Annotated in this window: 57 protein-coding genes and 2 pseudogenes (2 of these 59 running past the window's edge); 43 read left to right on the top strand and 16 right to left on the bottom strand. The window is 52.9% G+C overall.

Features of this window, described 5'->3' with window-relative positions:
• Positions 1–353, top strand: partial view of a Dyp-type peroxidase gene (locus tag H3L92_RS07940; protein WP_085366232.1) — the 3' end only. 556 nt of this gene lie to the left of the window's left edge; only the last 353 of its 909 coding nucleotides appear in the window; its start codon lies off the left edge, out of view; the stop codon is at positions 351–353.
• Between the two features lie 479 nt (positions 354–832).
• On the opposite strand, the gene H3L92_RS07935 is transcribed toward H3L92_RS07940, so the two are convergent.
• The 3 genes from H3L92_RS07935 to H3L92_RS07925 are packed head-to-tail and all read right to left on the bottom strand — an operon-like array spanning position 833 to position 5,404.
• Positions 833–2,227, bottom strand: a complete 1,395-nt coding sequence (locus H3L92_RS07935) for a TolC family protein (RefSeq protein WP_085366233.1) — start codon at positions 2,225–2,227, stop codon at positions 833–835.
• Positions 2,228–2,281: 54 nt separating this feature from the next.
• On the bottom strand, positions 2,282–4,219 hold the full coding sequence (locus H3L92_RS07930; protein ID WP_085366234.1) for a MacB family efflux pump subunit: 1,938 nt from the start codon (positions 4,217–4,219) through the stop codon (positions 2,282–2,284).
• 12 nt (positions 4,220–4,231) lie between these two features.
• Complete coding sequence (locus tag H3L92_RS07925) at positions 4,232–5,404, bottom strand: efflux RND transporter periplasmic adaptor subunit (RefSeq protein WP_085366235.1); 1,173 nt, start codon at positions 5,402–5,404, stop codon at positions 4,232–4,234.
• A gap of 748 nt (positions 5,405–6,152) precedes the next feature.
• Here H3L92_RS07925 and H3L92_RS07920 point away from each other — a divergent pair.
• Both H3L92_RS07920 and H3L92_RS07915 read left to right on the top strand, forming a co-directional pair.
• Positions 6,153–6,617 (top strand): type IV pilin protein, encoded by a 465-nt coding sequence (locus tag H3L92_RS07920; protein ID WP_085366236.1) that lies wholly within the window; start codon positions 6,153–6,155, stop codon positions 6,615–6,617.
• A 96-nt stretch (positions 6,618–6,713) separates the two neighbouring features.
• Positions 6,714–7,178, top strand: coding sequence for a type IV pilin protein (locus H3L92_RS07915; protein WP_085366237.1), 465 nt, complete (start codon positions 6,714–6,716; stop codon positions 7,176–7,178).
• A 422-nt stretch (positions 7,179–7,600) separates the two neighbouring features.
• Here H3L92_RS07915 and H3L92_RS07910 read toward each other — a convergent pair whose 3' ends face one another.
• The 5 genes and pseudogenes from H3L92_RS07910 to fur form a co-directional block, all read right to left on the bottom strand.
• A complete protein-coding gene (locus H3L92_RS07910; RefSeq protein WP_085366238.1) occupies positions 7,601–7,918 on the bottom strand; it encodes a DUF2322 family protein in 318 nt (105 codons plus the stop codon).
• 44 nt (positions 7,919–7,962) lie between these two features.
• Complete coding sequence (gene upp, locus H3L92_RS07905) at positions 7,963–8,589, bottom strand: uracil phosphoribosyltransferase (protein WP_085366239.1); 627 nt, start codon at positions 8,587–8,589, stop codon at positions 7,963–7,965.
• Between the two features lie 156 nt (positions 8,590–8,745).
• A complete protein-coding gene (gene dapD, locus H3L92_RS07900) occupies positions 8,746–9,567 on the bottom strand; it encodes a 2,3,4,5-tetrahydropyridine-2,6-dicarboxylate N-succinyltransferase (RefSeq protein WP_085366240.1) in 822 nt (273 codons plus the stop codon).
• A gap of 99 nt (positions 9,568–9,666) precedes the next feature.
• A complete protein-coding gene (gene aat / locus H3L92_RS07895) occupies positions 9,667–10,395 on the bottom strand; it encodes a leucyl/phenylalanyl-tRNA--protein transferase (RefSeq protein WP_085366241.1) in 729 nt (242 codons plus the stop codon).
• Between the two features lie 307 nt (positions 10,396–10,702).
• A pseudogene (fur, locus tag H3L92_RS07890) lies at positions 10,703–11,204 on the bottom strand (ferric iron uptake transcriptional regulator).
• Between the two features lie 206 nt (positions 11,205–11,410).
• Here fur and H3L92_RS07885 point away from each other — a divergent pair.
• Together H3L92_RS07885 and dapB are read left to right on the top strand one after the other, a co-directional pair.
• Positions 11,411–11,848: an outer membrane protein assembly factor BamE gene (locus H3L92_RS07885; RefSeq protein ID WP_085366243.1), complete on the top strand. Its 438-nt coding sequence runs from the start codon at positions 11,411–11,413 to the stop codon at positions 11,846–11,848.
• 15 nt (positions 11,849–11,863) lie between these two features.
• Positions 11,864–12,676 carry a 4-hydroxy-tetrahydrodipicolinate reductase gene (gene dapB / locus H3L92_RS07880; RefSeq protein WP_085366244.1) on the top strand — a complete coding sequence of 271 codons (813 nt, stop codon included), beginning with the start codon at positions 11,864–11,866 and terminating at the stop codon, positions 12,674–12,676.
• Positions 12,677–12,925: 249 nt separating this feature from the next.
• Here the strand turns inward: dapB and H3L92_RS07875 are convergent, their stop codons facing one another.
• Complete coding sequence (locus H3L92_RS07875; RefSeq protein WP_115336338.1) at positions 12,926–13,750, bottom strand: 3'-5' exonuclease; 825 nt, start codon at positions 13,748–13,750, stop codon at positions 12,926–12,928.
• Between the two features lie 196 nt (positions 13,751–13,946).
• Here H3L92_RS07875 and H3L92_RS07870 point away from each other — a divergent pair, with 196 nt between their 5' ends.
• The 12 genes from H3L92_RS07870 to H3L92_RS07815 all read left to right on the top strand — a co-directional run bounded on the left by H3L92_RS07870 (position 13,947) and on the right by H3L92_RS07815 (position 24,040).
• A complete protein-coding gene (locus H3L92_RS07870) occupies positions 13,947–14,735 on the top strand; it encodes a DsbC family protein (RefSeq protein WP_085366245.1) in 789 nt (262 codons plus the stop codon).
• A gap of 188 nt (positions 14,736–14,923) precedes the next feature.
• Positions 14,924–15,805, top strand: coding sequence for a prephenate dehydrogenase (locus H3L92_RS07865; protein ID WP_085366246.1), 882 nt, complete (start codon positions 14,924–14,926; stop codon positions 15,803–15,805).
• Between the two features lie 133 nt (positions 15,806–15,938).
• Complete coding sequence (locus tag H3L92_RS07860; protein ID WP_085366247.1) at positions 15,939–16,430, top strand: disulfide bond formation protein B; 492 nt, start codon at positions 15,939–15,941, stop codon at positions 16,428–16,430.
• A 217-nt stretch (positions 16,431–16,647) separates the two neighbouring features.
• A complete protein-coding gene (mscL, locus tag H3L92_RS07855) occupies positions 16,648–17,088 on the top strand; it encodes a large conductance mechanosensitive channel protein MscL (RefSeq protein ID WP_085366248.1) in 441 nt (146 codons plus the stop codon).
• A gap of 148 nt (positions 17,089–17,236) precedes the next feature.
• Complete coding sequence (gene trhA / locus H3L92_RS07850; protein WP_085366249.1) at positions 17,237–17,863, top strand: PAQR family membrane homeostasis protein TrhA; 627 nt, start codon at positions 17,237–17,239, stop codon at positions 17,861–17,863.
• Positions 17,864–18,096: 233 nt separating this feature from the next.
• Positions 18,097–18,546, top strand: coding sequence for a PTS IIA-like nitrogen regulatory protein PtsN (gene ptsN / locus H3L92_RS07845; RefSeq protein WP_085366250.1), 450 nt, complete (start codon positions 18,097–18,099; stop codon positions 18,544–18,546).
• A gap of 3 nt (positions 18,547–18,549) precedes the next feature.
• Complete coding sequence (hprK, locus tag H3L92_RS07840; protein ID WP_085366251.1) at positions 18,550–19,584, top strand: HPr(Ser) kinase/phosphatase; 1,035 nt, start codon at positions 18,550–18,552, stop codon at positions 19,582–19,584.
• On the top strand, positions 19,565–20,419 hold the full coding sequence (gene rapZ, locus H3L92_RS07835) for an RNase adapter RapZ (RefSeq protein ID WP_085366252.1): 855 nt from the start codon (positions 19,565–19,567) through the stop codon (positions 20,417–20,419). Before hprK ends, rapZ begins: the two co-directional genes overlap by 20 nt.
• A gap of 243 nt (positions 20,420–20,662) precedes the next feature.
• Positions 20,663–21,595 carry a ribosome biogenesis GTPase YlqF gene (gene ylqF / locus H3L92_RS07830; RefSeq protein ID WP_085366253.1) on the top strand — a complete coding sequence of 311 codons (933 nt, stop codon included), beginning with the start codon at positions 20,663–20,665 and terminating at the stop codon, positions 21,593–21,595.
• A complete protein-coding gene (locus tag H3L92_RS07825; RefSeq protein WP_169710491.1) occupies positions 21,592–21,942 on the top strand; it encodes a hypothetical protein in 351 nt (116 codons plus the stop codon). The genes ylqF and H3L92_RS07825 overlap by 4 nt, the downstream gene beginning before the upstream one ends.
• A 57-nt stretch (positions 21,943–21,999) precedes the next feature.
• On the top strand, positions 22,000–22,629 hold the full coding sequence (scpB, locus tag H3L92_RS07820) for an SMC-Scp complex subunit ScpB (RefSeq protein WP_085366254.1): 630 nt from the start codon (positions 22,000–22,002) through the stop codon (positions 22,627–22,629).
• Between the two features lie 406 nt (positions 22,630–23,035).
• Positions 23,036–24,040: a pseudouridine synthase gene (locus H3L92_RS07815; RefSeq protein WP_085366255.1), complete on the top strand. Its 1,005-nt coding sequence runs from the start codon at positions 23,036–23,038 to the stop codon at positions 24,038–24,040.
• 197 nt (positions 24,041–24,237) lie between these two features.
• Here H3L92_RS07815 and mutY read toward each other — a convergent pair whose 3' ends face one another.
• Positions 24,238–25,302, bottom strand: a complete 1,065-nt coding sequence (gene mutY, locus H3L92_RS07810; RefSeq protein WP_085366256.1) for an A/G-specific adenine glycosylase — start codon at positions 25,300–25,302, stop codon at positions 24,238–24,240.
• 297 nt (positions 25,303–25,599) lie between these two features.
• On the opposite strand from mutY, the gene H3L92_RS07805 reads away from it, so the two are divergent.
• On the top strand, positions 25,600–26,643 hold the full coding sequence (locus tag H3L92_RS07805; RefSeq protein WP_085366257.1) for an LLM class flavin-dependent oxidoreductase: 1,044 nt from the start codon (positions 25,600–25,602) through the stop codon (positions 26,641–26,643).
• A 133-nt stretch (positions 26,644–26,776) separates the two neighbouring features.
• Here H3L92_RS07805 and H3L92_RS07800 read toward each other — a convergent pair whose 3' ends face one another.
• Positions 26,777–28,012 (bottom strand): uracil-xanthine permease family protein, encoded by a 1,236-nt coding sequence (locus tag H3L92_RS07800; RefSeq protein ID WP_085366258.1) that lies wholly within the window; start codon positions 28,010–28,012, stop codon positions 26,777–26,779.
• A gap of 260 nt (positions 28,013–28,272) precedes the next feature.
• Between H3L92_RS07800 and cmk the strand changes: the two genes are divergently transcribed.
• From cmk to H3L92_RS07755, 9 genes are all read left to right on the top strand, one after another.
• A complete protein-coding gene (cmk, locus tag H3L92_RS07795; protein ID WP_085366259.1) occupies positions 28,273–28,932 on the top strand; it encodes a (d)CMP kinase in 660 nt (219 codons plus the stop codon).
• Between the two features lie 157 nt (positions 28,933–29,089).
• Entirely contained in the window at positions 29,090–30,775 is a 1,686-nt protein-coding gene (gene rpsA / locus H3L92_RS07790; RefSeq protein WP_085366260.1) for a 30S ribosomal protein S1, read from the top strand.
• Positions 30,776–30,786: 11 nt separating this feature from the next.
• Positions 30,787–31,098, top strand: a complete 312-nt coding sequence (locus tag H3L92_RS07785; protein WP_085366261.1) for an integration host factor subunit beta — start codon at positions 30,787–30,789, stop codon at positions 31,096–31,098.
• Positions 31,099–31,392: 294 nt separating this feature from the next.
• Positions 31,393–32,550, top strand: a complete 1,158-nt coding sequence (locus H3L92_RS07780) for an ATP phosphoribosyltransferase regulatory subunit (RefSeq protein WP_085366262.1) — start codon at positions 31,393–31,395, stop codon at positions 32,548–32,550.
• 26 nt (positions 32,551–32,576) lie between these two features.
• Positions 32,577–33,875 (top strand): adenylosuccinate synthase, encoded by a 1,299-nt coding sequence (locus tag H3L92_RS07775; RefSeq protein WP_085366263.1) that lies wholly within the window; start codon positions 32,577–32,579, stop codon positions 33,873–33,875.
• 117 nt (positions 33,876–33,992) lie between these two features.
• Positions 33,993–34,445, top strand: a complete 453-nt coding sequence (gene dut, locus H3L92_RS07770; protein WP_085366264.1) for a dUTP diphosphatase — start codon at positions 33,993–33,995, stop codon at positions 34,443–34,445.
• Between the two features lie 267 nt (positions 34,446–34,712).
• Positions 34,713–35,566, top strand: a protein-coding gene (locus H3L92_RS07765) for an IS630 family transposase (RefSeq protein ID WP_115336200.1) whose coding sequence is annotated in 2 segments (ribosomal slippage) — positions 34,713–35,028 and positions 35,028–35,566 — 855 coding nt in all. Because the reading frame shifts where the segments join, the coding sequence is not laid out codon by codon here.
• A 102-nt stretch (positions 35,567–35,668) separates the two neighbouring features.
• Complete coding sequence (locus tag H3L92_RS07760) at positions 35,669–36,022, top strand: helix-turn-helix domain-containing protein (RefSeq protein ID WP_115336199.1); 354 nt, start codon at positions 35,669–35,671, stop codon at positions 36,020–36,022.
• On the top strand, positions 35,920–36,819 hold the full coding sequence (locus tag H3L92_RS07755) for an IS3 family transposase (protein ID WP_115336198.1): 900 nt from the start codon (positions 35,920–35,922) through the stop codon (positions 36,817–36,819). The genes H3L92_RS07760 and H3L92_RS07755 overlap by 103 nt, the downstream gene beginning before the upstream one ends.
• Before the next feature lie 88 nt (positions 36,820–36,907).
• Here the strand turns inward: H3L92_RS07755 and H3L92_RS07750 are convergent, their stop codons facing one another.
• A complete protein-coding gene (locus H3L92_RS07750; protein WP_115336197.1) occupies positions 36,908–37,000 on the bottom strand; it encodes a methionine/alanine import family NSS transporter small subunit in 93 nt (30 codons plus the stop codon).
• Positions 36,997–38,541, bottom strand: a complete 1,545-nt coding sequence (locus tag H3L92_RS07745; RefSeq protein WP_085367103.1) for a sodium-dependent transporter — start codon at positions 38,539–38,541, stop codon at positions 36,997–36,999. Before H3L92_RS07745 ends, H3L92_RS07750 begins: the two co-directional genes overlap by 4 nt.
• A gap of 272 nt (positions 38,542–38,813) precedes the next feature.
• Here H3L92_RS07745 and mpl point away from each other — a divergent pair, with 272 nt between their 5' ends.
• Positions 38,814–40,196, top strand: coding sequence for a UDP-N-acetylmuramate:L-alanyl-gamma-D-glutamyl-meso-diaminopimelate ligase (gene mpl, locus H3L92_RS07740; RefSeq protein ID WP_085367102.1), 1,383 nt, complete (start codon positions 38,814–38,816; stop codon positions 40,194–40,196).
• A 655-nt stretch (positions 40,197–40,851) separates the two neighbouring features.
• Here mpl and H3L92_RS07735 read toward each other — a convergent pair.
• Positions 40,852–41,508 (bottom strand): annotated as a pseudogene (locus tag H3L92_RS07735) (IS1595 family transposase).
• Between the two features lie 49 nt (positions 41,509–41,557).
• Positions 41,558–42,309 (bottom strand): IS5 family transposase gene (locus tag H3L92_RS07730; protein WP_115336337.1). Its coding sequence is split into 2 segments (ribosomal slippage): positions 41,558–41,973 and positions 41,973–42,309, totalling 753 coding nucleotides; the frame shifts between segments, so codons are not numbered across the junction.
• Positions 42,310–42,335: 26 nt separating this feature from the next.
• Between H3L92_RS07730 and H3L92_RS07725 the strand changes: the two genes are divergently transcribed.
• The gene (locus H3L92_RS07725; RefSeq protein WP_085367027.1) at positions 42,336–42,554 is read left to right on the top strand and encodes a hypothetical protein; all 219 of its coding nucleotides are present in this window, start codon (positions 42,336–42,338) and stop codon (positions 42,552–42,554) included.
• A gap of 4 nt (positions 42,555–42,558) precedes the next feature.
• On the opposite strand, the gene H3L92_RS07720 is transcribed toward H3L92_RS07725, so the two are convergent.
• On the bottom strand, positions 42,559–42,696 hold the full coding sequence (locus H3L92_RS07720) for a DUF3149 domain-containing protein (RefSeq protein ID WP_085367026.1): 138 nt from the start codon (positions 42,694–42,696) through the stop codon (positions 42,559–42,561).
• 313 nt (positions 42,697–43,009) lie between these two features.
• Between H3L92_RS07720 and H3L92_RS07715 the strand changes: the two genes are divergently transcribed.
• From H3L92_RS07715 to H3L92_RS07650, 14 genes are all read left to right on the top strand, one after another.
• The gene (locus H3L92_RS07715) at positions 43,010–43,915 is read left to right on the top strand and encodes a LysO family transporter (protein ID WP_085367025.1); all 906 of its coding nucleotides are present in this window, start codon (positions 43,010–43,012) and stop codon (positions 43,913–43,915) included.
• Positions 43,916–44,157: 242 nt separating this feature from the next.
• On the top strand, positions 44,158–44,934 hold the full coding sequence (locus H3L92_RS07710; protein WP_085367024.1) for a DeoR/GlpR family DNA-binding transcription regulator: 777 nt from the start codon (positions 44,158–44,160) through the stop codon (positions 44,932–44,934).
• Positions 44,935–45,034: 100 nt separating this feature from the next.
• The gene (locus tag H3L92_RS07705) at positions 45,035–45,655 is read left to right on the top strand and encodes a glutathione S-transferase (protein ID WP_085367023.1); all 621 of its coding nucleotides are present in this window, start codon (positions 45,035–45,037) and stop codon (positions 45,653–45,655) included.
• A gap of 135 nt (positions 45,656–45,790) precedes the next feature.
• Positions 45,791–47,479, top strand: a complete 1,689-nt coding sequence (locus H3L92_RS07700; protein ID WP_085367022.1) for a glutamine--tRNA ligase/YqeY domain fusion protein — start codon at positions 45,791–45,793, stop codon at positions 47,477–47,479.
• Positions 47,480–47,710: 231 nt separating this feature from the next.
• Positions 47,711–48,448, top strand: a complete 738-nt coding sequence (locus tag H3L92_RS07695; RefSeq protein WP_085367021.1) for a hypothetical protein — start codon at positions 47,711–47,713, stop codon at positions 48,446–48,448.
• Positions 48,445–49,083: a lytic transglycosylase domain-containing protein gene (locus tag H3L92_RS07690; RefSeq protein WP_085367020.1), complete on the top strand. Its 639-nt coding sequence runs from the start codon at positions 48,445–48,447 to the stop codon at positions 49,081–49,083. The genes H3L92_RS07695 and H3L92_RS07690 overlap by 4 nt, the downstream gene beginning before the upstream one ends.
• A 153-nt stretch (positions 49,084–49,236) precedes the next feature.
• Positions 49,237–49,593, top strand: a complete 357-nt coding sequence (locus tag H3L92_RS07685; protein WP_085367019.1) for a TrbC/VirB2 family protein — start codon at positions 49,237–49,239, stop codon at positions 49,591–49,593.
• Between the two features lie 247 nt (positions 49,594–49,840).
• On the top strand, positions 49,841–50,134 hold the full coding sequence (locus H3L92_RS07680; protein ID WP_085367018.1) for a VirB3 family type IV secretion system protein: 294 nt from the start codon (positions 49,841–49,843) through the stop codon (positions 50,132–50,134).
• 114 nt (positions 50,135–50,248) lie between these two features.
• Complete coding sequence (locus H3L92_RS07675) at positions 50,249–52,693, top strand: VirB4 family type IV secretion/conjugal transfer ATPase (RefSeq protein ID WP_085367017.1); 2,445 nt, start codon at positions 50,249–50,251, stop codon at positions 52,691–52,693.
• 54 nt (positions 52,694–52,747) lie between these two features.
• Positions 52,748–53,749, top strand: coding sequence for a TrbJ/VirB5 family protein (locus tag H3L92_RS07670; protein ID WP_182115346.1), 1,002 nt, complete (start codon positions 52,748–52,750; stop codon positions 53,747–53,749).
• 19 nt (positions 53,750–53,768) lie between these two features.
• The gene (locus H3L92_RS07665; RefSeq protein WP_115336196.1) at positions 53,769–54,857 is read left to right on the top strand and encodes a TrbL/VirB6 family protein; all 1,089 of its coding nucleotides are present in this window, start codon (positions 53,769–53,771) and stop codon (positions 54,855–54,857) included.
• A 52-nt stretch (positions 54,858–54,909) separates the two neighbouring features.
• Positions 54,910–55,425 carry a DUF4189 domain-containing protein gene (locus H3L92_RS07660; protein WP_085367015.1) on the top strand — a complete coding sequence of 172 codons (516 nt, stop codon included), beginning with the start codon at positions 54,910–54,912 and terminating at the stop codon, positions 55,423–55,425.
• Between the two features lie 67 nt (positions 55,426–55,492).
• Entirely contained in the window at positions 55,493–56,305 is an 813-nt protein-coding gene (locus tag H3L92_RS07655) for a type IV secretion system protein (protein WP_245945409.1), read from the top strand.
• Positions 56,306–56,335: 30 nt separating this feature from the next.
• Positions 56,336–56,708: the 5' portion of a DUF4189 domain-containing protein gene (locus H3L92_RS07650; protein ID WP_085367013.1), read on the top strand. Its footprint extends 143 nt past the window's final position; the window shows 373 of its 516 coding nt (coding positions 1–373); the start codon lies at positions 56,336–56,338; the stop codon falls past the right edge of the window.

Below are 56,708 nucleotides of genomic sequence, written 5' to 3'. Positions count from 1 at the left end.
ACCAAGTGCCGCTGGCCGACCAAGAAGCCGCCGTCGGCCGCACCAAACAGAGCGACGAAGAATTCAGCAAAGACGTGCGCTTGCCCGATTCGCACCTCGGGCGCGTCAACCTGAAAGAAAACGGCACCGGCCTGAAAATCGTGCGCCGCAGCTTGCCTTACGGCACCGCGTCGGGTGAACACGGCCTGATGTTTATCGCCTACTGCGGCACGCTGCACAACATCGAAGCCCAGCTTTTGAGTATGTTCGGCGAAACCGACGGCAAAACCGACCTGCTGCTCAAACACGTTACCGCCGCCGTGTCGGGCGCGTATTATTACGCCCCTCCGGTGGAAAGGTTGGCGCAGTTGTAACGGGGGCGGTTTGATGTTTCAGACGGCCTGAAACCTTTGCAAAATTCTTTTAGGCATCTTAAAACCTCTGCGTCATGCTCGGGCTTGACCCGGGCATCTTTTTGTTTCAAAAGAAATAACAGATACCCGGGTCAAGCCCGGGTATGACGGGATACAAGCATTTTTAGGATTGAACCGGCTTTTTGCAAAGATCACGGCCTGAGACTTTTGCAAAATTCAAATTGCTATCTAAAAAATCTGAACTCCGTCATTCCCGCGTAGGCGGGAATCCAGACGCTTGGCATCTAAGTATTTGTTTAATCAATGCTTCAATATTTCCATCTGGATTCCCGCCTACGCGGGAATGACGGTATTTAAGCATTTCAGACGGCCTTAAGGTATTTTTGCAAAGATCACGGCCTGAAATCGGTTTGGCAAATGTTGAGGCCGTCTGAAAACCGTTTCAGACGGCCTCAACAAACTTTGCAAAGGTTTCCGGTTTATCTCACCCCTTTGGGCGTGTAGCGTCCGGCCATGGTTTTATACACCATGTTTTCATATTTCAGCACTTCATAGCGCTGGTTGATCAGGTCTTGGGCAGACGAGTATTCGGCGTTGAGTGCACCGAGCCAGTCTTTCAGCTCGTTTTTACCGTATTGGTAGCGCATTTGGTAATAACGGCTGTTTTTTTGATCGAGTGCGTATTTTTTGCGGGTATTGTTCAGGTTTTCTTCGGCACGGGCGTATTTCTGGTAATTGCCGAACACTTCATTTAAAGCGGAAACCAAAGTTTGCTCGAAATTCAAACCGGCATTTTCAAAATCGGCTTGGGCGTTTTTATTCTGCCATTTTAAAGTTTTCCAATTTAGGAAGGGCAGGTTGATTTGTACGGAACCGCCCAAAAAAGGCACATCAAATGCAGTTTTTGCCTTATCCGACGAACTGCTGAGCGTTGCACCCAGAGTAATACTCGGATACCAGCTGCGCTTTTGGACATCCAAGCTTTTCAGTGAGGATTGCAGGCGGTATTCGGCGGCGCGCAGGTCGGGGCGGTTGGCTAAAGTGGCTACGGGCACGTTCAGGTCAACGCCTTTTGCATCGGGCAGGCGGAAGCCGGACGGCTCGGAGGCCATGTTTTGGCCGGGTTTGAGGTTCAGCAGGTTGCGCAGGGTTTCTTCCAGCGTTTCGCGGTTGCTTTTGAGCTGAACCAGGCTGTTTTGGGCCGACAGCAGCGATTGCTGCGCCTGGCGCGGCTCGGAAGAATCGGCTTTGCCGTATTTGTATTTGGCAGAGGCGATGCGGTTGATGCTTTGGTATTGCTTCACCGATTTCTCGGTGAGGGCGATGGCTTCGTTCAGATAGGCGATGTTGAAATAGGCGTCGGCCACGTTGTTGGCGAGCGTGAGGCGCGCGGCGGCCAAGTCTTGCTGGGTGGCTTTGTATTCCCACACTTGTGCATCGGCTTGGGCGTTGAGTTTCTGCCATAAATCGATTTCGTAGCTCAGGCCGAGCTGGCTGCTGAATGATTGGCTTCCCGTGCCGCTTTTCAGGTTGGTAGAGTCGGAAGCACCCAGCGAGCCGTTAAACCCGGGCACCAGTTCGGCACCGAGAATATTGGCCTGATAAAGCGCTTTATTGACGCTGACGGCGGCTTTTTTCAAATCAACATTATTTGCAAATGCTTGGTTAATCAGGCTGTTAAGCTGGCTGCTGTTATAAATGCTCCACCATTCGCCGTTTACGTCGTAGCGTCGGGCGGTTTCTTCGGCTGAAATCACGCTGCCGGTGGCTTTGAGAGTGAGGCCGGGATCGGCGGTGTGGTTGACGGCGCAGCCGCCGAGTGCAAGTGCTATGCTGATGCTTAAGGCCGTCTGAAAAAATGTTTTGCGTGTCATTTTCGGGTTCCTTTTTCAGACGGCCTGATGCGGGATAAGGCCGTCTGAAACAGATTAATCATGTGCCAGTGCGTCGATGGGGTTCAGCTGCGAAGCGCGTTTGGCGGGCATAAAGCCGAACACCACGCCGATAACGGTGGAGCAGGTTACGGCGGCTGCGATGGAGAATGTGGAAAAAGACATGGCGAAGTCTTTAACGAAATGGTTGAACAAAGTGCTGATGCCGAACGAAACCAGCACGCCGGCCAAGCCGCCGATCAGGCAAATTAACACGGCTTCGATTAAAAACTGCTGCAAAATATTGCTCTGCCGCGCGCCGATGGCCATGCGCACGCCGATTTCTTTGGTGCGCTCGGTTACGGAAACCAACATGATGTTCATCACGCCGATGCCGCCCACAAGCAGCGAAATAAAGGCGATAGATGAAATCAGCAGCGTCATGGTGCCGGTGGCGCTTTCGATGGTTTGCTTGATGCTGTCGCTGTTTTGCATGAAAAAGTCTTTTACGCCGTGGCGTGAGAGCAGGAGTTCGTTCAAGCCTTTTTCGGCTGCCTGCGAATTCACATCGTCTTTGATTTTCACGGTAATAGAGTTGATGTGGCGCTGGCCGCTGATCTGGTTGATCACGGTGGTGTAGGGCGCCCAGGCTTGCAGATTCTCGCTGCCGCCAAAACTATTGGTTTCTTTTTCGGTTACGCCGATAACTCTCAGCGGGCGTTTTTTAAACTGAATGGTTTTGCCGATGGGGTCGGTACCGTCTGAAAACAGTTTGTCTTTGGTGTTTTGATCGATAACCACCACTTGGGCGTTGTTTTTCACATCGTCGGCGTCATACAGGCGGCCTTCTTTGATTTTGATGCCGTGCACATCGAAATATTGCTCGCCGGCACCGTAAAGCTGGACGCTGGCGTCGATATTACGGTAGGTAACGGTGGCGTTGGAAGAAACCATGGGGGTAACGCTGTCCACATAACTCTGCTTGGCAATCGCTTCGGCATCGCCGATGGTCAGCGTGCGCACCCTGCCCGAGCGGCGGTCGCCGAAGCCGCGGCCGGGGTAAACGCTGATGGTGTTGGTGCCGATGGAGCTGATGTCCGCCAGGATTTTTTCCTGCGAGCCGCGCCCCAAAGCCACCACCGACACCACCGAGGCGATGCCGATGATAATGCCGAGCATGGTGAGCAGCGAGCGCATTTTGTGCGCCATAATGGACTGCACCGACATGCGGAACGACTCCATAAACTGATTTTTGAAAAACAGCCACGAGGTGTTTTCTTTGATGCTCTCCACGCTGGCGGGCGGGATTTCGGTGGTTTTCCTGGTGTCGGCGATGATTTCACCGTCGCGGATTTCTATCACACGGTTGGCGTTGGCGGCGATGCCCGGGTCGTGCGTTACCAAAATAATGGTGTGCCCCTGTTTGTGTAGGCCGCGGATGATTTCCATCACGTTTTCGCCCGATTGGGTGTCTAATGCGCCGGTGGGTTCGTCGGCCAAAATAATCTCGCCGCCGTTCATCAGCGCACGGGCGATACTCACGCGCTGCTGCTGGCCGCCTGAAAGTTCGTTCGGCCTGTTGGTTTCTTTGCCTTCCAAGCCTAAATCGTTAAGTAACTGGCCGGCACGCCGGTTACGGTCGGACTGGTTAAGGCCGGCGTAAACCGAAGGCAGGGCCACATTGTCGCGGGCGCTGAACGCATTAATCAGATTATAACGCTGGAAAATAAAGCCGAAGCGTTTGCGGCGCAGGCCGGCCAGCTCATCGGCACTCATCTGAGAGGTTTCCACGCCGTCGATGGCATAAGAGCCGGAAGTGGCGGTGTCCAGGCAGCCGATGATGTTCATCAGGGTAGATTTTCCCGAGCCGGATTGGCCGATAATCGCCACGAAATCGCCTTTTTCTATGCTCAGACTGATGTTTTTCAGCACATGCACGCGGTTATTGCCGCTGCCGAAGTAACGGTTGATGTTTTTGCATTCAATCAAACTCATGATGCGGCTCCGTTACATTGGGCCCATCGGGCCGCCGCGAAGCTCTTTCTCTGCATCGGCGGCAGAAGCCTCGGAAATAATGACTCTTTCACCTTCTTTCAAACTTGAAAGTACTTGGGTGTTGGTGCCGTCGCTCAACCCGGTTTTTACTTCGCGCTCTGTCACATTGTTTTCAGCGTCCAGCAAACGGACTACTTTTTTGCCGTTTTTATTTTTTATTGCCAGATTCGGCACGCTTAGCACATTATCTGCCTTGTTGATAACGATAGTATTTTCAGTGGTCATACCGATATGCAGTGCCCCGTCTTCGTTTGGCACCAGTGCCCGGGCGTAATAGTAAACCGCAGTATCTGTTGTGTCGGTAGTGGTTGTGTAGGAACCTTTCGACATCGTGGTCAGGCCGGGGTCGACCGTATCAATAACGGCACGGCGCGCATCATCTGGTTGTGAAAGAATCGTAAACGTCAGCTCTTGGCCTGCTTTGACCTTGCCCGCATCGCCTTCCGCAATCTGCATTTTGTTGAGCATTTTACTCAAATCAGCCAACTGGATTACAGTAGGAATGCTCTGCACGGTTGTTACAGTCTGCCCTTCTTCAACGGGAATAGACACCACAGTGCCGTCCATCGTCGCTACAATGCGCGTATAGGCCAAATCGGCTTCGGCCGTATTGATGGAAATCTGTGTCTGCTTGATTGATGATTTGAGTTCGGCCACTGCCGCTTTGGCCGAGGCTAAAGCATCTTGTGCGTCTTCCAACTCTTGCCTGGAGGTTGCGTCTTCCGCCCACAAAGCTTTTTCCCGCTTATATTTCTTTTCTGCTGTACGCTGTTTGATTTCGGCGGAAACCAGCTGGGCTTTATAAGTTTCCAGCCTGGCCTTGTTGGTATTTAAGGTGTTTATTTGAGAGGTCGAGTCGATTTCGGCAATCAAATCGCCTTTTTTGACCTGTTGTCCGATTTTCACATAAAGCTTCTTGATCTGTCCTGTTGCTTGCGAACCTACCGTTACCAGTTGTGCAGCTGAAATTTCACCTGTGGCGCTGACTGTTTGTACAATATTCATCCGTTTTACGGGCTGGGTAAGGTAGTTTACCTTGTCTTTCGGTTTGAAATACGTCCAAGCTGCAAAACCCAATGCAACCGCAACGGCTGCCATACCGATCCATTTAATCGCTTTTGCCATAATGCCTCAATGTTTAAAATTATCAGTTACAGATATTTTTCGGAAAATAATCTGACAAACCGGCGTGAGTTTACTGCAAAAACCACACGCCTCCAAGCATAAAGCATAAAAAATAAATTATAACTTATTGTTATTTAAATTATTTTTAAAGTCATTTTTACATAGCTCGGGCGGAAATTTTACAAAATTCCCCGCTTGCTACGCTTATCCATACACATAATACACAACAGTTTCACATGTAAATTATTCCGTTTAGTATATTTACGATACCAAATATCGCTTTTACATACTAAGAAAGCAAAATCAATTTATACTTTGCAAGCTGAAGCGGCTAATTTAGAATATTTACACTATAATATCTCCGGTATAACCTTTCGGCTTGAAGCGTGGTGTTAACTTCGGCTTTCGGGCAGCTGTCTGGAACCCAATCACAATTTGAGGAAGTGTTTGCCGATTTAGATGGCTGGTGTTTGAAGCAGGTGCCAAGCCGTCTGTTAGGGCAAATGATGCTACGCCGTCAGTTTTCCCTAATGCAGTTGACGCAGCAGAGTGAAAAAAATTACAACAGTTTTAGAAAAAATCTGCTGCCTATTGCTGCCTGAATCAGCAATTGTGAAAAAATCATTGCAACAGAAGCAGTTAGTTTTAAATTTCTGAATCGTCATTCGGTTTGAAGCGGCATACGGTTTAAGCCGTATGGCTTGGAGCCGGCTAACAAACAGACTCACTTAACCAATACAGAACAAACATGAAAACGCAACAACAAGGCTTTACCCTCATCGAGCTGATGATTGTGGTGCTGACGCTGGCCATTTTGGCCACCATCGCCTATCCGTCTTACGAAACCTATGTCCGCCAAACGCGCTTGGAAAACGTGCGCGCCGATTTAATGATCAATGCGCAGATGATGGAGCGTTATTATGCGCAGAACAAGCGTTTCCCAAACCGTCCTGCCGATACAGCTGACGATGCAGAACGGAAAAAACTTACAGCTGCGTTCAAAAAAAATTCATATTTTGGCATTGCCTATCAACAGCCGGACGGTAATAGTGCGGCAAATCCCATAGAAGATAATTATGTTATCGTTGCGAGCGCAAACAAAACAACCAATCCCGGAGAGGATCGCTATATGAAGATAGACGGGAACGGGGTGGTTACGTTATGCAAGCCTAAAGGTGCAAGTGCAACCGATGAATGCTATATGTATAAATAATCACACACTTAACTAAAAACATTCGCTTTTTTCTTTACAGCCGAATCGGGCGTGCGCATACTTTTCCTATAAATCAAAAATATAAAGGGGAAAATCATGCAAAATGCCTGCCGACAAGGCTTCACATTACTTGAACTGCTTGCTGCCATAGCCATATCGGCTGTTTTGGCCGTGATTGCGGTTCCCGCTTATCAAAAATATGTCCTCGACACCCGTTTGAACCATGCCCGAACGGTGCTGCTGCAAAACGCCCATTTTATGGAACGTTTTTACCAGCAGCACCGCTCGTTCAAACAGACTTCCACCACTTGGCCTGCGCTGCCGCATACGGCAACCGGTCATTTCTGTATCCGCCCTCAAGGGAACGCCCGCGGTGCGCATGACGGCAAATTTACCCTGAAAGCCGTTGCATTCGATAAAAACAGCGAAGCGCGCATTATTAAGATCAACGAATCGTTAACTGCCGTGGTGTGCGAGAGCAGTGCCAGCACTTGTGCGGACAGTGGAAGCTTTTTTGCCGGTGGGAGCACGGTGGATAAAAAGTGTAGGGTATTCCAATAAATGAAACAGGCCGTCTGAAACTTTCAGACGGCCTTAAAGGTATTTTTACAAAGGTCGGGGACCTTTGTATAGTGAATTCAAATAAAAACTCCGAAATGAAATAACTGCATTCAAACTTGCAATTGGGCGATATGCTAAAGAATCGTTTTACCCTACTTCGGCATTCTTATTTTAATCCACTATAAAACTCAAAAAAGTTTATTTGCCGTTATTCCCGCCTGCGCGGGGATGGCGCAGCGGACTTGCAAAGCTAACGACGAAATCAAACATTTCAGACGGCCTGAAGGCAGTTTGCAAAGGTCTCGGTCTCTCTGTTTCTTAAAAAATTTCTGAAACCCAAAAAAGATACTCGGGCTTGGCCCGAGTATGGCGTGTGTTCTTTTTATTTAAACCGGTTGGCTATATTGGCATTAAGGCGGGTATTACGCCTCGACAGGTTGCAGGCGCAGGGACAAGTTTTCGGTTTTAACGCGCAGCAGCAGGTCGATATTGGGATGTTTGCCGGGATTGGCTTCGGCATCGGCAACGTGCTCGGCAAACAGGGCGAGGCCGCGTTCGGCGGTTTCGGGGTTGAGTATGCCGCCGGATTCCTGCGACAACGCGTGATAGAGTTTGAGCGAGCCGAGTTTGCCGGGAGCTGCCGGGATATGGTGCAGGATTTCGCCGTTTTCGCTGCATACGTTCAAGCCGCTCAAGTGGTCGATGGCGGGCAGGGTGGCGAGGTTTTCTTGGAAATTCATAGTTGTGTCCGTGTGTCGGGTAAAGTAAAGGCCGTCTGAAAGGTTTAGCGCGTGCCGAAAATCTTATCGCCCGCATCACCCAAGCCGGGGATGATGTAGCCGTGTTCGTTGAGGTGGCTGTCGAGGGCGGCGGTGTAGATGGTAACGTCGGGATGGGCGTCGTTCACGGCTTTCACGCCTTCGGGGGCGGCAACTAAAACCAGTGCTTTGATGTTGCGGCAGCCTTTCTGTTTCAAGAGGTCGATGGTGGCGACCATCGAGCCGCCGGTGGCGAGCATGGGGTCGATAATCAGGGCGGGGCGCGAATCCATACTGTCGACGAATTTTTCGAAATACGATACGGGCTTGAGGGTTTCTTCGTCGCGTTGCAGGCCGACCACGCTGATTTTGGCGGTGGGGATTAAGTCTAAAACACCGTCGAGCATACCCAAACCGGCGCGCAGAATCGGCACCACGGTTAGGGTTTTGCCTTTGATGCGCTCGCCTTCGATTTCGCCGCACCAGCCGTCGATAATGTAGTTTTCGGTGTCGAAATCGCGGGTGGCTTCATAGGCCATCAGCCGCGCCAGCTCGGTGGTGAGCGTGCGGAATTTGAACGTGCTGCATTCTGCCTCGCGCATCAGGGTGAGCTTATGTTTGACCAGCGGGTGATTGATAATGGTGATGTTCATAAAGGGGCTTTCTTAGTGGTGTTTTTGCAGTCGGCGGTTATTATAAGGCTATTCGGGAAAGGCTTGAAAGGGCGTCGGTGAGAAAAAAGGCCGTCTGAAAAACCGGTTGTGTGTGGTTTTTCAGACGGCCTTTTTGCAAGATTGGCAAGGTGTGGGTTATACGCCGCGCAAGAGTTCGTTCACGCTGGTTTTGGCGCGGGTTTGCGCGTCCACTTTTTTCACGATAACGGCGCAGTAGAGGCTGTATTTGCCGTCGGCGGAGGGCAGGTTGCCGGACACCACCACCGAGCCGGCGGGCACGCGGCCGTAGTGGATTTCGCCGGTTTCGCGGTCGTAGATTTTGGTGGATTGGCCGATATACACGCCCATCGAAATCACGCTGCCTTCTTCCACAATCACGCCTTCCACGATTTCGCTGCGTGCGCCGATAAAGCAGTTGTCTTCGATGATGGTGGGCGAAGCCTGCAAGGGTTCGAGCACGCCGCCGATGCCCACGCCGCCGGATAAATGCACGTTTTTGCCGATTTGGGCGCATGAGCCGACGGTGGCCCAGGTGTCAACCATCGCGCCTTCGTCAACATATGCGCCGATGTTTACATAAGAAGGCATCAACACCACGTTTTTGGCGACAAAACTGCCGCGGCGGGCCACGGCGCCGGGCACGGCGCGGAAACCGGCGGCTTTGAATTCTTCTTCGCTCCAGTCGGCGAATTTGGTCGGCACTTTATCGAAATATTTGTTTACGCCGTCGTTTTGCACTTCGTTGTCGGCGATGCGGAAAGAAAGCAGCACGGCTTTTTTCGCCCATTCGTTCACTTTCCATTGGCCAACGCCCAAGCGTTCGGCCACGCGCAGCGCGCCGCTGTCGAGCTGGTGCAGGGTTTCTTCAACGGCCTGCTTCACTTCGGGGGTAACGCTGGCGGGGGTGATGTCGGCACGGTTTTCAAACGCGGTTTCGATGATGTTTTGTAATGACATTTTGTTTTCCTGGTTGGGGGTGGAAGGCTTTTCAGACGGCCTCGATAAATTGAAGGAACGTATTTTAACCTAAAAACGGTTGCGTGTTTTCAGACGGCCTCAGCTTATGCGGTTGGCAGCCAATACGCCGCTGCCTATGGGGTGCGCAAGCGGCTGCGCGGTCAGCCGCCGCAGGGCGGCTTGGAAGTCTGCAAAATCCATCTGCTCGGAGCCGAAACGCGCCAAGTGGGGGGTGTTTTGCTGGCAGTCGATTAATTCGATGCCGCATTCGGCCAGATAGGGCACGGCGAGGGCGAAGGCGGTTTTGGAAGCGTCGGCCTGTGCGGCAAACATCGATTCACCGAAAAACACCCGCCCGATTTGCACGCCGTAAAACCCGCCGGCAAGTTTCAGACGGCCTGCTTGGTCGGGATACCAGCATTCAAAAGAGTGTGCATGCCCCATTTCGTGCAGTTTGGTGTAGGCGCGCTGCATATCGCCGGTAATCCAAGTGCCGTCCTGCCCTGCACGCGGCACGGCGGCACAGGCGGCGATAACGGCGGAAAAACTGTGGTTGGCGGTAACGGCGTAGGGTTTGTTGCGCAGGTTTTTGTGCAGTGAGCGGCCGATATGGATTTTTTCGGGGAATAGCACGGTGCGCGGTGCGAGGGCAAACCAGCAGATAGGCTGGTTTTCGCTATACCACGGAAAAATCCCCTGCGGATATGCGGCCAGCAGGCGCTCGGGGCTTAAATCGCCGCCAACGGCCACCAGGCCGTCGCGCTCGGCAACGGCTTGTGCAGGGTCGGGAAAACGGCAGCCGTACGGCGGTAAAATAGGAATATCCATTTCAGACAACTGTTCCGGCGGTTCGGGCGAGATATATAGTCAATCAACTTAAAGAAAAAATATACGTTATGCTCGGGCTTGCCCCGGGTATCTTGAGTTTCGGCAATATGAGATACCCGGAGCAAGCCTGAGCATGACGGAGCTGTTATTGTTATGAAGTAAGCGGTTTAATCATAATCGGGCAAAAAACAAGGCGGCATATTCAACGGCATCAAAAAAGCGGATTTGCCGCATATTGGGCCTAAAATGTTTCAGACGGCCTGAATATCGTCATCAGGCCGTCTGAAAACCATAGCAGGCAAACAAATCAGCGTTTGCCTTTCTGCTGGCATTCGCTGCACACGCCATACATATATAATGCGTGGTCCACCACTTTATAGCCGTTCTCTTCGGCGATTTTGTCTTGCAGGCGTTCGATTTCTTCGTTGTGGAATTCGGTTACTTTGCCGCATTTTACGCACACGATATGGTCATGGTGGTCGCCCTGGTTCAGCTCGTAAACCGCTTTGCCGGTTTCAAAATGGTGGCGCAGCAGAATGCCCGCCTGCTCAAACTGGGTTAATACGCGGTAAATGGTGGCGACACCGATTTCGATGCCCTCGTCGAGCAGAATGCGGTAAACGTCTTCGGCGCTCAGGTGTTCTTCGGCGTGTGTTTCGAATAAGTCCAGAATTTTCAGGCGCGGGCCGGTTACTTTCAGGCCGTTGTCTTTTAACTGGGCGATATTGCTGAAATTATTTTCCATAATGCTCTCATACCCTTGTGGTGTAATTGCCGTTATAATACGCATTTTTAGCGGCTTTGCCCACTATAGCGGAAAAACTTTATTTCTGCCGTGGCGCTGCTGCGCCTTGCCGTACTGCCTGTGCTGTCTGCGGCTTGCTGCCTTGCGGCAAAAAATAAGTTTTCCGCTATATTTTGATAATAAAGGTTTTTAATGGCCTGAACCTTTCAGGCATATTGATAACTAACCATATCCGGGCCGGAAACGGCTGTTTGATGAAAGGTAAACCCAGTGAATAAAACCTTGTGTCTGGCCATTGCCGCCCTGTTGGGGCTGGCCGCCTGCTCTTCCGAGCGTGTATCGCATTTTCCCTCTTACAAATTGAAAGTGGTGCAGGGCAACGAATTGGATGCCCGCGCCGTGGTGTCGCTGCAACCGGGCATGAGCCGCGAGCAGGTTCAACTGCTGTTGGGCACACCGCTGCTGCGCGATCCCTTTCATGCCGACCGCTGGGACTACACCTTCAACATCGCCCGTAACGGCGTGATTTCCGATCAGCGCACGCTGACCCTCTATTTCAATAACGACCAACTGGTGCGCGCCGAAGGCAATGCCATCGAACACGCCGTGCAGCAGCTTCGGGCCGAGCAGGCCGCCGCCCCGCGCCCCGTTCAGCAGCCGCAGCAACCCCAGCAGCCGCAGCCCGTGTTCCGGCCCGATTCGCAATAACCCCAGGATAAAAACATGACCGCATTAAGAATCGCCATCGCCGGCGCCGACGGGCGCATGGGGCGCGTATTGGTGGAAGCCGTCAGCCGCCACCCCGATGCCGTATTGAGCGGCGCACTCGAACACACCGGTTCAAACGCATTGGGTTTGGATGCCGGTTATGCCATCGGCCTCAAAACTGGCGTGGCCATCAGCAGCGATACCGATGCTGTGCTGGCCGCCAGCGACGTATTGATCGACTTCACCCGCCCCGAGCCTACGCTGGCCTATTTGGCACAATGCGCCGAGGCCGGTGTGAAAATGGTGATCGGCACCACGGGCTTCGACGAAGCAGGCAAGGCCGCCATTCAAGCGGCCGCCGAAAAAACCGCCGTCGTGTTCGCCGCCAATTACAGCGTGGGCGTCAACCTCACTTTCCATATTCTCGACACCGTCGCCCGCGTGCTCAACGAAGGCTACGACATCGAAATCATCGAAGCGCACCACCGTCATAAAGTCGACGCCCCCAGCGGCACGGCCCTGCGTATGGGTGAAGTGATTGCCGGCGCGCTCGGCCGTGATTTGAAACAATGCGCCGTTTACGGCCGCGAAGGGCACACCGGCGAGCGCGACCCGCAGACCATCGGTTTTGCCACCGTGCGCGGCGGCGACATCGTCGGCGACCACACAGCTTTGTTCGCCGCCGACGGCGAGCGCGTGGAAATCACCCACAAGGCTTCTAGCCGCATGACTTTCGCCGCCGGCGCCGTGCGCGCTGCCGTGTGGCTGCGCAACCGCCAAAACGGCCTGTTTGATATGCAGGATGTTTTGGGTTTGAAAAATCAGTAGGTTACTGTTTTTTTAATTGGATATATTGGATATATAGTGAATCAACTTAGATAACAAGTATATGCTTCATACTCGGGTTAAGCCCGATTATGAAAAAACTTTTATTAAACAAGTGGTTTTGCTATATGCGAATGAATATCAGGCCGTCTGAAAACGCTTTTTCAGACGGCCTGATGTTTTAAGAATCACATCGTAATTTTTCTATGTATTGTATTATGAACCGCCACTCTTTACGTTGATAACTTGGGTTTACCGCCATGCGGCGCAGAATTCGGCCCAATGGGCCTTTTCTTCTGCCAGTGTTTTCAAGTAGCCTTTCATGCGTTTGATTTCCAGCTCGTATTCGTCGGCATCGAGTGCGCCGCTCATCATGCGGAAGCGCAGATACATTAAATAAGTGTTGGCAGCATCGGTTTCGCAATAGTCGCGGATGTCTTTCAGACGGCCTGCATGGTAGGCTTCCCACACTTTGCTGCCGTCCATGCCGAGTTTGCCGGGAAAGCCGCACAGTTTGGCCATGTCGTCGAGCGGCACGCTGGAACGGGGCTGGTAGAGGGCGAGCAGGTCCATCAGGTCGCAATGGCGGCTGTGGTAGCGGCTGATGTAGTTGTTCCATTTGAAGTCGCGGCTGTCGCCGAAATCGCCTTCGCCCATGTCCCAATAGCGGGCGGCGGGAATGCCGTGTATCAGGGCGCGGTAGTGCAAAACGGGCAGGTCGAAGCCGCCGCCGTTCCAGCTCACCAGTTGCGGCGTGTGGGTTTCGACCAGATCGAAAAACTTGGCGATCATGGTTTCTTCGTCGTCGCTGGTTTCGCCTATGGTGCCGACGTGGATTTTATCCTGCCCCCAACGCATACAGCAGGAAATCGCCACCACTTGGTGCAGGTGGTGCTGCATGAAGTCGCTGCCGGTTTGGGCGCGGCGTTTCTGCTGGGCGAAAACAACCGCATCGGCATCGTTTACGCTGTCGGGCAGTTCGTAAAGCGTGCGTATGCCCTTCACATCGGGCACGGTTTCGATATCGAAGGCTAGAATCGGGGTCATGGCCGGGGCTTCCGTATAAGGTTTCGGCATTTTGGCATGAAGCGGCGCGTGCGCCAAGTGTGGTGTGAAAATATCATTTTCGGGGCGGAAATTCATGTTTTAACGGAAAGAAACGCAGAGTTTGGTAGAATGTGTGTGTTTAAAAGGCCGTCTGAACGTTTCAGACGGCCTTGAGAGCTTTTCAGGCAGGGCGACAACCCCGCACATAAACGATATGAGGAAATACATGAAATTCATCAAACAACCGCTGCTGCACGCTTTGCTGCTGGTTTCGCTGGCTGCTTGCGGCCAAACGCCGGTGAAAAACGGCCAGGCGGGCGCGGAGCCGCAAAAGGTGCAGGCCGAAGCCAAAACAGGCGCCGAAGCAGCCATTAAGGACAAGCTGGAAAAAACCTATGCCGAGCAGAAATTGAGCGTGCAAAGCGTGCGCCCCACGCCTGTCGGCGGTATTTACGAAGTAGTGGTGTCGGGCAACCAGATTATCTACACCGATGCCAAAGCCGACTATATCTTGCAGGGCAGCCTGCTCGACATCAACAAGCGCGTCGATCTGACCGAAGAGCGCATGGCCGAGTTGAGCACCGTCGAATTCGACTCGCTGCCGCTCGATAAAGCCATTAAAGAAGTGCGCGGCAACGGCAAACTCAAGGTGGCGGTGTTTTCCGACCCCGACTGCCCGTTTTGCAAGCGTTTGGAACACGAATTTGCCAAGATGACCGACATCACCATTTATAACTTTATGATGCCGATTGCCAGCCTGCACCCCGATGCCGCCCGCAAGGCCGAACAGATTTGGTGCCAGAAAGACCGCACCGCCGCATGGACGGCCTGGATGCGCGAAGGCAAAATACCGCCGAAGGTTGCGGATTGCGAAAACCCGGTGGCAGAAACCACTTCGCTGGGCGAGCAGTTGGGCTTCCACGGCACGCCGGCGCTGGTGTTCCCCAACGGGCGCACGCAAAGCGGCTACAGCCCGCTGCCGCAGTTGCAGAAAACGATTGAATCCAATCAATAAAGCACGGCAGGCCGTCTGAAAAACACACCGTGTTAAGCACGGCAGAAAATATTTCAGACGGCCTGCTGCGGCTGCAATAAAAACGGCAGGCTGCCGAACCGGCAGCTTGGCAAGACGGTTTTATCCCCCGCAACCAATCGGGTAAACTGACGCCTTTCAACCTGCATCCGACGGCAACATTCACGGTTATGACTGCACATTCCGCCCCCAAAAACATCACCCTTATCGGCGTCGGCCTGATAGGCGGCTCGTTTGTGCTCGATTTGAAACACAAAGGGCTGGTGGGCGCAGTAACGGGCATCGACCTTGACCGCAGCAATCTCGACCGCGCGTTGGAGCGCAAAGTCATCGACCGCGCGTTTGACCATATTTGCGCCGAAGCCGTCGGCGGGGCGGATTTGGTGATGGTGGCCACGCCCGTTGCCACGTTGCCGGCCGTATGCGCGGAACTGGCGCCGCTGCTTGACGGCCATACCGTGATAACCGACGTGGGTAGCACCAAACAATCGGCAATCGACGCGTTCAGGCAATATCTGCCGCAACAGCTGCCGCGCTGCATCGCCGCCCACCCGATTGCCGGTTCCGACCGCAGCGGCGCATTGGCGGCGCAGTTCGGGCTGTTTCAAAACAAAAAACTGATTATCTGCCCGCACGGTGCAGAAGATTCAGACGGCCTCCGCCTGGTGGAATCGCTGTGGCAGGCGGTGGGGGCGCAAACCTTCCGCATGAGCGCGCGCGAGCACGATGCCGTTTTCGCCGCCGTGTCGCACCTGCCGCACCTCTTGGCCTATGCTTATGTGCACCAAATCGCCACCCATCCCGACGGCGGCGTTTATTTCGATTTCGCCGCCTCGGGCTTCCGGGACTTCACCCGCATCGCATCCAGCCACCCCGCCATCTGGGCCGACATCTGCCTGGCCAACAAACACAGCCTGCTTGCGCTGCTCGACGGCCAGCAGCAGCAGCTGGCCGCCCTGAAAACCATGCTCGACAAGGGCGACGCCGCCGCACTTTACCGTTATTTTGAAGAGGCCAAGCAGGCGCGCGACGATTGGGCGGCTTTGCAATAAAACGGCGGTAACCGCGCGGGCGGTATCGGGCAGGCCGTCTGAAAACAAACCGTGCCCGCCGGTTGACGGCTTTTTCTTTTGAAACTGATGAAATTTATCGCCATCGGGCCTGCCCGATACGGAGTATTTATTTATGAATCTGTTCCGCAAAACCTTATGGGCGGTGGTGCTGCTTTCGGTCTGCACCGCCATCGGTTCGTTTTATTCGCAATACGTTATGGGGCTGAACCCCTGCGTGTTGTGCATTTTGCAGCGCGTATCGGTGCTGGCCGTCGGCATAACGGCGTTGCTGGCTGCGCTGGGCAGGCAGAAGAGCAGGGCGGGGCGTATGTTTGGTGCGCTGTTGGTGAGCGTGCCGGCCGTGTATGGCGCGGGCGTGGCGGTGTATCAAATGTATATCCAAAGCCTGCCGCCGGGCACCGCTCCGGCCTGCGGCGCACCGTGGACGTTCCGCCTGCGCGACTGGCCGCTGTTTGATTTATACGAGCCGGTTATCCGCGGTTTCGGCGATTGCGCCGTGCCCGATTATTTTTTAGGCGTGCCGCTGCCGGTGTGGAGCGTGCTGTATTTCGGTTTCGTGTTGCTGCTGGTGTGGGTGAGCTGGCTGAAAAGCCGTTCGCTTTGATGCGGGCCGACTGCGGTAAAAAAGTTACACTTATTGTTAAGCGGTATTTTTTACACCCGAGCGGGAACTAAAACCACCGTTTTGTATCCAAAACACAAAATTTAACTATGCTGTACATACCATTACAATAAATCCAGTACCATGCGCGGTCTTGTTTTTGAAAGCGCAGTTTTTTAACGCTTCACACATTTTTTTGAGTTTTTAGAAAGGAAGTATTATGTCTTTGGCACAAGAGTTTAAAGAGTTTATTATGCGCGGTAACGTTATCGACCTCGCGGTCGGTATGGTTATCGGTACGGCGTTCAGCGGCATCGTAAAATCTTTGGTTGACGATGTGATTATGCCCCCCATCGGTATTCTGATTGGCGGCGTGGATTTCTCGAATCTGTTCATCACCCTGAAAGACGGTGCCAACGCCCCCGAAGCCGGTTATTCTACTTTGGCCGCCGCGCAAGCCGCCGGTGCGGTTACTTTGAACATCGGTCTGTTTATCAACACCGTTATCAGCTTCCTGATTATCGCCGCTGCCATTTTCGTGGTAATCAAACTGATCAACAAACTGAAACGCGAAGCCCCGGCTGCCGAAGAAGCACCGGCCGAGCCTTCTGAAGAAGTGTTGCTGTTGCGCGAAATCCGCGACTCTTTGAGCAAAAAATAATATTTGCCCGAACAATATCCAGGCCGTCTGAAAGGTTTTCAGACGGCCTGGTTTTTATCGAGCCTTTAACCCGATTTAATCATAGCCGGCTGCACGTTTGGTGCGGAATGCAGTAAACTGGCAGACCTTTCAAATAAGAATTATTACGATGTACGCAGGCGAAAGATTTAACGCATACAGCCATCTGGCCGGTGCGGTGCTGGCTGTGGCCGGGCTGGTGCTGCTTTTGGTTAAGGCGGCAGGCACGCTCGACATGTATAAAATCGTCAGCGCGGCGGCCTACGGCACCTGCCTGATTGTGCTGTATGCCGGTTCCACCGTTTACCACAGTGTGCCGCAGCCCAAATTGAAAGCAGTGCTGCAAAAAGTGGATCATTGCGCCATTTATCTTTTGATTGCAGGCAGTTATACACCGTTTACGCTGGTGTCGCTGCACGGCGCATGGGGCTGGTCGCTGTTCGGCGTATCATGGGGGTTGGCCGTGTTCGGCATCGCCCAAGAGCTGACCATAGGCCGCAAAAGCGAAAAGCGGCTGCTTTCGATGATACTGTATGTGCTGATGGGCTGGCTGGTGCTGGTGGCGATTTACCCGCTGGCCAAAAGCCTGCCGCCGGAAGGGCTGTTTTGGCTGGTGTTGGGCGGCCTGCTTTACAGCGCGGGGATTTACTGGTTTGTGAACGACGAAAAAATCAAACACGGCCACGGCATCTGGCATTTGTTTGTGCTCGGCGGCAGTTTGGCACAGTTTGTTTGCGTGTATTTTTATGTGATTTAACATCCGCTATATCGGCTCGCAATGAAAACGCCCGGGCCGTCTGAAACCGCCGCAAGGTTTTCAGACGGCCCGGGCGTTTTAATATGACTTGGTTATAAGTGGCTGAATTGTTTAAAAATAAATAGTTAAAAAGCGGCGCGGAATTATGTAAAGCAGGGCTGAAAAATTTGAGATTTGACCCAACAGTAGGTACAATCCGCATCTGTTTTGCTTACATAAGTTAAGAGATTGATATGAGCCTGATCAGCGAAATCTTGCCTTTATCCCATATTGAGCTGGATTTGGAAGTCAGCAGTAAAAAGCGCGTGTTCGAGCAGGCGGGGCTGTTGTTGGAAAACGAAGCCGGATTGGCGCGGGCCGATGTGTTCGATTGCCTGTTTGCCCGCGAAAAGCTCGGCACTACCGGTTTGGGGCAGGGCGTTGCGATTCCGCACGGCCGCCATGCTTCGGTGAAAAAAGCGGTGGGCGCGTTTATCCGCACCAAAGAGCCGGTGCCTTTCGATGCGCCCGACGGCAAGCCGGTTTCGCTGATTTTCGTTTTGCTGGTGCCCGAAAACGCCACCGGCGAGCATTTGGAAGTGTTGTCGAAACTCGCCGGCCGGTTTTCGCAGAAATCCGTGCGCGAGGCCTTATCGGTTGCCGCATCGCCCGAAGAAGTGCAGCGGCTTTTGAACGAAGAGTAAGTTATGCCCAGTATTTCCGTCCGCCGCCTGTATCAGGACAACCAGCACAAGCTGCAACTGGCTTGGGCGGCCGGTACGGCGGGAGCCGACAACCGCATCGGCATCAAGGCCGACAAGCCCGTTTTGGCGCTGGTCGGCCATTTGAATTTTATCCACCCCAACCAAGTGCAGGTAATCGGCGTGGCCGAGGCCGAGTTTTTGAAGCGCATGGAAGATGAGGCCGACGATCTCAGCGACCTGAGCACGATGGTGGATAAAACCCGCCCCATGCGCCAGGTGCAGGCAAACGGCAACCCTGAAGAGAGTTTCGGCGCGCTGTTTGATATTCCCATGTCGGTGGTGATTGTGGCCAACGGCCTGCCCGTGTCGCCCATGCTGCGCGACTACTGCCACACCAACAATATCCCGCTGCTCACGTCCAAACTGGAAAGCCCGCATTTGATGGACGTGCTGCGGATTTACCTGCAACGCACACTGGCGGTTTCCACCGTGAAACACGGCGTGTTTCTCGATGTGTTTGAAATCGGCGTGCTGATTACCGGCCAATCCGGCCTGGGTAAAAGCGAGCTGGCGTTGGAACTCATTTCGCGCGGGCACAGTCTGATTGCCGATGATGCGGTCGAACTTTACCGCACAGGCCCCGAAACGCTCGACGGCCGCTGCCCGCCCATGCTGAAAGATTTTCTCGAAGTGCGCGGGCTGGGGGTGTTGAACATCCGCCATATTTTCGGCGAAACGTCTATCCGGCCGAAAAAAATCCTTCAATTAATCATTAATTTGGTTGCTGCCGATGATGAATACATGAAACGGCTCGACCGTTTGAGCATCCGTTCGGAAACCGAATCCATTTTAGATGTCAGCGTGCGCTCGGTTACCCTGCCCGTGGCGGTGGGCCGCAACCTGGCCGTATTGGTCGAAGCCGCCGTGCGCAACTATATTTTGCAGTTGCGCGGCAAAGACAGCACCAAAGAATTTTTGGAACGCCACCAAAGCATGCTGAAAGAAAACGAAACCAGCCATGAAAATAGTATTGATTAGCGGGCTTTCCGGCTCGGGAAAGTCTGTTGCGCTCAAACTTCTGGAAGATTTGGGCTACTACTGCGTCGATAACCTGCCCATCAAACTCCTGCCCGATCTGGTGGCCTACCATGCCGAGAGCAGCGAAGTTACCCAACTGGGCATCAGCATAGATATCCGCTCGCGCATCGACATCAAAGAAGCGCAAACCCAAATCCAAGCCCTGCGTGAACAGGGGCACGAAGTGGAGATTCTGTTTCTCGAAGCCGAAGAAGGCGTTTTGGTGCGCCGTTTTTCGGAAACCCGCCGCAGCCACCCCCTTTCCGGCCAAACCCTAACCCTGCTGGAGAGCCTGCAACAGGAAAAAATCTGGCTGTTTCCCCTGCGCGAAGCCGCCTACTGCATCGACACTTCCAAAATGAACGCCCAACAGCTGCGCCACACCGTGCAGCAATGGCTCAAACACGAACGGCAGGGCCTGCTGGTGATTTTGGAATCGTTCGGCTTCAAATACGGCGTGCCCACCAACGTTGATTTTCTGTTCGATATGCGTAGCCTGCCCAACCCTTATTACGACACCGAGCTGCGCCCATTCAACGGCATGGACAAACCGATTCAGGATTATTTGGGCAACCAGCCCGCCGTGCAGGAAATGATTAACGACATCGGCAACTTCATGAGCCGCTGGCTGCCGCAGATGCAGGTGGAAAGCCGCAGCTACGTTACCATCGGCATAGGCTGCACCGGCGGCCAGCACCGCTCGGTGTATGTGGTGGAAAAACTGGCCGAACGCCTGCAAGGGCACTACGAACTGCTGGTGCGCCACCGCCAGCTCAACCGCTTGGCGGAACGCTGAGTTTTCAGACGGCCTTTTTTGATATTTCAGGCCGTCTGAAAGCAAATCCCGCTCCGTGTTATAATGCCGCAAACATTCAGGCAGCCTGCTTTCGGGCTGCCTGATTACTATCCGACAAACGTTCCCCTAACAACTTTTCAGACGGCCTTTTATAGTGGATTAACAAGAATTGAGGCAAGGCAAAGCCGCATTAGTTTTTGTTTATCCACCGTAAGCCGCGCAACCCCGAAAGAGCAGCACACTATGGCAATCCAATGGTTTCCCGGCCACATGAACAAAGCCAAAAAGGCCATCGCCGAGCGCATCAAAAGCGTGGACATGGTAATCGAAATGCTCGACGCCCGCCTGCCCGCGTCCAGCGAAAACCCCCTGCTGGCGCAGCTTTCCAAAGGCAAACCCAAGCTCAAAATCCTCAACAAGCAGGATTTGGCCGACCCCGAACGCACCGCAATTTGGCTCGAACACTACAACAGCCGCCCCGACACCCAAGCCATCGCGCTCGACTCCTCCGAAACCGCCGCCACCGCCAAAATCACCCGCGCCTGCCGAGCCATGATGCCCAACCGAGGCGGCATCGACAAACCCCTGCGCGTATTGATTTGCGGCATTCCCAACGTCGGCAAATCCACCCTGATTAACGGCATGATCGGCAAAAAAACCGCCAAAACCGGCAACGAACCCGGCATCACCAAAGCCGAACAGCGCCTGTTTCTCGCCGACGACTTCTGGCTCTACGACACCCCCGGCATGTTATGGCCGAAAATCATCGTCGAAGAGAGCGGCTACAACCTCGCCGCCAGCGGCGCCGTCGGCCGCAACGCGCTCGACGAAGAAGAAGTCGCCCTAGAACTTTTAGACTACCTGCGCCGCCACTACCTGCCACTGCTGCAAACGCGCTATCAGGCCGACAAAGACCCCAGCAGCCACTGGCAAGACACCGACTGGCTCGAATGGATTGCCAAAAAACGCGGCGCAGTTTTAAGCGGCGGCCGTATCAACTACCAAAAAGCCGCCGAAAACACCCTCACCGACTTCCGCGACGGCCAAATCGGACGCATCACCTTAGAAACACCGCACCAATGGGAAAGCTGGCTGAAAGCGGCCAAACAGAAAGAAGCCGAGCTTAAAGCCGCGAGGGAAGCCAGAAAGGCAGAGAGAAAAGGAAAACCCTCATGAAACCGATATTTTCCGCCGCATTATGGGCAGGCATCTTATCTTTAACCGCCTGCGCTCATTCAGACGGCCTGAACAAGCCGGCAACCGAACCATCAGAAAAGCGCGTCCGAATCTACAAATCCGACGGTTCGCGCCAATGCGAAGGCGGCGGCATCAGCCCCGAAGCCATGAAAAGCCAATTGCAGGGTATACGCGTGTATGCCGCCGAAAAACAGGTTTTGCGCGGCATGATGTTCCCCGCTGTGTGCGGCGGCCAAACCGGCAGCATTAACGTATATACTATTGCCGAACAAGATTTATCCGAAGCCGGAAAGCGCGGGTTTAATCTATTGAAGCAGAAAGATTAACTTAACGTTTCAGACGGCCTGTTGCCGAAACAGGCCGTCTGAAACCCAAATAAAACCATGACCGAAAAACTCCCCCCCGATGCGCTGATCGAAGCCGCGCTTTTAACCCAAACCGAGCCTTTAAGCGAAAAAACCATGCGCGAGTTGTGTGTGCCGCCGCTGTCGCAGGATAAACTGATCGACGTGCTGGCCAACCTCAAAGCACGCTGGCACAACCGCGCCCTGCAATTAACCCACACCCACGAGGGCTGGCGTTTCCAAATCGCGCAGGCGGCGTTTGAGCGGTTGGGCAGCTTGCAGGAGCAGCGCGCGCCGCGCTATTCGCGCGCGGTGATGGAAACGCTGGCGATTATCGCCTACCAGCAGCCGGTTACGCGCGGCGACATCGAAGGCATACGCGGCGTGGCGGTGTCGCAAAACGTGATGCAAACGCTGCAAGACAGGGGCTGGATTGAGGTTATCGGCCACCGCGATTCGGTCGGCCGCCCCGCGCTGTGGGCCACCACCAATGTGTTTTTAAGCGATTTGCAGCTCGAAAGTTTGGAAGAGCTGCCGCCGCTGACCGAATTGGGCGAACTGGTGCTGCCCGATTTGATCGAACCGGCCGACAGCGGCGAAGAGCCGGAGGCGTTCGAGCCGGAACAGGAAATTACCGACGGCGGAAACGCCGATATCCGTTTGAATTAGTGTTCAGACGGCCTGAAAGATATAGTTAAATTACCTGGTAATCCGTTCCGTCATACCCCGAGTATGACGCGTGTGCTCTGTCTTGATTTGACTGACTATCAACAGGCCGAGACCTTTGCAAAAATACCTTAAGGCCGTCTGAAATGCTTAAATCCCGTCATTCCCGCGTAGGCGGGAATCCAGATGGAAATATTGAAGTATTGATTAAACAAATACTTGGATGCCAAGTGTCTGGATTCCCGCCTACGCGGGAATGACGGAATTCAGGTTTTTTCAGATAGTAATTTGAATTTTGCAAAGGTCTCAGGCCGTCTGAAAAACCCTTTTTACCAACCCGACCTGCCCGCCGCAAGGCCGCAGAAGAACCGTTTTGCTCAGACAGCAAAACGCGTTAGGAGAACCCGAAATGTCTAAAAAAACCGTAAGCAAACGCGAATTCCGCGATGGTGTGGCGGATAAGAAAAAGCCCGCCCGCAGGCCGTCTGAAAAAGTTTCGGACGGCCTCAAAGCCAAGCCGAAACGCGACCAGAATGCCGCACCGAAAACGCAGGCGGCGCGCGCCAAAAAACTGGTGGTGCGCAACCCCAACCAAAAAATCATGGAGCGCGCCCGCGATTTGAAAGAAAAACGCGCCGATTTGGAAAGCTTCGAGCCGGTGCGCCTGCAAAAAGCGTTGGCCGCGTCGGGCGTAGGTTCGCGCCGCGAAATGGAAGAATGGATTACCCAAGGCTTGGTAACGGTGAACGGCAAAACCGCGCAATTGGGCGACAAAGTGTCGCCCGACGACCAAGTGCAGGTAAAAGGCAGCGTAATCAAGCTCAAATGGCCCGACCGCCTGCCGCGCATTATTCTTTACTATAAACAGGAGGGCGAAATCGTGTCGCGCGACGACCCGCAAGGGCGCGTGAGCATTTTCGACCGCCTGCCGCAGGCTGCCAGCAGCCGCTGGGTGGCCATCGGCCGTTTGGACATCAACACCAGCGGCCTGCTGATTCTCACCACTTCGGGCGAGCTGGTAAACCGTTTCGCCCACCCCAGCTTTGAAGTGGAGCGCGAATACGCCGTTCGCGTGTTGGGCGAGATGAGCACCGACCAGATGAAAACGCTCACCGAAGAAGGCGTGATGCTGGAAGACGGCTTGGCGAGGGCAGAGCGTATTTACGAGCAGGGCGGCGAAGGGGCGAACAAGTGGTACAACATTGTGATTAAAGAAGGCCGCAACCGAGAAGTGCGCCGCATTTTCGAGCATTTCGGCTTAACCGTCAGCCGCCTGGTGCGCGTAGGCTTCGGCCCCATCGGCCTGCCCAACCGCCTCAAACGCGGCCAGTTTTACGAGCTGAATCCCGCCGAAGTGGCCAATATCATGAAATGGGCGGATATGCCGCTGCCCGGCAGCCGCAGGAGAAGATAAGGGTTTGAAACACGGTTAAAGGCCGTCTGAAAAGGTTTTCAGACGGCCTTTAACCTTTGCAAGTTATTTCGGTAACTTAAAACCCTTGCGTCATACTCATGCTCAACCCAAGCATCTGTTTGTTTCAAAAGAAATAACAGATACCCGGGCTGAGCACGGGTATGACGAACATAAAATATTCTCAAAAATAAACATTTTCAGGACTGAACCGGTTTTTTGCCAAGGACTCTGCCGTACAAAAAATCATGCAGTGGTTTGGGCAGACCGTAGCTGGCCAGATTTTGTTTTTCCACCCACAGGCCGTCTGAAAGCCGTTCGGCGGGCGTGTGGTTTGCGGTTGCGGCAAACGGGGTAATCAGTAACAAACGGTGGGTGAGGCGGTGGGTGAGCGAGGGTTGTTCTTCGAGGCCGTCTGAAAAAACGCCGAAGCGCTCTGCGGCCTCGTTGAGGCTGCCCAAGCTGTCGAAACACGGTACGCAATAGAGGCCGCCCCAAATGCCTTCAGGCGGCCGCTTTTCAAGCCAAACCGCGCCATCGGGGCGGCTCAGCACCAGCCAGAACAGCGGCAGCGTCCGCACGGTGGGTGCGGCTTTTTTGCGCGGCAGCTCGGCCGTGCGGTTTTGCGCCCGTGCTTGGCAGATGCCGCTCATCGGGCAGGCGCCGCATAAGGGTTTGCTGCGTTTGCAGACGGTGGCGCCCAAGTCCATCAGCCCCTGCGTATAGGCGGGCATATCGCTGCCGTTTTCGGGCAGCAGCGATTCGGCCAGCGCCCACAGTTGCTTTTCGAATTTTTTGTCGGTGATGTCGCCGTCGAGCGCGAACACGCGGCAGAGCACTCGTTTGACGTTGCCGTCTAAAATGGCTTCGCGTTTGTGGAAGGCGAAAGCGGCAATGGCTGCCGCCGTGCTTCTGCCTACGCCGCAGAGTTTTTCCAGCCCTTCGCGTTCTTGCGGAAACGTTCCGCCGAAGGTTTCCATCACCTGCCGCGCGGCTTTGTGCAGGTTGCGGGCGCGGCTGTAATAACCCAGGCCGGCCCACAGGCCGAGCACTTCGTCTTGCCCGGCCGCGGCCAGATCGGCCACGCCAGGAAAACGGGCGGTAAAGCGCGGGTAGTAATCCAACACGGTGGCCACTTGGGTTTGCTGCAACATGATTTCCGACAGCCACACGTTGTAGGGGTTGCGCACCTGCCACGGCAGGTGGTGGCGGCCGTGCTGTTTCTGCCAGCGTATCAGGCGGGTTGCGAAAGAAGGGTCGGTCATGGCGGGCGGTCGGCGGGAAAGAAAAGGCGTATTGTAAACGGAATGCGGTTTTTTTGAATCTTTGCGATGTAGTAAAACGGCAGGGCGATATCTTGGCAAGCCGTCCTGACGCTTCAACGCACCTGCACCAAGCCCGAGGATGGCGGAGTCGGGTATTTCAGACGGCCTGTTACGCACATTCCAATGGTTGCGGCAGGGAATACCGGGCAAATACGCTGACACCTACTTGCTTTTTATTGATTCGCGCCTATATATAAATCTAATTTTCCAAATATATGAAATTAGAAAAGGATTATCATGGCCGATTTGTCTATTCTAAACCTCGCCCCTTTCCGCAACGGCGAAACCTTTGCCCAAGCCGTTGGCAACATGGTCGAGCTGGCACAGTTCGCCGAGAAGCACGGTTATGTGCGCTATTGGATTGCCGAACACCACAATATGCCGTTTCTCGCCAGCTCCGCCACCAGCCTGCTGATTCAGCGCGTATTGGATAAAACCGAATCCATCCGCGTCGGCTCCGGCGGCGTGATGTTACCAAACCACTCGCCGTTTATTGTGGCCGAGCAATACGGCACGCTGGAGAGCCTGTATCCCGGCCGCGTCGATTTGGGGTTGGGGCGCGCACCGGGCACCGACCCCGCAACCGCCCGCGCCATCCGCCGCCATCACGATGACTTCGCCCACAGTTTTCCGAAAGACATCGAAGAAATCCAATATTACTTCAGCCCCTTGGGCAGCGATGAAACGGGCGAGAGCTTCAGCTTCGGGCCGGTTAAGCTGGACGTGCCCAAAAGCACCAATGTGCGCGCCTATCCCGCGCCGGGCTTGAACATACCTTTATACATTTTAGGCTCCAGCACCGAGAGCGCCTATCTGGCGGCACGTTTGGGCTTGCCGTATGCCTTCGCCTCGCATTTCGCCCCGCGCATGCTTTTGGATGCGGTTGCAATCTATCGTCGCGAATTTAAGCCGTCCCAACATTCAGACCGGCCGAAAGTTATCATCGGTGTAAACACCATCGTGGCCGACAGCGACGAAGAAGCACGCTTCCTTTCTTCAACCTGCCTGCAATTTTTCCTGAATGTCGTTACCGGCAGCCGCAGCGGAATGCAGCCGCCGCAAGCCGATATTGCACAGCACATTCCGCCGCATATTTTGAATATGGCCGACGCGATGATGTCGTGCAGCCTGATCGGCGCGCCCGAGACGGTTAAATTCCAACTCGACCGATTGCAGGCGCAGGTGCAGGCCGATGAAATTATGGCGGTCAGCTATATTTATGACAAAACCGCGCAACTGCGTTCTTATGAACTGCTGGCGGATGTGGTTAAAGCCCCGTAAGGAAGCGGGCGTTTCAGGCGGCTCGCAAAGACTACAGGCCGTCTGAAAAAATATTTTCAGACGGCCTGTAAATGTAAAACCGTTCCGCTTGCCGCAACCGGGCCGTTAATGCCTTGCTGGCAAGCTCAAGCGATCAGATTTCGCGGCCCGGCAAGGTTTCGACCGGTTTTTCGTCGGGCAGTATCCAGTTCAGAATAATCGCCAGCACCGCGCACAAACCCACGCCGGCAAAGCTGACGCTGCCGAGCTTGATAATCATGCCGCCCACGCCGGTGGTGAGCACCGAGCTGACGATAACGAGGTTTTTCGGCTGCATCAAATCCACTTTGGCGTCAATCAGCGTTTTCAGGCCGAGCGAGGCGATGGTGCCGAACAGCAGAATCATAATCCCGCCCATCACCGGCAGCGGAATCGAAGCCAGAAAAGCATTGAACTTGCCGAAAAACGCCATGCAGATGGCGAAAACAGCCGCCCAGGTCATGATTTTCGGATTGCCGTTTTTGGTAATCATCACCGCGCCGGTTACTTCGCCGTAGGTGGTTACGGGCGGGCCGCCGATCAAACCCGCCACGCACACGCCCAAACCGTCGCCCGCCAGCGTTTTGTCGAGGCCGGGGTCTTTGGCGTAATCTTTGCCGGTTACTTTGCCGATGGCCATCACGCCGCCGATATGCTCGATGGCGGGGGCGATGGCAACCGGCAGCATAAACAGCGCGGCCTGCCAGTTGATTTGCGGCGTTTCAAAATGCGGCACGGCAAACCACGGCGCGGCGGCAATCGGCGCCGTGTCCACCAAGCCCATTAGCAGAGCAGCAATATAGCCTGCGCCCACGCCGATTAAAATGGGAACGAGCTTCATCATTTTGCTGCCGAACACCGCCACCACCACGGTAACGGCGAAAGTGAAGCCCGAAAGCAGCAGCGATTGGGCGTAGTCCACCGCCTGCTTGCCGCCGGCCTGCCCCATCGCCATCTGGCTGGCCACCACCGCCACCGACAAACCGATCACCATAATCACCGGTCCGATAACCACCGGCGGCAGCAGGCGGTTAACAGCCGCCAACCCGCGCCATTTAATCAGCGCGGCAAACACAAAATACATAAAGCCCGCCGCAAACAGGCCGAACATGGTGGAAGGCAGCCCCCACTCGCCGACGGCGTAAATAATCGGCGCGATAAAGGCAAACGACGAGCCTAAAAAAACCGGCACTTTCTGCTTGGTAACCAATTGGAAAAGCAGCGTGCCGATGCCCGCGCCCAAGAGCGCCATCGCAGGGTTCAGGCCGGTTAAGAGCGGCACCAGCACCATCGCGCCGAAGGCCACAAACAGAATCTGCGCGCCCGCAACGGCCAATTTGAGTTGTTGCATGTTAAGTTCCGTTATCTGGGTTGAAGTCAAACGGGCGGATTATAACGCTGCGAAAGTATTTTGTGTGTGCTGCCGTATGCCTTTCAGACGGCCTGAAACGGCTCGGGTGCAGCAATAAAAAGAGTTACAAGCCTATATTCAGTCTATATAATTCCGTTTTCGTTTTATAGATTGTTTCAGACGGCCTGAATAACGGTTCGGACAAAGCCGAAAGGCCGTCTGAAAAACACCGCTGCGGCGGGTTCAAAGAGAATACCGATATGGATTTAAACCGCAAAATCATCGCCATCGACGGCCCCAGCGCATCAGGAAAAGGCACGGTGGCCTCGCGCGTGGCCGCCGCACTCGGCTTCGATTATCTCGATTCGGGCGCGCTTTACCGGCTGACCGCGCTTTACGCCCGGCAACACAATGCCGATTGGAGCGACGAAGCAGCCGTAGCCGCCTTGGCAGAGCAACTGCCCGCCGGGTTCGACGGCGGCCGCATCCTGCTTGGCGGCCAAGACGTTACCGAAGCCATCCGTACCGAAGCCATCGGCATGGGCGCATCGGCGGTGGCGCAGCTGCCCAAAGTGCGCGAAGCATTGTTGCAGCGCCAGCGTGCCTTCCTCACCGAAAAAGGCTTGGTGGGCGACGGGCGCGACATAGGCTCGGTGATTTTTCCCGATGCCGCGCTGAAAATCTTCCTGACCGCATCCGCCCGCATCCGCGCCGAACGCCGCGCCAAACAAATCGGCGTGCCCACCCAAGGCGTGGCGTTCGAGCGCATTCTCGCCGACATCGAAGCACGCGACGAAGCCGACAGCCGCCGTGCCGTTGCACCGCTCAAACAGCAGCCCGACGCCCTGCTGCTCGACACCACGCATTTAACCATCGAAGAATCGGTAAAAAAAGTGCTTGATTGGTATGCAAAAATCTAAGCTTGCTGTATAATCCCGCCAGCTTTTTTCAGACGGCCCCGAATCTTGAAAGGCCGTCTGAAAACCGTTTGCAGCAAACGTCTGCCGCGCCAAGGGCGGCAAGCGTTTTTTACAACCCACCCCGCACCCCTTGGCGGTGTATTGAAAAGAGTTATTTATGACTATGGAAAATTTTGCCCAACTTTTGGAAGAAAGCTTTACCCTTCAAGAGATGAACCCCGGTGAAGTGATTACCGCCGAAGTCGTAGGCATCGACCAAAACTTCGTTACCGTAAACGCCGGTTTGAAATCCGAATCTCTGATCGACGTGGCTGAATTCAAAAACGCTCAGGGCGAGATTGAAGTTAAAGTAGGCGATTTCGTTACCGTAACCATCGAATCCGTTGAAAACGGTTTCGGCGAAACCAAACTGTCGCGCGAAAAAGCCAAACGCGCCGCCGATTGGATCGCTCTGGAAGAAGCCATGGAAAACGGCGACATCCTTTCAGGCGTCATCAACGGCAAAGTCAAAGGCGGCTTAACCGTGATGATCAACAGCATCCGCGCCTTCCTGCCCGGCTCGCTGGTTGACGTGCGCCCCGTAAAAGACACCTCTCACTTTGAAGGCAAAGAAGTAGAATTCAAAGTGATCAAACTCGACAAAAAACGCAACAACGTTGTGGTATCCCGCCGCGCCGTTCTGGAAGTAACTTTGGGCGAAGAGCGCAAAGCCCTGCTGGAAAACCTGCAAGAAGGTTCGGTTGTTAAAGGCATCGTTAAAAACATCACCGACTACGGTGCATTCGTTGACTTGGGCGGCATCGACGGCCTGTTGCACATTACCGACCTGGCATGGCGCCGCGTGAAACACCCGAGCGAAGTGCTGGAAGTGGGCCAGGAAGTAGAAGCCAAAGTGCTGAAGTTCGACCAAGACAAACAACGCGTTTCCCTGGGTATGAAACAACTGGGCGAAGACCCCTGGAGCGGCCTGACCCGCCGTTACCCACAAGGCACCCGCCTGTTCGGCAAAGTATCCAACCTGACCGACTACGGCGCGTTCGTTGAAATCGAACAAGGCATCGAAGGCTTGGTGCACGTTTCCGAAATGGATTGGACCAACAAAAACGTTCACCCGAGCAAAGTCGTGCAACTGGGCGACGAAGTAGAAGTGATGATTCTCGAAATCGACGAAGACCGCCGCCGCATCAGCCTGGGCATGAAACAGTGCCAGGCCAATCCGTGGGAAGAATTTGCCGCCAACCACAACAAAGGCGACAAACTGTCCGGCGCGGTTAAATCCATCACCGACTTCGGCGTATTCGTCGGCCTGCCCGGCGGCATCGACGGCCTGGTTCACCTCTCCGACCTGTCTTGGACCGAAACCGGCGAAGAAGCCGTGCGCAAATACAAAAAAGGCGAAGAAGTGGAAGCCGTTGTGTTGGCCATCGATGTTGAAAAAGAACGCATCTCTTTGGGCATCAAACAACTGGAAGGCGACCCCTTCGGCAACTTCATCAGCGTGAACGACAAAGGTTCGCTGGTTAAAGGCGTGGCCAAATCCGTTGACGCCAAAGGCGCCGTGGTTGCCCTGTCCGACGAAGTGGAAGCCTACCTGCCCGCTTCCGAATGGTCGAGCGAGCGCGTTGAAGACCTGCGCAACGTGTTGAAAGAAGGCGACGAAGTAGAAGCCGTTGTTGCCACCGTTGACCGCAAAAACCGCAGCATCAAGCTGTCGGTGAAAGCGAAAGACGCCAAAGACAACCGCGACGCCCTGAATTCCGTTAACGCCGCTGCAACCGCCAGCGCCGGCACCACCAGCCTGGGCGATTTGCTGAAAGCCAAACTTTCAGGCGACCAAGAGTAATAGGTGCAGACATGACTAAGTCTGAATTGATGGTTCGTTTGGCGGAAGTGTTTGCCGAAAAAAACGGCACGCAACTGATGGCTAAAGACGTCGAATACAGCGTAAAGGTTTTGGTCGACACCATGACCCGCTCGCTTGCCAAAGGCCAGCGCATCGAAATCCGCGGCTTCGGCAGCTTCGATCTGAACCGCCGCCCGGCCCGCGTCGGCCGCAACCCCAAAACCGGCGAACGTGTGGAAGTGCCCGAAAAGTATGTTCCCCACTTCAAACCGGGCAAGGAGTTGCGCGAGCGCGTTGACCAAGCCCTGCTGAACGCAAAATAAACCGAAAAAGCAAACGCCGCAGAAATGCGGCGTTTTTTATGCGTTGAAAACTGCGGTGCCGGCAATAAAGGTTAGGCCGTCTGAAAACAAAAACGCGCAAGCGGTACGGCTGTGCGGGGCAAAAACAGGCTGCACTTCATTGTTGTTTTATGTTAAAGTTCTGCTTTAATAATTCGGGGCTGTTTGAATTTAAAATCAAATCATAACGCGGGCGGCGGGCGCTGCCCGAAACGATGGTTTTTAAGTTTGAACAGCCTTTGTTGTGTTTTGTGTTTACAGAAAGATTGGATTTTCATGCAGTCTTGGCAACTACCCGAGCACATCGCCGACATTCTGCCTTCTTCCGCGCGCCAGCTCGAAAGCGCGCGGGAACGGCTGTTGGCCTTGTTCCGCGTGCACGGCTACGAGCTGGTGCACCCGCCCCTGATGGAGTACAGCAATTCGCTGCTTACCCATATCGACGCGGGCTTGTCGCTGAAAACCATACGCGTGGTCGATCAGCTCAGTGGCCGCCAGCTCGGCATCCGCGCCGACATCACGCCGCAGGTGGCGCGCATCGATGCGCATCTGCTGTCGGCCAATAACGGTATCAACCGCCTGTGTTACGCAGGCTCGGTGCTGCATGCCCGCCCCGACGGCTTTTTAAGCACCCGCGAGCCTTTGCAGGTGGGGGCGGAGCTATACGGCTATGCCGATGTGGCTGCGGATATCGAGCTTATCGACCTGATGCTCAAAAGCGTGGCCATCGGCGATGTGGGCGAAGTTTTGCTGTCGCTCGGCCATATCGGCGTGTTCCGCGCACTGGCAGAAGCGGCGGGGCTGGCGCAGGAGCAGGCGGCGCAGTTGCTGGCGCTGATGCAGGATAAGGATGCCGCCGCCGTCAACGCCCAAGTGGTTGCATGGAAGCTCGACGGCATGTGGGCGAAAGCGTTTTCGCTGCTGCCCGCGCTCTACGGCTCGCGCGACGTGCTGGCCGAAGCGCGCGCCAAGCTGCCCGATTTGTTTGCCGTGGGCAAAGCCTTAAACGAATTGCAGGCGGTGTGCGACGCTTTCCCGCAGCAGGCCATGCATATCGATTTGTCGGAACTGCGGGTGGATAACTACCACACCGGCCTGTTATACGCCGCCTACGGCAAAGACAGCCACGAGGCGGTGGCGCGCGGCGGCCGTTACGACGGCTTGGGCGAATATTTCGGCCGCGCCCGTCCGGCCACCGGCTTCAGCTTCGATTTGCGCACCTTCATCGGGCGGCTGCCGCCGTGCGAGCAACAGCCGCCGGTTGCCGTGGCGGCCGCCGATTTGCCGCAGGCGCAGGAAACCGTTAACCGTTTGCGCGCCGAAGGGCAGGCGGTGGTGATAGATTACGGAGCCGGCCAAAACGGCGTCAGAAAAGCGACCCGCCGCCTGCAACGCCAAGGCGACGGCTGGCAAGTGGTTGAAACAGAAATTTAATTGGTTTGAATAACAGGTTGAGAATTATGGCTAAAAACGTAGTAGTGATCGGTGCCCAATGGGGCGACGAAGGCAAAGGCAAAATTGTGGACTGGCTGGCCGAAGAAACCGCCGGTGTGGTGCGTTTCCAGGGCGGCCACAATGCCGGGCACACGCTGGTGGTGGGCGGCAAAAAAACGGTTTTGCGCCTGATACCGAGCGGCATTCTGCATGAAAAGCTCGATTGCTTTATCGGCTCGGGCGTGGTGGTTTCCCCCGAAGCGCTGATGGGCGAAATCGACGAATTGAACGCCGCCGGCGTGAAAAAAGTGGAAGGCCGTCTGAAAATCGCCCCCACCGCCACGCTGATTCTGCCTTACCACATCGCGCTCGACCAGGCACGCGAAGCATCGCGCGGCAGCGGCAAAATCGGCACCACCGGCCGCGGCATCGGCCCCGCTTATGAAGACAAAGTCGCCCGCCGCGCCGTGCGTATGGTGGATTTGTTCGACACGGAAAAACTGCTGCCCAAATTGCAGGCCAATGTGGAATATTACAACGTGCAGCTGCAATACCTGCACCAAGCCGAGCCGGTGAAGCTGGAAGACGTGCTGGCCGTTATCGAAAAATACGCAGGCCGCATCAAACCGATGATTACCGATGTTTCGCGCACCCTGTATGAGAAAAATCAAAAAGGCGAAAAGCTGCTGTTTGAAGGCGCGCAGGGCACGCTGCTGGATATCGACTACGGCACTTATCCGTTCGTAACGTCTTCCAACTGTCTGGCCGGTGCGGCATCCGCCGGTGCGGGCGTGCCTCCGCAAATGCTCGATTATGTGTTGGGCATCGTGAAAGCCTACACCACCCGCGTGGGTTCCGGCCCGTTTCCGACCGAGCTGTTCGACGACATCGGCGCAGGTTTGGCCGAGCGCGGCCACGAGTTCGGCTCGGTAACCGGGCGCGCCCGCCGCTGCGGCTGGTTTGACGCCGCCGCCCTGAAGCGTTCGATTCAGGTAAACGGCATCACCGGCATGTGCATCACCAAACTCGATGTGATGGACGGCATAGACGAAATCAAAATCTGCGTGGGCTACACTTTGGCCGACGGCAGCACCACCGATATTCTGCCGTTCGGCGCCGACGCCGTGGCAGGCTGCACGCCGGTTTACGAAACCCTGCCGGGCTGGAAAGAATCCACCTTCGGTGCCACCGAGTTCAGCCAGCTGCCCGCCAACGCCCAGGCTTATCTGAAACGCATCGAAGAAGTGTGCGGCGCGCCCATCGCCATCGTTTCCACAGGCCCCGACCGCGCGGAAACCATTTTGCTGCAACACCCGTTTGCCTGACCGGGCGGGCGGTTTTGCAAGGCCTTTATTTGCAAAGCCTTTATGAGAGGCCGTCTGAAACTTTTCAGACGGCCTTTGTGTATAATAAACGCCTTTTGAAACAACAGAAGAACCATCATGCGAACTGAAGTGGAACTGAAAATACTTAACCCGAAAATGGCCGGCAACCTGCCTGCTTATGCCACGCCCGGCTCGGCAGGCTTGGATTTGCGCGCCTGTATCGACGAAGCCGTTGTTTTGCAGCCGGGCGACACGTTTCTCGTGCCCACCGGTTTGGCCGTTCATCTGGCCAACCCCGCCTACGCAGCCGTACTGCTGCCGCGTTCGGGTTTGGGGCACAAGCACGGCATTGTGTTGGGCAATTTGGTCGGCCTGATCGATTCGGATTATCAGGGCGAGCTGAAAGTGTCGGTTTGGAACCGCGGCAAAGAGGCGTTTACCATCGAACCGTTGGCGCGCATCGCGCAAATGGTGGTGGTGCCGGTGGTGCAGGCCGAGTTTAAATTGGTGGACGAGTTTGCCGCCAGCGAACGCGGAGCCGGCGGTTTCGGCAGCACGGGCAAGGCGTGAGACGGAGAGCGGTTGATTGAAGATTCGGCAAAGCCTGATGTCTTTGCAAAAATCAAAAACATCACCCGAAGCTCCTTTTCCGTTATTCCCGCCTGAGCGGTTAACGCAGCGCACTTGCGAAGCCAAAACGGAATTTAAGCATTTCAGATGGCCTCAAGGCAGTTTTTGCAAAGGCCTCAGCCTGTTCCATGTTGCTTTTCAGGCTTCGATATATAGTGAATTAAAATAAGAATTCCGAACTTTACTCCCCCTTACCAGCAGAAAAAAATGGCCTACCCGATAGAACTCCGACAAAAAGCAATCGAATATTACCGGCAATGCCAAAATGCAAGCCAAGTCTGCCGTGTATATGGTATCAGCGACAAAACGCTGAGCAGTTGGCTGCGACTCTATGAACAAACAGGTTCACTGGCGCATCAAGTCAAAGGTGGTAATGCCACAAAAATAGACAGGCAACAGCTTTCAGACTATCTCGAACAGCATCCTGATGCCTACCTGCACGAAATCGCAGAACATTTAGGGTGCAGCGCCCCAAATGTCAGCTACCTGCTCAAAGTCATGGGCATCACACGAAAAAAAAGACCACCACATACAAAGAACAAAAACCCGAACAAGTAGCCGCTTATCAACAAGCATTGAGCCAATATACTGACTATCAAGCAGTTTTTCTTGATGAAACAGGGTTCGACACCTTTTTTTACCGCCCTTACGCTTACTCGAAAAAAGGCGTACCCGTCAAAGCACAAATCAGCGGCAGAAAATACCAACGTATTTCATTGGTTGCGGCACAAATCCAAGGTAAAGGCAGCCTGATTGCCCCCATGACCTATTGCGGCACCATGGACGGCAGCCTGTTCGAAGCATGGTTTGAGCAAATGCTGCTGCCCGAACTGACGGAGAAATCCGTCATCATTATGGACAATGCCCGTTTCCACCGTATGGCGGTTTTGACTGAAATGGCGCAGAAGCAGGGACATAAAGTATTGCCCCTTGCTCCTTATTCACCCGAGCTTAATCCGATTGAAAAGGTATGGGCGAATATTAAAAAGCATTTGCGGAAAGTTTTACCTGCCGTGGGAGATTTTATGACTGCACTGCTACGTAGTTCTTATTTTAATTGACTATAACGTGAATGCTTTAGAAACGGAAAGGCCGTCTGAAAATATTGAACTGCACCCCAAAAATTGGACACCCCCTCCAACTTTAAAAGGTGCAGTTTTCTTATGTCCAAATATAACCTACACTTCAAATACCGAGCCGTACTCCATTACCACCAGGTGCACAGCCAACAGCGCACCGCAGAGCACTTCAACGTCTCACGCACCCACCTGCGCCGTTGGATAGCCGCCTATCGGCAAGGCGGCATCGCCGCACTCCGGCACCCGCAGGCTAACCCCATGAAGACCAAACGCAAAAACCCGTTTACCGCCGACAAACCCGACCACGAAAAAACACAGGCCGAACTGATTGAAGAATTGCGATACATGAGGGCGGAGAACGACTACCTAAAGCACATGAAAACCCTCAACGAAAAGGAAGCGGCCGCCGCCAAAGCTGCGAAACCGTCCAAACGCTGAGGGCAAAGCACCCGCTGAAATACCTGCTGCACAGTGCCGGCATTCCCAAAAGCAGTTTCTACTACCACACCGGCAAAACCGATCCCGATACGGCGGCCAAAACCGCAGTGAGCGAAGTCTACCGCCGACACAAAGGCCGTTACGGCCACCGGCGGATTGCCGCCGTATTGTCGTGGAACAAAAAGAAAGTACAGCGCATTATGGGTTTGTTGGGACTGAAAGCCAAAGTCCGCAGTAAAAAAACCTACCGTCCGCAAACAGTGGGAGAGGCTTCGGACAATATTCTCAATCGTGAGTTTACCGCCGGCAAACCGGCAGACAAATGGCTGACCGATGTGACGGAGTTCAAATGCACAGACGGGAAGCTGTACTTATCGCCGATATTGGATGTGTTTAATCGGGAGATTGTGGCCTATTCTTTAGGCCGCAGAGCAAACAGTAAAATGGTGGCGCAAATGTTGGACCAAGCATTCGGCCGTCTGAAAGGCCAAACGCCGCTGCTGCATTCCGACCAGGGTGTGCTTTACCGCACCGAGGCTTATCGAACGAAATTGGCTGAGAAAGGGATTGTGCAAAGTATGTCGCGCAAAGGCAATTGTTGGGACAATGCGCCGATGGAGAGTTTCTTCGGTATACTGAAAACGGAGAGTTTCTATCAGGAAGGTGCGCTGTCGGTGGCGGAGCTGACGGAGGTAATAGATGATTACATACATTACTACAATCATGAACGGATTAGTTTAAACTTGAAAAAGCTGAGTCCTGTCGGCTACAGAACCCAGCTTGAAAAGGCTGTTTGAGAAAGATTCCTAACTTGTCCAAGTATTGGGGGACAGTTCATATTTTTCAGACGGCCTTTCCGTTTTATTTACTGCTTGGCGGTCGGGCTTATTCTTTCGGCAGACGCATCACCGAAACAATAAATCCACCCCAAATGATAACCAGCGTTATCACAAGCATGGTGATGGCGGCGGCGCTCATGATTGTTCTCCTTTGCGGGTTTCGTCGGATTTGTGGGCTTCGTCGGGGTTGAATTTGTTTTCCATGCGCCACGGCAGCAGCGACAGCAGCAATGCCAGCACAATCAAGCCCAGCGACATACCCCAGCCGAAGGTGTCCAAAAACCAGTCGGGGTAGCCTTCGTAGTTTTCGGCCAGCAGGGTTTTGGTGTCGTTAAACAGCATATAGCCCAGCATGGCAACGGTGGTGCACACGAAAACATACCACAAGGTGCCGACTTTGAACGATGAAATCGCGTTGATATGTTGGCGCAGCACCGGCAGTTTTTTGGTAGCAACCAATACCAAAACATACAGGAAACCGGCGGCGACGATACCGTAGGTGTTGACGAATTTGTCCATCACGTCCAACACCGGCAGGCCGGTGGTGGTGCCGAACAGCAGCGCCGACACGATGCCCATCGGCAGGCACACGGCAAACGTGGCGGCAACGCGCCCCAAGCGCAGTTTGTCCTGCACGGCGGCAATGATTACCTCCACAATCGAAATCATCGAAGTGATGCCGGCAAAAACCAGCGAGCCGAAAAACAGCACGCCGATTAACGAGCCGAACGGAGCCTGGTTGATGATGGTGGGGAAGGCGATAAAGGCCAAACCGATGCCCGAAGAGGCTACCTCGCTCACTTCTTTGCCCGCAGCGGTGGCCATAAAGCCCAGCGCGGCAAACACGCCGATACCGGCCAACACTTCAAAGCTGCTGTTGGCAAAGCCTACCACCAAGCCCGTGCCGGTGAGGTCGGATTTGGGTTTCAGGTAAGAGGAATAGGTTACCATGATGCCGAAGCAGATAGACAGCGAGAAGAAAATCTGGCCGTAGGCGGCAACCCACACGCTGGGGTTGGAAAGTTTCGACCAATCGGGCGTAAACAGCGCATCCAAGCCTTTGGCGGCGCCCGGCAGGGTCAGCGCGATGGCTACCATAATCAGGAACATCACCACCAAGAGCGGCATAAAGAAGCTCGACGAGCGCGCCACGCCTTTCTGCACGCCCAGCGCCAGAATCAGAAAGGTGAAAATCCACACGCCGATCAAGGGGCCGAGCACTTTGGCTACGAAATCGAAGCCCACGGATACGCCGTCGGCCATGTGCAGATAGTCTTTAAAGAAAAACGCCTGCGGGTCGGCACCCCATGCGCCAACCAGCGAATAGTAGGTGTAGCTGGCCGCCCAGCCGATAATCACGGCATAGTAGATACAGATAATCACGTTGGCCAACACGTTCCACCAACCGAAAGGCTCCAGGGCGCGGTTGAGGCGGCGGAACGCCAAGGGAGGCGAGCCGCGGTAACGGTGGCCGATGGCGTAGTCCAAAAACAGCAGGGGGATGCCCGCAGTGAGCAGCGCAATCAGGTAGGGCACGATAAACGCGCCACCGCCGTTGTCGTAAGTTACATAGGGAAAGCGCCAAATATTGCCCAAACCTACCGCCGAACCGATGGCGGCAAACATAAATGCCCTACGGTTCGAGAAGGTTTCGCGCTTGGATTGGTTAGAATCAGACACGGTGATACCTCTTCAAAATTTAAGTATGGTTTTATTTTGCCGGCAGGCCTGAAGTGTGTGCAGCAGGCGTTTTTCTGCCGGTAAGGTTGCTATCATACTGATTTATGTAAAGTTGTGCGAGAAAAAATTAAGGGTGCGGCGTGCGGTTTTGCGTATGCCGCGGGGGTGGCTTTGCGCGAAACGGCGGGGCAGGGCGGAAAAATCACCGGAAGAGGCCGAATGCGGCGCCGATTCGCTATATAATCACGTTTTTTGCGCACAGAAACCCAGCTATGAAACACATCCACATTATCGGCATCGGCGGCACCTTTATGGGCGGCGTAGCGGCGATAGCCAAAGAAGCAGGCTTTAAAGTAACCGGCTGCGACGCCAAAATGTATCCGCCGATGAGCACCCAGCTCGAAGCCTTGGGCATAGGTGTGCACGAAGGCTTCGATGCCGCGCAGCTGGATAAATTCCCCGCCGACTTTTATGTGATCGGCAATGTGGCCAAACGTGGCATGGAAGTGGTGGAAGCAGTGATGAACCGCGGCCTGCCGTATGTTTCCGGCCCGCAATGGCTGGCTGAAAACGTGTTGCAGGGTCGTTGGGTGCTGGGTGTGGCCGGCACGCACGGCAAAACCACTACCGCTTCGATGCTGGCATGGGTGCTCGAATACGCCGGTTTGGCGCCGGGCTTCCTTATCGGCGGCGTGCCGCAGAATTTCAGCGTGTCCGCCCGCCTGCCGCAAGCGCCGCGCCAAGACCCGCATTCGCAGTCGCCGTTTTTTGTGATCGAAGCCGACGAATACGACACCGCGTTTTTCGACAAACGCTCCAAATTCGTGCATTACCGCCCGCGCACCGCGATTCTGAACAACCTCGAATTCGATCACGCCGATATTTTCGCCGATCTGGCCGCCATCCAAACCCAGTTCCACCACCTTGTGCGTACCATTCCTTCAGACGGCCTGATTGTTGCCAACGGCACCGAGCAAAACCTGCAAGACACTTTAGACAAAGGCTGCTGGACCCCCGTTGAAACCTTCGGCACGGCATCGGGTTGGCAGACTGGCGGCGTGGCGGCCGACGGTTCATTCGATGTTTTGCTGCACGGCCGGCAGGCAGGGCGGGTGGCTTGGAGCCTGATGGGCGAACACAACCGCATGAACGCGCTGGCCGTGATTGCCGCAGCCCGCCATGCCGGCGTGGACGTTCAGACGGCCTGCGAAGCCCTGAGCGCCTTTAAAAACGTGAAACGGCGCATGGAAATCAAAGGCGAGGCCGACGGCATCACCGTTTACGACGATTTCGCCCACCATCCCACCGCCATCGCCACCACCGTGGCAGGCTTGCGTCAGAAAGTGGGCGCGGCGCGTATTCTGGCCGTGCTGGAGCCGCGTTCCAACACCATGAAGCTCGGCACCATGAAAGCCGCGCTGCCTGAAAGCCTGAAGGAAGCCGATAAGGTATTCTGCTACGCAGGCGGCGTCGATTGGGACGTGGCCGACGCGCTCGCCCCACTGGGCGGCAAGCTGCACACGGGCAAAGATTTCGATGCCTTTACGGCGGCGGTGGCGGCGGAAGCCCGGCCGGGCGACCATATTCTGGTGATGAGCAACGGCGGCTTCGGCGGCATCCACGATAAGCTGCTGGCTTTGCTGGCAGGGCGTTAAGCGTTGTGTACTGGATCTCAAAAGTTGGACAAATCTTAACGTAACCAAGGTATAGTTTTCTTGGATAGGCAAATATAACCTACATTCAAATATCAAGCCGTCGGGTAATATTGTGCACTCAAAAGCAACAGCGTACTGCTGATTTTTTCAATATCTACCGAATGTAAGTCCGATGTTGGATTGCTTCAAGAATCATGGAGCAGTTGAGTTTAAGGGGCAAAATGTGGCAGAAACAGATTAACTGGCATTTTTCAGTATAACTTCAAAGACGCTGTGCTCAATGAAAATGGCTGATTGACGTTACGGGGTTGGTTTAAATGCTGCGACGGCACGTTATACCTGTCACCGATACTGGTTTATACAACGGCAACATTCCCGCCTATTTGTCTCGATGACCTGATAACAAGATTGTGGTGCAGATGTACAACCGGGCGGTGTACAAGTTAAACGAAGAGAAGCTGCTGCATTCTGACTGGGTGTGCTGTACCGGTATGGTGGAGTTTGGCCCAAGCCAAGATGATGCAAGATATACAGTGTAAAGGCAACTGTTGGGACAATGTGCCGATGGAAAGTTTTTTTGTAGTGCTGGAGACGGAGTGTTTTAATTCGGAGATGTAGTATTTGTTTGGCTCTAGACTAGCAGCTTTATATAAATTTACTTTAAAAGCCTCCAAAGTTCGTGACTCAGTTCATCAGAGTTTCGGTTCCATCGCCATTCGCCTTCCTTCAGGTGCAAATCAAAGTTTTTGGTTACGCCGTTGAATTTGGCGAGCCTTCGTTTGGTAAAACTCCAGAAGCTTTCAATACCATTGGTGCCTGGTACCATCTGCAAACTTATTTTGTCCGTGATTAACGCGCAAATGTTTAGAGTAGCCGACATCGACCAAGCCGCTATAACCGCGCCAGCTATCAGAATAAATAACGCTCTCCAGAGAGACCTTTCCCAATATAACAGATTGAAGTGTTTGCTTTTTACAATCAGAAACGATTTCGGTATAAACTCTGCCGTCTCTTTCGAAAATACCAAAGACGGGTTGTTAAAGCATTCCTCTGCCACACTTTAACTTGCCATGGAAACCGCGCTGCCGTTTGGCACCAAAATAGCTTTCATTAACCTCTATGCTGCCGTATAACGGGTCTTTTTGCTCGCTTTGGTAGCGGTATATTTCGTGCCTGAAAATGCTATACCAGTAGTTGATGGTATTGCGGTTGAAGCCTGTCAGCAAAGCGGTTTTTGAGGCTTCTATATCGACACAAAAATGCTTGATGATTTTTTGAGCTGATAGTCACTTAACTTGGTGTTATATTTCATTTTTCTAGTCTAACAGAGCTATTCTGCTAGGGTTTGTCGACATTCAAGTTTACCTTAATTTCAATACGGCAGCAGCAAGGTAAATATTGGCAGCAAAAGATTGGTCGGTTTTTTCTGCGCGCATCGCAATCTTTTTGAATTCTTTGAGTTTGCAAAAAAAGTTCTCAATCAAATGTCGCCAGCAATACATCATCTTGTCGTGTTCCCGCTGCAATTTGCGGTTGTTACGCGGCGGAATAACCACCTTACTCCCCCTTTCGGTCAACTCTTCGACCAGCCAGTCGGCATCAAAGGCTTTATCCGCCAATAAAGCATCAAATTCCTTTTCTTTAATCAGCGGTTCTACGCCGCAAATGTCATTGCGCTGACCAGGCATCAGTTTGAAGTCAATCAGGTTCCCCAAAGCATCCACCATAGCCAAAATCTTGGTCGTCATCCCGCCTTTGGATTGGCCGATGGCCTGATTTCGAGTCCCCCTTTTGCACCCTGACCGTGGCGGTGAACTTTGACAATTGTGCCGTCAATCATGACATACTCCATATCGAGATCACGGTTCAGTTCTTCAAAAATATCATGAAAACGGTCGGCCAAGACCCATCTGCGGTAGCGTTTGTGGATACTTTTCCAATTACCGAACTCTTCGGGCAGATCGCGCCAAGGACTGCCGGTACGGATAATCCATAGTATGGCTTCTATAAATAATCGGTTATCGACAGCGGTTCGGCCGGCATCGCCAACTTTTCCTTGGCATAAAGGCTCAATTTTTGCCCACTGTGCATCGGTAAGAATATATCTGGTCATGAGGATAGGATACACTGAAAACTTGAATGTCGACAGACCCTAGTCTAGAGCCTTTGTTTTTAGACGGCCTATCTTTTTGTAAACATATATTTTGGTATTTTGGCAAAGTCATTCATGATTCCTTTAACAAAATGGGTGCCTACTTAGCTATGGGGAGAAAAGAGCAAGATGCGCAGATAAAAAAAGGGGTGGCACGCAGCCACACCCAAACACACACACATCAAGAGGAAAGAGATAAAAAATGAAAACTTACTGCTTTTCGGGGATTTTGCCTGCTTGGCGTTTCACCCAGAAAAATAAAACCGTGGCGATAACCATCACAAAAACAATGGTGAGCAAAGATAAAATGCCGACAGGCGATTTAAACAGTTCGTTGATGAGTTCCATTGTTTGCGTTCCCGTAAGTTTGGTTTGTGGTTATCGGTTTAGAAGCGATTATAGGTGAAAACGGTTATCAGGTTTTGATACAGGTCAAGCTTCCCAATATTGGTGCGGGAAATCTGCTTTGCCGGGTGCGGATAACCGGCGGGGAGGGCGGGGCGGATTCGGTTATAATCGCGTTTTTTGCACAGATTTGCTGCGCCGGCCTTGGGGAGTGCCGTCGGCCGCGTTGCGGCGGTATTTTTGGTTTAAATCCGCTTCGCCAGCCTTCTGACTACACTCCACCAGCGCGGGGCCGTCTGAAACCGATGGATATTGTATGAACAGCCTGATTACCCTGATTTCGATTTTGGTGCCGCTTTTTCTCGGGTTTTTCATCAGTTTGCCGAAACCTTATCTGAAAGCGGTGGATAAGGTTTTGGTTTGGCTGGTGTATGTCATTTTGCTGTTAATCGGTGTGTCGCTCTCGCAGGTGGAAAATTTGGGCGCGCAGATCGACACCATCATCGGTGCCACCGTTTTGCTGTTTGCGTGCATTATCGGCATGAACCTTGCGGTGTTGATGTGGTTCGACCGCCGCCATCCGTGGCAGACCGCAGGCGGGGGCAAAAAGGCGCGGGTGAGCATTGCCGGCAGCGTCAAGCAGGTGGGCTGCGTGGTGTTGGGTTTTTTGGCCGGCGAAGCCTTGCAGGAGGGCTGGCTGCCGCCGGAAAGTTCGGGCACTTATTGCCTGATGCTGCTAGTGTTGCTGGTGGGCATACAGTTGCGCGGCAGCGGCATCACGTTGCGCCAGGTGCTGATTAACCGCCGCGGCGTGCAAACCAGTATCTTGATAACCGTGTCTTCGCTGCTGGGCGGGCTGCTGTTTGCCGCGCTGATGCCCGAAGTGTCGTGGAGCAAAGGTTTGGCGCTTTCGTCTGCTTTCGGCTGGTATTCGCTGTCGGGTATTGTGATGACCGAAGCCTACGGCCCCGTGTGGGGCAGCATTGCGCTGCTGAACGATTTGGCGCGCGAGTTTTTCGCGCTGGTGTTTATTCCCGCGCTGATGCGCCGCCACCCCAGCGCGGCGGTGGGTGTGGGCGGTGCCACCAGCCTCGATTTTACGCTGCCGGTGATTCAAAGTTCGGGCGGTTTGCAGGTTGTGCCGCTGGCCATCAGTTTCGGTTTCATTATCAATGTTATCGCCCCGTTTCTGATGGTGGTTTTTTCGAGTATGCGCTTTTAGTGGGGCGGCTTGCCGCCGTGTGGTTAATTTGGCACAATGCGGCGGATAAGTTTTAACGGTAACAGATATTTACGGAGTGTAGTCGATCGCGTTGCGGCGGTATTTTTGGTTAAAATCCGCATCTGCGGCGTTAAAAATGCTCGCAAGGTGTTCAACCTTGCTGCGCTTTTTGCCTCAAAAAACCGCTTCGCCGGTCAATTGTCGACAGACCCTAGAATTCCAACATTATTAAAGAACACACCATGCCGCCACGCATCCAACGACACGAAAAAATCATCGCCCTTGTGCGCGAACACAGTTTCATGCCGATCGAACAGCTTGCCCGCGAGCTCGACGTTACCCCGCAAACCATACGCCGCGACATCAACCAGCTTTGCGAAGAAAACCTGCTGCGGCGTTATCACGGCGGCGCCACTTTGGGCGACAGCCTCGAAAACGAAGATTTCAACGCCCAAAAAGCCAAACTGCAAAGCGAAAAAGCCCATATCGCCGATTTGATTGCCGAGCATATTCCCGACAACGCTTCGCTGTTTTTGAGCATAGGCTCCACCATCGAAGCCGTGGCGATGGCGTTGGTGAAAAAGCGCAAAGGCTTGTGCATCATCACCAATAATATTCATGTGGCCGCCATCGTGTCGGGGCGCAGCGATTACACCGTGATTATCACTTCCGGCGTGGTGCGCCCGATAGACGGCGGCGTAACCGGCGTGGCCACGGTGGATTTCATCAACCAGTTTAAAACCGACTATGCCGTGTTGAGCGCATCCGGCGTTGATGCCGACGGTTCGCTGCTCGATTTCGACTATAAAGAAGTGAGCGTGATGCAGGCCATGATGGAAAACGCCCGAATGCGCTATCTGGGTGTGGACCACAGCAAATTCGGGCGCAACGCCTTGGTGCGCATGGGCAGCATCGGCGAATTCGACGCCGTATTCACCGACCGCGAGCCGGACGAAGCGATGTGCAAACGGCTGGAGGAAGCGGGCGTGAAATGCCTGATTGCCGATAACGGAAAATAATGCAGAGGCCGTCTGAAAACGCCATATTGTTTTTCAGACGGCCTTATTGATGCGCATATCCAAACAGAATTTTTCCCGATAACAGCAGAAAGGAAGCAGCATGAAACTTTGGTATTCCACCACCAGCCCCTATGTGCGCAAAGTCCGCGCCGTGGCCGCACACCACGATTTGGGCGGGCGGATCGAGCTGCTGAAAGTAACCTCGTCGTTCGATGCCGCCTCGCCGCACAATCAAAACAACCCGCTCGGCCGCATACCCGTGCTGCAAACCGACGGCGGGGAATGGCTGCTCAACAGCAACGTGATTGCCGAATATCTCGACACTCTGGGGCAGGGGCGAAAACTGTATCCGCAAGATAACGGCCACTGGGAAGTGTTAAACCTGCACGCGCTTGCCGAAGGCATTTTGGAAAACACCGTGGCGATGATTGCCGAAAAAATGCTGCGCCCCGAAAACGAATGGTGGACGGCGCGCCATGCGCAGATTAAAGCGCGCAACGAAAGCGCGATTGCATTGCTGGCCGAACGGGTGCAACCCTACGGCACAGATTTGAACATCGGCACTCTTTATGCCGCGTGTGCGGTGGATTTTTTATTGTTCCGCAACAACTTAACCGAAGCCGAAGCCGCAATCTCCGCTGCCGGCCTTGATGGTTGGGCGGCCGAAATGAACCGCGCCCACGCCTGTTTGGCCGAAACCAAACCGTATGTTTCAACCTGAATGCGCCGCTATATGCCGGCATGCAAGGCCGTCTGAAAATAATGCCGAAATAAGGTACAATCACGCCTTTGCCAACGCATTATTTTCAGACGGCCTTAATGATTATCCGGCCGCCTTCCCGTAAAGCCCGACACCATGATGAACAAAGACCAATTCGCCGACAACCACTTTATCCGCACCATTATCGAAGACGATTTGCAAAGCGGCAAACACCAAGCCATCCACACCCGCTTCCCGCCCGAGCCGAACGGCTATCTGCACATCGGCCACGCCAAATCCATCTGCCTGAACTTCGGGTTGGCCTATGTTTACGACGGCCTGTGCAACCTGCGTTTCGACGACACCAACCCCGAAAAAGAAAATCAGGAATACGTTGATTCGATTAAAGAAGACGTTCACTGGCTGGGGTTTGAGTGGGCCGGCGAGCCGCGCTATGCCTCCGATTATTTCGACCAACTCTTCGATTACGCCGTCGGCCTGATTAAAGACGGCAAAGCCTATGTCGATGATTTGACTGCCGAAGAAATGCGCGAATACCGCGGCACGCTCACCGAGCCGGGCAAAAACAGCCCCTACCGCGACCGCAGCATCGAAGAAAACCTCGATTTGTTCTACAAAATGCGCGACGGCGCCTTCCCCGACGGCAGCAAAACCCTGCGCCTGAAAATCGACATGGCCTCGGGCAACGTAAATATGCGCGACCCTGTGATTTACCGTATCCGCCGCGCCCACCACCACAACACCGGCGACAAATGGTGCATCTATCCGATGTACGACTACACGCACTGCATTTCCGATGCCATCGAAGGCATCACCCATTCGCTGTGCACGCTCGAATTCGAAGCCCACCGCCCGCTTTACGACTGGGTGCTCGACAACATCCCCGCACCGCATCCGACCCGCCCGCGCCAATACGAATTTTCACGCTTGGAACTGCTGTATTCCATCACCTCCAAACGCAAACTCAACCAACTGGTGAGCGAAGGCCATGTTTCCGGCTGGGACGACCCGCGTATGCCCACCATTTCCGGCATGCGCCGCCGCGGCTACACGCCCGAAGGCCTGCGCCTGTTTGCCAAGCGCGCCGGCATTTCCAAATCGGAAAACGTGGTCGATATGAGCGTGCTCGAAGGCGCAGTGCGCGAAGAGCTGGAAAACTCCGCCCCGCGCCTGATGGCCGTGTTAAACCCGATTAAAGTAACGCTCACCAATTTTTCAGACGGCCTCACCCAAAGCCGCAGCGCACCGTTCCACCCGCATCACGAAGAAATGGGCGAACGCGAAGTGCCGATTGCGCCAACCATCTATATCGAAGCCGACGATTTCAGCGAAAACCCGCCCACCGGCTGGCAGCGTTTGACTTTGGGCGGCGAAGTGCGCCTGCGTTACAGCTATGTGATTAAGTGCGACGAAGTGGTGAAAGACGGCAACGGCAACATCGTCGAACTCAAATGCAGCATCGACCACGACACCTTGGGCAAAAAGCCCGAAGGCCGCAAAGTGAAAGGCGTGATCCACTGGGTTTCCGCCGAACACGCCGCCGAAATCAAAGTGCGCCTCTACGACCGCCTGTTTACCGTCGAACGCCCCGACGCCGTGCGCGGCGAAGACGGCGCTTATCTGCCGTTTACCGATTTTCTCAACCCCGAATCGGCGAAAGAAATCACCGCCTACGCCGAAGCCGCCGCCGGCAACCTGCCGCCCGAAAGCCGCTGGCAGTTCGAGCGCTTGGGCTATTTCGTTACCGACCGCCGCGACCACAAACCCGACGCGCCGGTGTTCAACCGCACCGTGGGGTTGAAAGACACTTGGCAGGCGAAGTGATAAGATAGGATCTTGAGGAAGGTAATTTAGAAAAATCCGTTGGTCACATATTTTAACCGTTGTTTTGAGAAATAATGCGATATGAAAATAAATGCGTTATTATTGATAACAGCAAATTAAATGGGAAAGTATTTTATAGCTGGTGAGCATTTTTTAGTTTTTTTGATTTGATGCATGGTTTCCCAGCTTTTAAATACTAAATAATAAACATAGTCGATAAAGGGCCGTATTATGAATATTCAAAAAAAGGCAGCAGTTGTTTTAATGGCTGCGCTTTCATCTGTTGCGTTTGCGCATACCGACAACTATCAAGATTTTTATCGTACCAGTGGTTGTCGCTTGATGCTTTGTCTTCAAAATCCCAACGGTCCGATGGCTGTTCAAGAGTGCCAGCAGGATGTCCAAGCGTTTTTTACTGAATTGGCTTTGGCATACTATGGCCACAACGTGAGTATTCCGATCTGTACGCCAAGCATGAAAAACGGAACTTTCTTCACTATCGGGAAAGTATATGAGTTTGTTCCTGTGTCAAAAGATGGTACTGTAACGGGATATAGATGGGATCAGAAGAATCAATTTGCCATTTCAACCTATATCGGTAATAAATCGTGGCGTAATTGGGCTTTCAGCGGTAAGGTAAATCCTGACTCAATGCAGGTTGAGAATATGCAGGTTGGTTTGTTGGATACTATGAGTCAGGAAAGTTCTAGATTTTTAAGTGTACAGCCGTGGGGGGCTAAAGGTGTTCCGTCCGGCGGCCCTTATGCTTCGGCTATGCCCAAAGGTATGTCATTGACGACCTACTTCCCAAATGAGAAATTGTTAGCAGCAGTAAAAAATAAAAATATTAATAATAATGGCATCGGTTATGGCAGAAACCGTTTTAGTAACAGTAAGCAAAATGCTGAGACTGTACGTTATGTGAATGCATGGAAGAGTGCGACCGGTTATAAAGAAGGGGTCAAATGATAGATTGTGGAAATCTGCATGTTCCACCTACTGTTATGCAGCATGTAGTAAGGGTGGAGTCAAGTTTCAACCCTTATGCAATCGGGGTGGTGAAAGGCAGGTTAAGTCGTCAGCCTAAGAACTTGCCCGAGGCGTTGGCTACGGTAAAAATGCTGGAAGAAGCCGGATATAATTTTTCGGTAGGTATCGCCCAAGTAAACAGGTATAACCTGAAGAAATATGGCTTGAGTAGTTATAGCAAAGCATTTGACGTATGCTCCAATCTGCGAGCAGGATCTAAAATTTTGCAGGAGTGCTATATTTCTGCGGGGCGCAACTGGGGTAAGGCATTTAGTTGCTATTATTCGGGTAATTTTGTTACGGGTTTTCGCCATGGTTATGTGCAGAAAGTATTCAATTCCATGCGGAAATATGGCGGTTCTCAGGCTATTACCGTTTCGCCTGATACCGTTTCAGTTGCTAAGGTAACAAGGGCGGCCAAGATGGAGGCTGATACAACTCCGAGATCCAAGACTATATCCCGTCCACGGGTCGCTGTTGCAACATCGTCTGCCATATCTAGGCAGCCTGTTTCTGATGTAAAAGCACAATCGGAGGCAGGAAGAGAATTGCGCGATCGTGCATTTGTGTTTTAAAATTTGACGTTGTTTATTTTTTTCTTAACTTAAACAATAGCTTTATGTAATAAAGCAAAAAGTTGTATCGTGTTATAAAGGCAACAGGTGGATAACTTGAGCCAAGCTGTTTAAATTTGTTCTCAACCTCAAATATGAAAGGTAATTTTGATCATGAAGAAAAACTTCTTAACCCGCGGGAAGCAGTATTATCAAAACACTTTGTTCTCAGCAATGATGCTGGCTTCAGGATATACGTTTGCAACCACCACTGGTGGTGCAGGTACAAGTAATAACCTTGGCGAGGCTTGTGACAAAGTTAGTGGCTTCTTCGGTAATATTCAAAGCATTTTGCAAGTGTCTTCAATTGCAGTGGTAACCGTTGCGGTTATTTTAGCCGGTTATCAGATTGCTTTTGCACATAAACGTGTTGCCGATGTTGCCCCGATTTTGATCGGTGCATTGGTAATCGGTGCTGCAGGTCAAGTTGCCAGCTGGTTGGTTGGTGACTATAGCTCTGCCAACTGCTAATGGCTATACCAATTTGGATTCTCAAGTTTAGAAAATAGAGTGCGCATCAACCATGTTGCTATTATCATATTTTTAAATTTCAATGTATGATTTGGCAAACATGGTTGATGTATAGTGGATTAAAATAAGAATGCCGAAGTAGGGTAAAACGATTCTTTAGCATATCGCCCAATTGCAAGTTTGAATGCAGTTATTTCATTTCGGAGTTTTTATTTGAATTCACTATAATAAAATAACTTATTTAAAAATGAAAAAAGATACTGTTTTTAGGGGGTGTACCCGTCCGCCAATGTTTTTAGGGGTGCCTTATATACCGTTTTTTATCGGTGCGGGTGTTCCATTGCTGATGGCGATGTATTTGAACCTGTTTTATTTGCTGGGTGTTCCCGTGGTGATTTTTATTCTGCGCCAGATTGCCAAGCAAGACGAGATGATTTTCCGGTTGTGGGGGTTAAAGATGCAGTTTTTATTTTTAACACGCAATCGTGCACAAAACAAAGGTATGGCGGTTGTTAACCCCAATCTTTACCGAAAGAAGTGAACCGAATAATTAAAAACAGCTTAAACGCGACCTTACTCATTTTAAACTTACCTAAACTTGCCATAAGTGCCAGAAAGTAAGTTAACCCGATAATTTAGAAAGAAGCACATCGTGATGTTCAGCCCCGATACCAGCAGCAATCAGTTTATTACTTTATCAAGCCATGTTGCCCCTACTGTTGCGAAAACCACGGGTGGCGACTATCTGATAACTTGGTTTCTCGGCGGCTTGCCTTTTGTAGGCCGTGATGAATGGGAAATCGAACATAAGCATAAAACTTTCAACCGTCTGCTGCAAACACTGCGCGCGCCGGATTATGTGAACGTTGCCTTTTGGGTGCACGATATCCGTAGGCGCGGCAAAGTGCGGTTAAGCGGAAAATTTGATGAAGTATTCAACCAAAGTGTACACAACGAGTATTTCAATGGTTTGAGCACACAAAAAATTATGAATAACGAGCTGTATCTCACCATGATTTACCGCCCCGTTGTTTCAAATAAAGGTTTGGTTGATAAGCCTTCCGAAGTTAGCGTGCTTGAGCATATACAGAATCAGGCGATTGCCAAAATCACAGAGTTGGCAGCCAACGTGGAAGCTGTTTTAAAAGATTATTCACCCTATCGGTTGGGGATGTATGAAGCATCCAACGGCATGGTTTTTTCAGAGCTGCTGGAGTTTTTCGCTTATCTGATTAACCGCATCGAAGAGCCGGTTCCGGTTTTAAATGCTCCTGTTTATGATTATCTGGCGGTGAGTAAACACACATTTTCCCCGAAAAACGGCGATTACATTATCACCACGCCTGATCAGAAAAACCATTTCGGGGCAATTTTAAATATCAAAGAGTATGCCGACGGCACTTGGCCGGGTATTTTGAACGGGTTGAAGTATTTAGATTTCGAATATGTGGTTACCCACAGTTTCAGCCCCAAAGGCAGGCATGATGCACTCAAAACGCTCGAGCGCACTCGCGGCATGATGATTTCTTCCGGTGATAAAGCAGTATCACAAATTGCAGAGCTGGATAAAGCGATGGACGAAGTTTCATCAGGCAATTTCGTGCTAGGGGAATACCATTTTATTATGGCGTTATATGCCCCTACGCAGGAGCAGCTTCATCAGCAGATTGCCTCGGCAAGGGCGGAGCTTTCCAATGCCGGCTTTGTGTCGTCTAAAGAAGACGTTGCCATTATGGCTTCTTTCTATTCACAATTGCCGGGTAACTGGAAATACCGCACCCGTTTAGCCAATATTTCATCGCTGAACTTTTTAGGTTTGTCGCCGCTGCACAACTTCTCCAGCGGTAAGATGCACAATAACCCGTGGGGTGATGCCGTTACCGTTTTACAAACCACCAACGGACAACCATATTATTTCAATTTCCACGCCACGCACCCGGGTGAAAACTCTTTGGGCGAGAAAGCCATTGCCAACACCATGGTAATCGGTAAATCAGGTACGGGTAAAACCGCACTGATTAACTTCCTGCTGAGCCAAGTGCAGAAATTCGATCCCAAGCCGACAATTTTCTTTTTCGATAAAGACCGAGGTGCAGAGATTTTCGTGCGTGCTTGCGGCGGTAACTACATGGCGCTCGACAACGGCGCGCCCACTGGCTTTAATCCGTTCCAATGCGAAAACACTGATGCCAACGTGCAGTTTTTATCGGGATTGATTAAGCTGCTGGCTGGTAAAGGCTCTTACAGCGCCTCTGAAGAAGAAGACATCCTGCGCGGTGTACGTGCCATGCTCGATACACCTATGGATCTGCGTAGCATGACCAATTTTCAGAAAAGCCTACCCAATTTGGGTGACGATTCCGTGTTTGCACGTATTCGTAAATGGACAAAAGGTCATTCGCTGGGGTGGGTGTTTGATAACCCCGTCGATACTATCGACCTTTCACGAGCCAACATCATCGGGTTTGACTATACAGAGGTGATTGATAACGAAGAAGTGCGAACGCCTGTTATCAACTACCTGCTGCACCGTTTGGAGGAACTGATAGACGGGCGTCCGCTGATTTATGTGATGGACGAATTTTGGAAAATTCTCGACGGCGAAGGCGGCTTGAAAGAATTTGCCAAAAACAAACAGAAGACCATCCGTAAGCAAAACGGCTTGGGAATTTTCGCCACACAGTCGCCCGAAGACGCACTGCGCAGCGATATTTCAGCCGCCCTGATCGAGCAGACGGCTACCATGATTTTATTGCCCAACCCCAATGCCGATAAAAAAGACTATATCGACGGTTTGAAGCTTACCGAAGCCGAATTCGACGTAATCGTCAATCTTGACGAGCGATCCCGCTGCTTTTTGGTGAAGCAGGGTCATACCTCGGCTGTGTGCCAGCTTAACCTGCGCGGCATGGACGACGTTTTGGCCGTGATTTCCGCCAGCACCGACAATATCGACATCATGCAGCGGATTATCGGCGAAACCGCACAGCAAAACGGCATCAGCATCGAGCAAGTGCGCCCCGAGCAATGGCTGGAACGCTTCTATCGGGAGCGTAAAGGTTCGCGCAGCAAACCTGCCGGCCACAAAGAGGCCGTCTGAAAAAACGCCGCAATGTAATCATTAGAACCATATAAACATTGGGAGCAAACAAATATGTCACACAGCAAACAACAACTCCGTATCTGCGTCGCTGCATTATTGCTGGCTCTTACACCGGTTTATGCTCAGGCAACAGGCATGGGCCAAAGCGTACCCACAGTTGACGACAATTCCGGTGCCATCAAAGGCAATACCGAAAATATTGCCCAATACCTGAAAGATTTGAAAGAATTTTTTGGCGCGGGTAGTAACGATCCGCTGAAAAATAACAACGGTTTCGGCTTGTCTGGCTCTTTAGCGGGAGACGCAAACTCCGTATTTGGAAGCATGGCCTCCAATGGCAAAGACATTACCGAAAAATCCATGCTCAACAGCAACAGCCTAACAGGCAGCGCGGCAGAAAAATATTACGGCAGCAACGAGAGCAGCGTATGTAACGATCCGAGCCTGCTTGCCAAAGGCAAAAGCGCCCTTACCTCGGCAATTACCGGAAAAGACAGCACAGACCCCGAAACCAGAATGTATCAGGCCTGTAACAGCGCACGCAACCTGATTGCCCTGCAACTGCAAGAAATTTTCGACATCATCACCATCTTGGAAAAGCGCAATAACCAGCTCAGAACCTTTCTGAATGAAGGCTATAACAACTCGGGCGATGTGCAGAAAAAACAATACCAAATTGCCGTGATGCAGGCACTGATCCAAAACGATATGACACGCCTGCAAGCCGCATTGGCAGCCTACCAAACCAAAACCGAATTCTACAAACAGGTGCAGGCAGAAGCGCAATGGGAAATTCTTTACGGCAAAAAAACAGCCAACAACGCGCTGCAGCAGACGTTTGGCAGTGGTGGCAACGTTACCGCCAACAGCGTTTTGCAAGGCTTGGGCGAGTTTGACAAAAATACAGCAGGGGTGATAAGCGGCGGCGCCGGTGTTGCGGCTGCCACAGCAACGGCAGCTTCCTTAGAAGCAGGGAACTTGTTCGACAGCCTGCTTTCTTCCATCGGCGATATATATGACTCAGTGAAAAAAAAGCTGGGTATCAACTCATAAACCAATTGAAGAGTAGAAAATGTCTTCTGATAACTTAGGCTTATTTATTTTCGTCAAACTCTACCTCGAAAAGTTGATTACCGATTTCGGCGATAACGGGCTGCAGGCGGTGTCGTATGTGTTTATGCCCGCAGTCGGCACCATGGTAATGGTTTGGGTGATGTTCGAAGGTTACCGCATTCTGAACGGCCAAGGTAAGGAACCGATAACGGCGCTGTTTTGGAAAACGGGCAAAGTGGTGCTGATTACCTTTATAGCAGGCTGGATAATGGGCAACACAGGCGCGGTGCGCGAGTGGCTGAACGGGAATATCAAAGATAATATCGCGCGGATGATTTCGGGCAGCGAATACGGCTCACCCGAAGCGATGGTAGATGCTTCGCTGATGATGATGCACATGGTAACGGCGATGTTCGGCGGGCTGCATACGGCGGTGGGTACCGAAAGCGGCGGAGCCAGCGCAATGACAACATTTATCACTATGAGCGGAGTGGGGCAGGGCGCACCGGCGGTGGTGGCGGGTTCGCTACTGCTGCTCAACCAGATTGCAATTTCGCTGTGTATCCTGACAGCACCGGCATTTATTTTGTGTCTGCTGTACGAGCCGACGAAGCAGTATTTCCAAGGCTGGCTGAAATTCTTTTTGGGCGCGCTGCTGACGCTGGGCGTGCTGTCGGCGATGGTAGTGATCGGATTGAAAGTAACGCTGGCCTATGGTGCGGGGGTATTGGCACAATATGCCACATCGCAGGCGTTGGGATCGGGTGGCAGCGGTATAGCGCAAACGGCGATGACGCAGGGCGGATTGGGTTTGATGATGAGTACGCTGATGATAACGGCGCCGATGATGGTGGGGAATATGATAGGTACTGCCTTGGGCAGCTTTACAGCTTACAATGCGTTTACCAATACTTCACAGGCGCGTGATGCAAATGGGAATTTGATGCCGCAGGCCCGGGCGGAGCAGCAAAACAGTTCGCGTGATGCCGAAATGGGAGGAGGAGGCAACTATAATCCGGTTTCTCAAGCGGTAAGTGGAGGTAACCAATTAATTAACCAACAAGGGATTAAACAGTCCGGCAGTGCACAGAAAGGAGCTGCTGTATGACTATCGTTAGATACTTTTCCATTAAGTCAATTGCTTAATCAGGAGTTTGCCGATGAATAAATTGAAATCGTTGTTATTGTTAGTCTGTAGTTTGGTCGTGTCTTCTGTGGCAATTGCAGAACAAACAATAGAGCAAAACCCGTGTATGTACCACCCACATCTTTGCGGTGGTGGGCAGCCTGCCGCAACACAAGTTGTCCGTATTCCCAGCCGTTATGGGGCGGTGGCTTATGATGCCGATCAAGGAATTGTCGGAGCGACGGACAATAACCTGAAAAGTCTTCGTGCGGCGAAAAAAGAAGCGGTGCAAAGATGCATCGGGTATGGCGGCAGCAAGTCTTCATGCAAAGTGGTTGCGGCGACACGGAATGGTTGTAATGCCCTTGCTCTAGGGGGTAAAAAAACCGGAGGTGGGATATATGTCGGCAAGGTTGGTCTGCTTCAGCAAGAAGCCGAGAACTTGGCTATGCAGGGGTGTCGAGAAATGGGTGGGCAAAAATGCTTTATTGCCTATTCCAAATGCTCCCGCGATCCGCGCTATCAGGTAGACAGAGCTATTATGGAATAAGATGGAAGTTTTTCAGACGGCCTAGAGGCCGTCTGAAAATATATTTGGCCAAAGCTGCACAGGCGCGGTGCGCGAGTGGCTGAACGGGAATATCAAAGATAATATCGCGCGGATGATTTCGGGCAGCGAATACGGCTCACCCGAAGCGATGGTAGATGCTTCGCTGATGATGATGCACATGGTAACGGCGATGTTCGGCGGGCTGCATACGGCGGTGGGTACCGAAAGCGGCGGAGCCAGCGCAATGACAACATTTATCACTATGAGCGGAGTGGGGCAGGGCGCACCGGCGGTGGTGGCGGGTTCGCTACTGCTGCTCAACCAGATTGCAATTTCGTTGTGTATCCTGACAGCACCGGCATTTATTTTGTGTCTGCTGTACGAGCCGACAAAGCAGTATTTCCAAGGCTGGCTGAAATTCTTTTTGGGCGCGCTGCTGACGCTGGGCGTGCTGTCGGCGATGGTAGTGATCGGATTGAAAGTAACGCTGGCCTATGGTGCGGGGGTATTGGCACAATATGCCACATCGCAGGCGTTGGGATCGGGCGGCAGCGGTATAGCGCAAACGGCGATGACGCAGGGCGGATTGGGTTTGATGATGAGTACGCTGATGATAACGGCGCCGATGATGGTGGGGAATATGATAGGTGCTTCGTTGGGTGGATTCAGCGGCTTCAATATGTTTAGCAGGACTGAGACACCGCGTGATGCGAATGGGAATGTGATGTCGCAGGGTGCGGGGAATATTGATAACGGACGAGTGGATACGCCCATAAAAAGTAATAATTTGAATAATAATGTAACTACTTCTATTGCGGGTGAAAATATGGGAAAACAAGAGGCTTTACATAGTATGCAACCAGGTAAGAAAATTGCTTAGTAGGTTTAAAGTGTAAGGAGTGTATCAGTTATGAAAAAATTATTAATGTTAATATTGCTCTGTATGACAGCAAATTACATTATGGCAAATGCTTTGAATAATCCCGTAACGAATCCTTGTATTCAACGTCCTGAATTATCAGGCTGTGGAGCTAACTCTTTAAGTGGAGATCAATCTGTAACTGTGGTTCCTAATCGGTGGGGGGCTATTTATTACAATTCAATGAATATGGCAATTGGTTATTCGAGAAATAATACAAAAGGCTATAGATCGGCTGAAAAAGAAGCATTGCGTAGTTGTATTCGGGCAGGTGGTGGAAAAAATCCGATTGCTCCAAATGGGGAGGGATGCCATCTGATGACGAAATATCGTAACGCATGTGGTGCTATTGCGATAGGCCGTG

The organism is Neisseria dentiae (assembly GCF_014055005.1).
GTDB lineage: Bacteria > Pseudomonadota > Gammaproteobacteria > Burkholderiales > Neisseriaceae > Neisseria > Neisseria dentiae.
This window is presented reverse-complemented; position numbering and strand designations above follow the sequence as displayed.

Excerpts from the sequence above, each read along its gene's own strand:
- rapZ (WP_085366252.1), top strand. The coding sequence starts at position 19,565 with ATGAAAATAGTATTGATTAGCGGGCTTTCCGGCTCGGGAAAGTCTGTT.
- dapD (WP_085366240.1), bottom strand. The coding sequence starts at position 9,567 with ATGTCATTACAAAACATCATCGAAACCGCGTTTGAAAACCGTGCCGAC.
- trhA (WP_085366249.1), top strand. The coding sequence starts at position 17,237 with ATGTACGCAGGCGAAAGATTTAACGCATACAGCCATCTGGCCGGTGCG.
- ptsN (WP_085366250.1), top strand. The coding sequence starts at position 18,097 with ATGAGCCTGATCAGCGAAATCTTGCCTTTATCCCATATTGAGCTGGAT.
- H3L92_RS07700 (WP_085367022.1), top strand. The coding sequence starts at position 45,791 with ATGATGAACAAAGACCAATTCGCCGACAACCACTTTATCCGCACCATT.
- H3L92_RS07780 (WP_085366262.1), top strand. The coding sequence starts at position 31,393 with ATGCAGTCTTGGCAACTACCCGAGCACATCGCCGACATTCTGCCTTCT.
- aat (WP_085366241.1), bottom strand. The coding sequence starts at position 10,395 with ATGGATATTCCTATTTTACCGCCGTACGGCTGCCGTTTTCCCGACCCT.
- H3L92_RS07785 (WP_085366261.1), top strand. The coding sequence starts at position 30,787 with ATGACTAAGTCTGAATTGATGGTTCGTTTGGCGGAAGTGTTTGCCGAA.
- upp (WP_085366239.1), bottom strand. The coding sequence starts at position 8,589 with ATGAACATCACCATTATCAATCACCCGCTGGTCAAACATAAGCTCACC.
- H3L92_RS07865 (WP_085366246.1), top strand. The coding sequence starts at position 14,924 with ATGACTGCACATTCCGCCCCCAAAAACATCACCCTTATCGGCGTCGGC.
- H3L92_RS07675 (WP_085367017.1), top strand. The coding sequence starts at position 50,249 with ATGTTCAGCCCCGATACCAGCAGCAATCAGTTTATTACTTTATCAAGC.
- mutY (WP_085366256.1), bottom strand. The coding sequence starts at position 25,302 with ATGACCGACCCTTCTTTCGCAACCCGCCTGATACGCTGGCAGAAACAG.
- H3L92_RS07695 (WP_085367021.1), top strand. The coding sequence starts at position 47,711 with ATGAATATTCAAAAAAAGGCAGCAGTTGTTTTAATGGCTGCGCTTTCA.
- H3L92_RS07715 (WP_085367025.1), top strand. The coding sequence starts at position 43,010 with ATGAACAGCCTGATTACCCTGATTTCGATTTTGGTGCCGCTTTTTCTC.
- H3L92_RS07725 (WP_085367027.1), top strand. The coding sequence starts at position 42,336 with ATGTCGACAGACCCTAGTCTAGAGCCTTTGTTTTTAGACGGCCTATCT.
- H3L92_RS07670 (WP_182115346.1), top strand. The coding sequence starts at position 52,748 with ATGTCACACAGCAAACAACAACTCCGTATCTGCGTCGCTGCATTATTG.
- H3L92_RS07910 (WP_085366238.1), bottom strand. The coding sequence starts at position 7,918 with ATGAATTTCCAAGAAAACCTCGCCACCCTGCCCGCCATCGACCACTTG.
- H3L92_RS07870 (WP_085366245.1), top strand. The coding sequence starts at position 13,947 with ATGAAATTCATCAAACAACCGCTGCTGCACGCTTTGCTGCTGGTTTCG.
- rpsA (WP_085366260.1), top strand. The coding sequence starts at position 29,090 with ATGACTATGGAAAATTTTGCCCAACTTTTGGAAGAAAGCTTTACCCTT.
- hprK (WP_085366251.1), top strand. The coding sequence starts at position 18,550 with ATGCCCAGTATTTCCGTCCGCCGCCTGTATCAGGACAACCAGCACAAG.
- H3L92_RS07815 (WP_085366255.1), top strand. The coding sequence starts at position 23,036 with ATGTCTAAAAAAACCGTAAGCAAACGCGAATTCCGCGATGGTGTGGCG.
- H3L92_RS07720 (WP_085367026.1), bottom strand. The coding sequence starts at position 42,696 with ATGGAACTCATCAACGAACTGTTTAAATCGCCTGTCGGCATTTTATCT.
- H3L92_RS07660 (WP_085367015.1), top strand. The coding sequence starts at position 54,910 with ATGAATAAATTGAAATCGTTGTTATTGTTAGTCTGTAGTTTGGTCGTG.
- H3L92_RS07935 (WP_085366233.1), bottom strand. The coding sequence starts at position 2,227 with ATGACACGCAAAACATTTTTTCAGACGGCCTTAAGCATCAGCATAGCA.
- H3L92_RS07665 (WP_115336196.1), top strand. The coding sequence starts at position 53,769 with ATGTCTTCTGATAACTTAGGCTTATTTATTTTCGTCAAACTCTACCTC.
- H3L92_RS07750 (WP_115336197.1), bottom strand. The coding sequence starts at position 37,000 with ATGAGCGCCGCCGCCATCACCATGCTTGTGATAACGCTGGTTATCATT.
- H3L92_RS07825 (WP_169710491.1), top strand. The coding sequence starts at position 21,592 with ATGAAACCGATATTTTCCGCCGCATTATGGGCAGGCATCTTATCTTTA.
- H3L92_RS07875 (WP_115336338.1), bottom strand. The coding sequence starts at position 13,750 with ATGCCGAAACCTTATACGGAAGCCCCGGCCATGACCCCGATTCTAGCC.
- H3L92_RS07680 (WP_085367018.1), top strand. The coding sequence starts at position 49,841 with ATGAAAAAAGATACTGTTTTTAGGGGGTGTACCCGTCCGCCAATGTTT.
- scpB (WP_085366254.1), top strand. The coding sequence starts at position 22,000 with ATGACCGAAAAACTCCCCCCCGATGCGCTGATCGAAGCCGCGCTTTTA.
- cmk (WP_085366259.1), top strand. The coding sequence starts at position 28,273 with ATGGATTTAAACCGCAAAATCATCGCCATCGACGGCCCCAGCGCATCA.
- H3L92_RS07920 (WP_085366236.1), top strand. The coding sequence starts at position 6,153 with ATGAAAACGCAACAACAAGGCTTTACCCTCATCGAGCTGATGATTGTG.
- H3L92_RS07915 (WP_085366237.1), top strand. The coding sequence starts at position 6,714 with ATGCAAAATGCCTGCCGACAAGGCTTCACATTACTTGAACTGCTTGCT.
- H3L92_RS07925 (WP_085366235.1), bottom strand. The coding sequence starts at position 5,404 with ATGGCAAAAGCGATTAAATGGATCGGTATGGCAGCCGTTGCGGTTGCA.
- mpl (WP_085367102.1), top strand. The coding sequence starts at position 38,814 with ATGAAACACATCCACATTATCGGCATCGGCGGCACCTTTATGGGCGGC.
- H3L92_RS07800 (WP_085366258.1), bottom strand. The coding sequence starts at position 28,012 with ATGCAACAACTCAAATTGGCCGTTGCGGGCGCGCAGATTCTGTTTGTG.
- mscL (WP_085366248.1), top strand. The coding sequence starts at position 16,648 with ATGTCTTTGGCACAAGAGTTTAAAGAGTTTATTATGCGCGGTAACGTT.
- H3L92_RS07685 (WP_085367019.1), top strand. The coding sequence starts at position 49,237 with ATGAAGAAAAACTTCTTAACCCGCGGGAAGCAGTATTATCAAAACACT.
- H3L92_RS07860 (WP_085366247.1), top strand. The coding sequence starts at position 15,939 with ATGAATCTGTTCCGCAAAACCTTATGGGCGGTGGTGCTGCTTTCGGTC.
- dapB (WP_085366244.1), top strand. The coding sequence starts at position 11,864 with ATGACCGCATTAAGAATCGCCATCGCCGGCGCCGACGGGCGCATGGGG.
- H3L92_RS07930 (WP_085366234.1), bottom strand. The coding sequence starts at position 4,219 with ATGAGTTTGATTGAATGCAAAAACATCAACCGTTACTTCGGCAGCGGC.
- dut (WP_085366264.1), top strand. The coding sequence starts at position 33,993 with ATGCGAACTGAAGTGGAACTGAAAATACTTAACCCGAAAATGGCCGGC.
- H3L92_RS07760 (WP_115336199.1), top strand. The coding sequence starts at position 35,669 with ATGTCCAAATATAACCTACACTTCAAATACCGAGCCGTACTCCATTAC.
- H3L92_RS07805 (WP_085366257.1), top strand. The coding sequence starts at position 25,600 with ATGGCCGATTTGTCTATTCTAAACCTCGCCCCTTTCCGCAACGGCGAA.
- H3L92_RS07690 (WP_085367020.1), top strand. The coding sequence starts at position 48,445 with ATGATAGATTGTGGAAATCTGCATGTTCCACCTACTGTTATGCAGCAT.
- H3L92_RS07775 (WP_085366263.1), top strand. The coding sequence starts at position 32,577 with ATGGCTAAAAACGTAGTAGTGATCGGTGCCCAATGGGGCGACGAAGGC.
- H3L92_RS07710 (WP_085367024.1), top strand. The coding sequence starts at position 44,158 with ATGCCGCCACGCATCCAACGACACGAAAAAATCATCGCCCTTGTGCGC.
- ylqF (WP_085366253.1), top strand. The coding sequence starts at position 20,663 with ATGGCAATCCAATGGTTTCCCGGCCACATGAACAAAGCCAAAAAGGCC.
- H3L92_RS07705 (WP_085367023.1), top strand. The coding sequence starts at position 45,035 with ATGAAACTTTGGTATTCCACCACCAGCCCCTATGTGCGCAAAGTCCGC.